Raw genomic sequence first — 55789 nt, 5'->3', positions numbered from 1 at the left:
CTGAAATGTCGACGCCGGCAGCGATATTGACGGTGATGGACGCCGAAAACATCGACGTGGGTGTATTGCTCAAGCAGGGCTTTGTCGATGCGTTGGGCAAGACGTCAACGCTCAAGGTGGTGGGTGACGATGAGCCCGCCGACGCGCAGATTCAGCTGACGGTGACCGAGTGGGGGTTTCGCCTGACCCAGGGGTTCAGCAGCGTGATCTACCCGACCATTTCGGTGATTGCGCAGATGGACCGTGGCGACCAGATGATCTGGCGCACGTTTGAGACGATCACGCCGTTCAATGGCCAGAATGTGTATGGCTACACGCCGCTGACCTACCGCACCGACCCCGAGGCCTTGCGCCGGGCGCTGACTGGGATCACGCAGATCTCCGGCCAGTATCTGGTGAAGGAGCTCAAGTAAGCCTAGTGGATCTTCATGTTCTGCAGGGTTCACATATCCGCGCGAAACAACTTGAGAACCCCCCTTAACTCCGTAAAATGCGCCAGCCGTTGCGGCACTACAGGTTCAGGGACGAATGCAGACGCACGTGTTACTCCTCCCGGAATCGCCGCAGGCCTCAGCTCTGCCGATTTTCCATTTCAGGAGCAACACGTGAAGACACTCTCCAAAATCCTGCTGTCTGGCCTCACCGCCGCAGCGCTGTTGACCGTGGCCGGTTGCGCCACCGAGAGCAACCGCGCGATGCCGGTGGAGCAGGTCGCCAGCGCCAAGATCGCCTATTCCGGCGTGCGCGTGCCGATTGCTGTGGGCAAGTTCGATAACCGCTCCAGCTACATGCGCGGCATTTTCTCCGATGGCGTCGACCGCCTCGGTGGCCAGGCCAAGACCATCCTCATCACCCACCTGCAGCAGACCAACCGCTTCAACGTGCTGGACCGCGACAACATGGGCGAAATCTCCCAGGAAGCCGCGATCAAAGGCACTGTGCAGAAGCTCAAGGGCGCCGACTACGTAGTGACCGGCGATGTAACCGAGTTCGGTCGCAAAGAGACCGGCGACCGCCAACTGTTCGGCATTCTTGGCCGTGGCAAAACCCAGGTGGCCTACGCCAAAGTCGCTCTGAATATCGTCAACATCAGCACGTCCGAAGTGGTGTATTCCACCCAGGGCGCCGGTGAGTACGCGCTGTCCAATCGTGAAGTGATCGGCTTCGGCGGCACCGCCAGCTACGACTCCACCCTCAATGGCAAGGTGCTGGACCTGGCCATGCGCGAAGCGATCAACCGCCTGGTCGACGGCATCAACGCCGGCGCCTGGAACCCGCGCAACTGATCAGCCACACCACAAGGAGCAGTACACGGATGAGCAAGGCAGTGAAGTTGGCGTTGATGCTGACAGCAATCGCAGCGGTCGCCGGGTGCCAGACGGCGCCCCAGCCCCTGTATCAATGGGAAAGCTATCAGCCGCAGGTTTACGAGTACTTCAAGGGCGAGCCCAAGGAGGCGCAAGTCGAGGCACTCGAGCGCGATCTGCAGAAGATCAACGCCAGTGGCCGCAAGGCGCCGCCGGGTTACCACGCGCATTTGGGCATGCTGTACATGAGCATGGGCAAGGATGACCAGATGGTGCAGGAGCTGCGTACCGAGAAGGCCTTGTTCCCTGAGTCCGCCGCTTACATGGACTTTCTGCTGAAAAACGCCAAGGCCGGAGTCGCCCTCAAATGAACCTCTTGAAACTCACCGGCGCCTTGCTGGCCCTGGCTTTGCTCGGCGGTTGCGCGGCGCCCAAGACCATTGATTACACGGCCTACAAACAGGCGCGGCCCAAGTCGATCCTGGTGCTGCCGCCGATCAATGAGTCGCCAGAAGTGCAGGCCTCCTACAGCCTGGTGTCGCAGGTGACCTACCCGTTGGCCGAAGCCGGCTACTACGTGTTGCCGATCGCGCTGGTGGACGAAACCTTCCGCCAGAACGGCCTGACCACCGCCAACGATATCCAGGCCGTGCCGCCCACCAAACTGCATGACATCTTTGGTGCCGACGCAGCGCTGTACATCACGGTCAGCGAGTACGGCACCAAGTACATGCTGATCTCCAGCGACACCTCCGTGACGGCTTCGGCCAAACTGGTCGACCTGCGTACCGGCACCACCCTGTGGACCGGCGCGGCGCGTGCGTCCAGCGAGGAAGGCAACAACAACGGCGGCGGCCTGGTGGGCATGCTGATCACGGCGGCGGTCAAGCAGGTGATCAACAGCTCCACCGATGCGGCGCACCCGATTGCCGGGATTACCAGCGCTCGCCTGCTGTCGGCAGGGCAACGCACCGGCATTCTGTACGGCCCGCGTAATCCGAAATACGGCACCGACTGACGTGTTTTAAAAGCCCTGCCTGGCCGCCCGGTCAGCGCAGGCTTTTGCTGTTCAGTTCACCAGGATGTCCTTGGGCTTGATCAATTGCGTGCTGTTCACCCGGAACCCTGGCTTGCCTGTGCCGGTCAGGTCAATGGCGACGAAATAGCGATGGATAGCCGGGTCGAAACTGACGATGGTTTCGCCGGCGCGCCCGGTGAAGGCAGTGACGAGTTTGAGGTGTGTATTGGCCTCGTTCTCGAGGCTGCGCAGGTCCATTTTGTCGACGCCGGTAGTGAGGTCCATGATTTCATCCGGTGACTCAGGCGTGGAATCGCTGGCGCGTTCATAGACAAACGTATCGGCGCCTCGGCCGCCGCGCAGCCGGTCCGCACCGCTCCGGCCCGTGAGCCGGTTAGCAGCGTCGTTACCGATCAAGGTGTCATGGCCGGAACCACCGACGGCATTTTCAATGGTGCAGTCGCGCGCGATGGATATATTGCCTCGCAAGCCCCCCACATCGGAGAACGAACCCGCCCTGAGGTTGATGACCTGGTCGTTGCCGTAACCCGAGACATCCAGCGTGTCGTTGCCCCCGCCGTCCCAGACGCAGAACGCGGCGCTGTCCCGGTAATTTCGAAGGGAGTAGTAATCCCTGCCGCTATTGGAATTGAAGCCGTAGGTGTTGTCTTCCCGACGAATGTGATGATTGGCCCCGTACCTTTTTTGCACGGCGCTGATGTCGTCCATCATTGGTGCTTTCGGCTTTTCTCCAAGCTGTTTGCCGCAGTGTTCGGCGCCGAAGTAACTCATGACGCTATGAGCTCTGGAGTCCTGTACGTGGCGAGGCGCCTTTGCCCCGCTCCAACCGTCGTAATGACCCGGATGAGTCAGCCCTAAGGTGTGACCAATTTCGTGTGTTAGATCGTGGCGTGTCACTCGGCGTGGGTTGTAAAGCGTATTGCCGCTGTTCCAGAAGTGCCCGGGGAAAAAGCCCACTGCAGTGCCGACGTGTCTGGAAATGCCGAAGCTCAATCGACCTTCTGTCTGGCAATCGCTCTGAGTGAACTCCAGGTTGGCGACATCACTCCAGGATTGCATGGAGCGCCGGGCGTCCTGCTTTTGAGCTTCGTTGAACCGTCGCGCATGGGTGTTGAAGGTATAGGCAATTTCAGTCTTGCCGTTCCGATCCCGGTCATCCCACTTTTCCGTTTTCCGGGTGAGTTGCTCAACGGCTTGCTGCTTGTCGAGCGAGCGCTTGTGGATCCTGGCCGCGTGCGGATCGTCCCGGCGCAGGGTCTGGTCGTAGTTGGCGTTGTGAGTACTGTTGGTTGGAGGGTGCGGGCGGTGATTCGGCTGCACATAAGGCAGTGGCGGCTTGCGCACATAGCGGTGCGGAATAAACGGCTGCATAAATGGCCGAAAGAGTGTTCCAAGCCACCGATTGAAAGGTCGCAGAGCGGGTTGAACGTACGGTTGATAGGCATAAAAGGGCGCGCTGAAATGTATTCTCACGATGGTATTTTCCGCTGGGTGCTGTCACCTTTCCTTACTTGAACGACGCCGCAGACTCCCTGTGCAGGGGGTAAAACTGCCAGCCCGGGAAAGAGTTTCCAAAGGTGGTTATGTGTCCGAACAAGACTTTTTTGGACGGTTGGACAGAGGGCAAAGTGTTTATGCAATATTCAAATTCAACCCTCGACCCCGTCGCTGCTGGCCGTGCCGCCCAGTCCGTGGAATCTATCCAGATTGACCGGCGAATGAACCTACCGGGTGAATTGCTACGTCTCACCCAAGTGAGTGAATCATTCACACACTCGTTTAAGCCAATACCCCGGCCCTCCACAATCCAGTGTGGGAGGGGGCTTGCGCCCGATAGCGGTATGCCATTCACTGAATTGTCTGACTGACACGCCGCGACCAACAGGAGCCCGCCCCTCACATGCCCACCCCGGCTGCCTCACCCAGCGACGAATCGCTGCTGGTCCGCTATCGAACCGGTGACGCCGCTGCGTTCGAAGCGCTCTACGCACGTCACCGCCAGGGCCTCTACCGATTTCTCGTGGCCCTGTGCAACAAGGCCGAACTGGCCGAAGAGATCTATCAGGAAACCTGGCTGAGCCTGATCCGCAGCACCACCCAGCCACAGGGCCGCGCGAGTTTTCGCACCTGGCTGTTCCAGATTGCCCGCAACCGCCTGATCGATCATTGGCGCAAGCACGGCATCCACAGCCCACTGCACGACAGCTACGACGAACAACTGCACGCCCAGCCCGACCATGACGCCGGCCCCGAGCAGCAACTGAGCCTGAGCCGCGACCAGGCCCGCCTCGACGCCGCCCTGCAAGGCCTGCCCGACGACCAGCGCGAAGTCTTCCTGCTGCGCCTGCACGGCGACCTCGACGTACCGCAAATCGCCGCCCTCACCAACGCCCCGCTGGAAACCGTCAAAAGCCGCCTGCGCTACGCCCAGCAGAAACTGCGCCGCCTGCTGGCCGAGGAGATCACCGCATGACCGACAAACGCGCCACACCGGATCCCGATGACACGCTGCAGCACTATCGCCAACACAGCCCGGGCGAACCGCCTGCAGCCCTCGACGCCTTCCTCCTCGACACCGCCCGACGTGAGGCCCCAACGCCGCAGATGAGCGTGTGGCAACGCTGGCGCAACGTCTGTAAACAACCGCGCTGGCAAATGGCATTCGCCACCGTGGCCGGGCTGGCGTTGATGGTGGGGGTGGTGATGCGTGAGCCGGTGGCGCATAACGAGATATCCACTGCGACGTTTTCTGTGCAGGCACCGATGGCTCGGATTGCGATGGCGCCTAGGGATGAGAGTGCAATGGTGGGTCAATCTGCAGTCCGACAGCTCAGCAAGCACGCGCCGGTGGCGGGGCCTACGTTGGAGGAGGGGTTGCGCGAGATTGTCGCGCTACGTGAGGCGGGAGCAAGCAGAGCGGCGGATGAGAAGCTGCTGGCGTTGCATGAGCGGTTTCCGCAGGAGGATTTGCCGGGGTTGTTGGAGGGGTTGCGAGGGCGTTGAATCGCCTGGCGGTGAGCGAGGCGTTATGAAAAATGCGACTTTGTGAGGGACTCTTGATTCTTGTATTTCAGGCAGCAGAAATTAATAACCACCAAGATAAATTGTAAGTTTTGGGGCTAAGAAAATAACGAAAGCGATTATTAATGGCAGAACAACCATGTGCAAATGCTTGCCTTGAATGTTGCGATCATACTTTTCATTTATTAACGAGGCAGCGCCTTTTGCTGCGAGCGCCAAAATCACAGCGCTTATTAGCGAGAAAATAATCAGCATATAACTACCTGAATCTTCAATAAATCAGCATCGCACCAAACGACAATAAGGTGGCGTATGTCAAGCGCTAACCTGCAACAAATTAAGCGTTTAACGGGCGGGTTCTAGCGGAACAAGCAATGCGCTTGCGACGACCGGGTCTCAAGGGTGGCCTGCGTACGGCTCTAATCACCCAGGAGTTGCGACCTTTCTTTGAGTACTGGGATAGCACCCACAAAAAAGCCCCAGACCTTTCGACCTGGGGCTTCTTCATCTATATCTGGTGCACCCGGCGGGATTCGAACCCACGACCCCTGCCTTCGGAGGGCAGTACTCTATCCAGCTGAGCTACGGATGCTTGTGCGGGCGCCATCATACCCATGTCGACCTTGGGCGTCCATGCTGGGTTTGGCCGCTGGATCGTAGGAAACCCTCCCGCCAGGGCTCTGCGGCGGGGGCCGGTGGTCGATGGGGTGGAACGCTGTTCTCACACGCTGATCAGACTCACCGGACACGCGGGTGCTTTTCGTTCTTTTTTTCGAACAGACTATTGCCCTGTACCCCCATTGCTCCTAGGATTCGTTTGAGATTTCAAACGCTCTGTCTCCCGTGCGCCGTTTCACTCACGTTGCGCGCTGGGGCTGATTTCCCTGACGGCAGCCCACAAGGCGCCTTTCTACAACTCTAATTCGCTCCGCGTGCGCGCGGTGCTGTTAAGGAAAGCCGACATGCAGCTCAAAGATACCCAGTTGTTCCGCCAGCAAGCCTTTATCGATGGGGCTTGGGTCGACGCGGACAACGGTCAAACCATCAAGGTCAATAACCCGGCCACGGGCGAGATTCTCGGCACCGTGCCGAAGATGGGCGCCGCGGAAACCCGCCGTGCCATCGAGGCCGCCGACAAGGCGCTGCCGGCCTGGCGTGCCCTTACCGCCAAGGAGCGCGCGAACAAGCTGCGCCGCTGGTTCGAGCTGCTGATCGAAAATCAGGACGACCTCGCTCGCCTGATGACCCTGGAGCAGGGCAAGCCGCTGGCCGAGGCCAAGGGCGAGATCGTTTACGCCGCGTCTTTTATCGAGTGGTTTGCCGAAGAGGCCAAGCGCATCTATGGCGATGTGATTCCCGGCCACCAGCCCGACAAGCGCCTGATCGTGATCAAGCAGCCTATCGGCGTAACCGCTGCCATTACCCCGTGGAACTTCCCGGCCGCGATGATCACCCGTAAAGCCGGCCCGGCCCTGGCCGCCGGTTGCACCATGGTGATCAAGCCGGCGTCGCAAACGCCGTTCTCGGCCCTGGCTCTGGTTGAGCTGGCGCACCGTGCCGGTATCCCGAACGGTGTGCTGAGTGTGGTCACCGGCAGCGCCGGCGACATCGGCGGTGAGCTGACCAGCAACCCGATCGTGCGTAAATTGTCGTTCACCGGCTCCACCGAAATCGGTCGCCAGCTGATGGCCGAATGCGCCAAGGACATCAAGAAAGTGTCCCTGGAGCTGGGCGGCAACGCACCGTTTATCGTGTTCGATGACGCTGACCTGGATAAGGCCGTCGAAGGCGCGATCATCTCCAAGTACCGCAACAATGGGCAGACCTGTGTCTGTGCCAACCGCCTGTACATTCAGGATTCGGTGTACGACGCGTTCGCCGAAAAACTTAAAGTGGCCGTGGCCAAATTGAAGATCGGCAACGGTCTGGAAGACGGCACTACCACCGGCCCGCTGATCGACGAAAAAGCCGTGGCCAAGGTCAAGGAACACATCGCTGATGCCCTGAGCAAAGGCGCGAAGCTGTTGGCCGGTGGCAAGGCGATGGAAGGCAACTTCTTCGAGCCAACCATTCTGGTCGATGTGCCGAAGAATGCCGCCGTGGCGAAGGAAGAAACCTTCGGCCCGCTGGCGCCGCTGTTCCGCTTCAAAGACGAAGCCGAAGTGATCGCGATGTCCAACGACACCGAGTTCGGCCTGGCGTCCTACTTCTATGCCCGCGACCTGGGCCGTGTGTTCCGCGTGGCTGAAGCGCTGGAATACGGCATGGTCGGCGTCAACACCGGGTTGATCTCCAACGAAGTGGCGCCGTTCGGCGGCATCAAGGCGTCGGGCCTGGGCCGTGAAGGCTCCAAGTACGGGATCGAGGATTACCTGGAAATCAAATACCTCTGCCTGGGCATCTAAGCCCCGGTTTGGCATTGCAGTAAACGCAAAGGGCACGAGAGCGCTGACTCTTTGCGTGTTTCACACCGTTATTCGCAGTGGCCGGGAACGCTGTGGCAGTCGATCATCGCATGCTGCCGCAGTGGCTTCCCCGCCACGTATTTCCTTGCACAGCGCCACCCGATGAGTGGCGAATGAGGACTTTATGAGCAAGACCAACGCTTCCCTGATGAAACGCCGCGAAGCCGCTGTACCGCGCGGTGTTGGCCAGATTCACCCGATCTTCGCCGAGTCCGCGAAGAATGCCACCGTGACCGACGTTGAAGGTCGCGAGTTCATCGACTTCGCCGGCGGTATCGCCGTGCTGAACACCGGCCACGTGCACCCGAAAATCATCGCCGCTGTGACCGAGCAACTGAACAAGCTGACGCACACCTGCTTCCAGGTATTGGCGTACGAGCCGTACGTGGAGCTGTGTGAAAAAATCAACGCCAAGGTGCCGGGGGATTTCGCCAAGAAAACCCTGTTGGTCACTACCGGTTCCGAAGCCGTTGAGAACGCCGTGAAGATCGCCCGCGCCGCCACCGGCCGTGCCGGCGTGATCGCCTTCACCGGTGCTTACCACGGCCGCACCATGATGACCCTGGGCCTCACCGGCAAAGTCGTGCCGTACTCGGCCGGTATGGGCCTGATGCCCGGCGGCGTGTTCCGCGCGTTGTTCCCGAACGAACTGCACGGTGTGAGCGACGACGACGCCATCGCCAGCATCGAGCGCATCTTCAAGAACGATGCCGAGCCGCGTGATATCGCCGCCATCATCATCGAGCCGGTGCAGGGCGAGGGCGGTTTCTATGTTGCGCCCAAGTCCTTCATGAAGCGCCTGCGCGAACTGTGCGACAAGCACGGCATCCTGCTGATCGCCGACGAAGTGCAAACCGGCGCTGGCCGTACCGGTACCTTCTTTGCCATGGAACAGATGGGCGTTGCCGCCGACCTGACCACCTTCGCCAAGTCCATCGCCGGCGGTTTCCCGCTGGCCGGTGTGTGCGGCAAGGCTGAATACATGGACGCCATCGCCCCGGGCGGTTTGGGCGGCACCTACGCCGGCAGCCCGATTGCCTGCGCGGCTGCGCTGGCGGTAATGGACGTGTTCGAGGAAGAGCACCTGCTGGACCGTTGCAAAGCGGTGGGTGAGCGTTTGGTGACCGGCCTCAAGGCGATTCAGGCCAAGTACCCGGTGATCGGTGAAGTGCGCGCCCTGGGCGCGATGATCGCGCTGGAACTGTTCGAAGACGGCGACAGCCACAAGCCGAACGCTGCAGCGGTCGCCGCCGTGGTGGCCAAGGCGCGGGACAAGGGCTTGATCCTGCTGTCCTGCGGCACCTACGGCAACGTGTTGCGCGTGCTGGTACCGCTGACCTCGCCGGACGAGCAACTGGACAAGGGCCTGGCGATCATCGAAGAGTGTTTCTCCGAGCTCTAAGCATCTGATTACACAGATGAACCCTTGTGGGAGGGGGCTTGCTCCCGATAGCGGTGTGTCAGCCCTCTATTTGTTGGCTGATAGACCGCTATCGGGAGCAAGCCCCCTCCCACATTTATTTTGTGCCTGGCATCACATCAGTCGGCGATCACGCGGTTTTTGCCCAGGCGCTTGGCCTCGTACATGGCCGCGTCGGCGCGGGCGAACAGGCTGTCGAGGGTCGAGTCGCTTGCGCGCAGGCTCGCCAGGCCCTGGCTGACCGTCACGTTGAAAGCGCGGCCGTCATAACTGAAGCTCAGCGCCTGGATCTCTCTGCCCAGGCGCTGCGCCACCTGCAGCGCCATCTCCGGTGCGCAACCAGGCAGCACGGCGGCGAACTCTTCGCCGCCAATGCGTCCGAACAGGTCGCCACGGCGCAATACTCCTCGGCCGCTTTCGGCGATACGCCGCAGCACCTGATCGCCCTCCAGGTGGCCGTACGTGTCGTTGATGTCCTTGAAGTCATCGATGTCCAGCAACAGGAACGCCAGCGGCGCGCCCTGGGCACAAGCGACGTCGAAGGCCTGGTTGGCGCATTCGAAAAAGTGCCGGCGGTTGCTGCTCTGGGTCAGTACGTCGGTAGTGGCCAGGCGGTGCAACTCCAGCTCCAACTGCTTCTTTTCGGTGATGTCCTCGGCGATGCCCACCACGATCAGCGGTTTATCGGGATCGGCCTGCTGATTGATGTAGCACTTGTCGCAGAGCCAGCGAATTTGCCCGTCGGCGGTGATGATGCGGTATTCACGGTCTTCCACGGCGCCAGTGGTCAGCACGCGGGACAGGCTCTGTTCGGCGTAGTCGAGGTCTTCGGGGTGAATGCTGTTGCGCCATTCGCGGTGGTCGGCGAGCAGCAGGCTTGCCGCTCTTCCAAAAACACGCTCGTAGGCCGGGCTCACATAGAGCACGCGACGTGTTTCCCAGTCGACAGCCCACAGCACCGCATTCACGCTCACCAGCAGTGAGCTCAGCAACTTCTCGCGCTCACTCAGACGCTCGACTTCACCCTGCGCATGCATCAGCGCAAGCAGGGTGGCAGCCGCCGCCGGGCGGGGCGGTTCAGCGGTTGGAAGGTCAGGCGAAAGGGGCTTTTCGTGAACCATCGGCACAACTCTCTCTGGGCGCGCCGCAAGGTGGAACAGCGGTCACAACAAGGGGCCACCATGATGGCGAAGTGTTCTTTGAGAGAGGGTAAATGCGTCGAAGTTCCATGAACGGCACGGATTGTCGGTGCCCGGAAAATGACGTCAGAAACAGGATAAGTGGGAGGGCGGACCCTCCCACGGTACCGTCAGACCGTCGCGGGACGCAGCGAGTAGGTTTTCAATTGGTGGGCAAAATCGCGCAGCGACTGGATACCGCTGGCCTCGGCCTCGTGCACCCATTCCTTGATCGCCGCCAGCATGTCATGACCGTTCGAGCTGGTCTTGAGCCAGATCTGTTGCAGCGCCAGACGCTTCTCGTAGATCACTTTCAGGGCCTGGCTGTGTTCCAGCAGGCTCTGGATGCGCAGGTGATGGCGATCGTCCAGCAGGCTGGTTTCACGGGACAGCAGGCGCTTGGCGCGATGGAATTGGTGGCGCACCGAATGGTCGACCCTCGCCAGCTCCTGCTTGACCAGCGGGCCGATCACCAGCTTGCGGTACTGGGCCATGATCTGGAAGCGGTTGTTGAGGATCGCCATGGCGGTGTCCATGTCCAGATGGCCCTTGCCTTCGACGCGATGGGCAATCGGCGCAACCCGCTGCACCTTGGCCAGACGCAGGAAGCTGAACACCTTGATCCAGGCCCAGCCCATGTCGAACTCCCACTTTTTCACCGACAGCTTGGCGGAGTTGGGGTAGGTGTGATGGTTGTTATGCAGCTCTTCGCCGCCAACGATGATGCCCCATGGCACAAGGTTGGTGGCGGCGTCGCGGCATTCGAAGTTGCGATAGCCCACGGCGTGACCCAGACCGTTGATGACGCCGGCGGCCCAGAACGGAATCCACATCATCTGGATCGCCCAGATGGTAATGCCGATGGTGCCGAACAGCAGCAGGTCGATCACGCCCATGATCGCCACGCCCAGCAGCGGGTAGGGCGTGTAGAGCTTGCGTTCGATCCAGTCGTCCGGGCAGTTCTTGCCGTAGATGCGCAGGGTTTCCGGGTTTTCCGCTTCGGCGCGGTACAGCTCGGCGCCCTTGCGCATGACGGTGGACAGGCCCTTGATCACCGGGCTGTGCGGGTCATCGACGGTTTCGCACTTGGCGTGGTGCTTGCGGTGGATGGCGGTCCACTCGCGGGTGTTCTGCGCCGTGGTCAGCCACAGCCAGAGACGGAAGAAGTGTTTCAGGCCGGCATTGAGCTCCAGGGAGCGATGGGCTGAATAGCGATGCAGATAAACCGTGACCCCGACAATGGTCACGTGGGTCATCAACAGGGTGACTGCCACCAGTTGCCAGGCTGACAGATCGAGAAAACCGTTGTACCACATAGGCTGTATGGCCCTCAGATAAAGAAAAGAACAGCTCACGCATTATCACTAAGCCTACACAGAAAACCAGACACCCTTTCAGATAGGAGTGACTGGATGTTTCTTATTCTATAATCCGTAACCTTTGTAGGGCGATGCTGTTTTTTGGGTAAGGATTACTGGGCATATGCTGTTTTCGTACCGAGGTGCCCTGCTGACGGGGCTGGTCTACCTGTTGGTTTCCATCGCGTGGCTGCTGTTCAGCCCCCTTTTATTGATCAACTTTCTCGATGAACCACCGGCATTGCAGTACGGTTTTCCGGTGAGCGGCTCTATATGGGTGGCGCTGAGTGCGCTGCTGATCTGCCTGATCTGCGCCCGCGCTGCCCGTACCAACCGTCTGCTGCGCCCCTTGAAGGAAAACCGCGAGCGTCTGCGCCAGGCTGCCGCTGTGTTCGATTGCACCCGTGAAGGCGTGTTGGTCACCGATAGCGCGGGCCAGATCGTGCATGTCAATCGCGCCTTTATCACCATCACCGGCTACCGCCGCGAAGAGGTGCTGGGGCGGCAACCGAGCCTGTTCAAGTCCGGGCGCCATTCGTCGAATTTTTACCGGCAGATGTTCGAGACCCTCGAACTAGAGGGTGAATGGAGCGGCGAAATCTGGAACCGGCGCAAAAGCGGCGAGATTTATCCACAGTGGCAAACCATCCGGGTCATCCATGACGACGACGGCCATGTCAGCCATTACGTCGCGGTGTTTTCCGATATCAGTGCCATCAAGGACTCTGAGCAAGAACTGGCGCACCTGGCCCATCACGACCCGCTGACCGACCTGCCCAATCGCCTGCTGTTCAGCGACCGCGCCGAACAGGCGCTGGCGTCGGCGCAGGTGCACAAACGTGGCTGTGCGTTACTGCTGCTAGACCTGGACCACTTCAAGATCATCAACGACAGCCTTGGCCACAACGTCGGTGACCAGTTGCTCAAGCACGTGGGCGAGCGCCTGGCGGGCCTGTTCGGCCCCGGCGTGACCCTGGCGCGTCTGGGCGGGGATGAGTTCGCCGTGCTGGCGGAAAACTGTCCACAGGTGACCCAGGCGGCAGCCCTGGCGCACCGCATGCTCGCGGCGATGAAGGATCCGTTCGTGTTCGATGGCAACCAGCTGTTTATCAGCGCCAGCATTGGCATCAGCCTGTTCCCCGGCGATGCCCTGAGCGCCGAACAACTGCTGCGCAACGCCGATTCGGCGCTGTTCAAGGCCAAGAGCGCGGGTCGCGAAGGCTTCGCGCTGTACACCGAAGAGCTCACCGCACACGCGCAAAGCCGGGTGGAAATCGCCGGCGAGTTGCGGCGCGCCCTCGACCGCGACGAACTGCGCGTCTACTACCAGCCGGTGCACAACCTGCAGGACGGCCGCCTGATCGGTGTCGAAGCGCTGGTGCGCTGGCAACACCCGGAGCGCGGCCTGGTGCCGCCCGGCGAATTCATCCCCATCGCCGAGCGTACCGGGCTGATTGCCGATATCGACGGGTGGGTGATGCTCCAGGCCTGTCGGCAGATGTGCCGATGGCTGGCCGAGGGCAAGCCGCTGGGGTTCATGGCGGTCAACGTCTCCAGCCGGCTGTTCGCCCGGCGCGAGCTGTACGAACACGTGGCGCGGGTGCTGCACGACACCGGCCTGGACCCGGCTTTCCTGGAGTTGGAGGTCACCGAAAGTGCGGTAATGGACGACCCCGACATGGCCCTGGAACAGCTGCACCGTCTGCGCGAACTGGGTCTGCGCCTGGCCATCGATGACTTCGGCACCGGATATTCCTCCCTGCTGCGCCTCAAGCGCCTGCCGGTGCACAAACTCAAGATCGACCAGGGTTTCGTCGCCGGGTTGCCGGAGGATGAAGATGACGTTGCCATCGTACGCGTGGTGATCGCCCTGGCCAAAAGCATGGGCATGCAGGTGCACGCCGAAGGCATCGAGCAGGTGGAGCAGGCCCGCTTCCTGCTGGACCAGGAATGCGACATGGGGCAGGGGTACTGGTTTGGAAAGCCCAAGCCGGCCACAGACATTGAATGGTCAAACTCCCGCGCGATTCGAACTTGAAACCCAGTCGACTGTGGGAGGGGGCTTGCTCCCGATTGCGGTTTACCAGTTGGCACATTGATCAGCTGATCCGCCGCCATCGGAAGCAAGCCCCCTCCCACAATTGCATCTTCGTTCGAATTGAATTTTTAGTTATATAAACATTCTTAAATAGTATTTTTAAGAATATCCGCGCTTATCTACTATCGCTCCCACGCCGCAAGCAGTTCCGCGACTGCCAGGCACTATTCATTTCAGGAGCGAGACCATGAGCGCATCTCTTCGTAGCGTCGACGGCCAGGACGAAGCAGCCATTTTGCGTGAGATCCAGAGCGCGCTGCGCGACCTGCGGTTCGGCGCGGTGGAAATCACTGTGCACAACGCACAGGTGGTACAGATCGAACGTAAAGAGAAATTCCGTTTGCAGAACCCGGGTAACAAACCGAGCTAGGCAGCCACGGCGATTCGCAACACCCGCAACCATAAGAAAAAGCCAACACCCAGAATTCTAGGAGCTTCCATGTCGTCGATTCGTCGTTATGCCCTGGCCGCGCTGGCCAGTGCCGTGTTTGCCGGTTCCGCCGTTGCCAAGGACTACGAGTTGCTCAACGTCTCGTACGACCCTACCCGTGAGCTGTACCAGGACTACAACGCGGAGTTCACCAACTTCTGGAAGCAGTCCCACCCCGGCGACACCGTCAAGATCCAGCAATCCCACGGCGGTTCGGGCAAGCAGGGCCGTGCTGTGATCGACGGCCTGCGCGCCGACGTGGTGACCCTGGCCCTGGCCGGCGACATCGACGAAATTGCAAAATTGGGCAAAACCCTGCCGGAAAACTGGCAGACCCGCCTGCCGGACGCGAGCACGCCGTACACCTCGACCATCGTGTTCCTGGTGCGCAAGGGCAATCCCAAGGGCATCAAGGACTGGGGCGACCTGATCAAGAAAGACGTGTCGGTGATCACGCCGAACCCGAAAACCTCCGGCGGTGCGCGCTGGAACTTCCTCGCCGCCTGGGCCTATGGCCTCAAGGCCGGTGGCAGCGAAGCCAAGGCCCAGGAATACGTGAAGGAACTGTTCAAACACGTGCCGATCCTCGACACCGGGGCGCGTGGCTCGACCATCACCTTCGTCAACAACGGTCAGGGTGACGTGTTGCTGGCCTGGGAAAACGAAGCGTTCCTGGCGCTGAAAGAAGACGGCGGCGCCGACAAGTTCGACATCGTCGTGCCGTCCCTGTCGATCCTCGCCGAACCACCGGTGGCTGTGGTCGACAAGAACGCCGAGAAAAAGGGCAACACCGAGATCGCCACCGAATACCTCAAGCACCTGTACAGCCCGGCTGGTCAGGAGATTGCGGCGAAGAACTTCTACCGCCCACGCGATGAAAAAGTCGCCGCCCAATACGCCAAGCAGTTCCCCAAACTGGACCTGGTGACTATCGACAAAGACTTCGGCGGCTGGAAAACTGCCCAACCGAAATTCTTCAACGACGGTGGCGTGTTCGACCAGATCTACACGGCGCAATAAACATACCGGCCTCCCTGTGGAATGCGGCCTGCTCCCACAAAAACTCATTCCTGCAGTGGTATCTACCCTTTAACCAAGGACTCTCATGTCGCGTCGTATCTCCCCCGTCATACCCGGCTTCGGGCTGACGCTGGGCTACACCGTGGTGTACCTCAGCCTGATTGTGCTCATCCCCCTGGCGGCGATGTTCGTCCACGCCGCTCAACTCACCTGGGATCAGTTCTGGGCCATCATCTCCGCTCCGCGCGTGCTGGCGGCGTTGAAACTGAGCTTCAGCACCGCGCTCTACGCCGCGCTGATCAACGGTGTGATCGGCACGCTGCTGGCTTGGGTGCTGGTGCGTTACACCTTCCCCGGTCGCAAGATCATCGATGCGATGATCGACTTGCCGTTCGCCCTGCCCACCGCCGTGGCCGGTATCGCGCTCACCGCGCTGTACACGCCGACCGGCCTGGTCGGGCAGTTCGCTGCCGACCTGGGCTTCAAGATCGCCTACACGCCCCTGGGCATCACCCTGGCGCTGACCTTCGTCACCCTGCCCTTCGTGGTGCGCACGGTGCAGCCGGTACTCGCCGACATCCCCCGGGAGATCGAAGAAGCCGCCGCCTGCCTGGGCGCCAAGCCGCTGCAGGTGTTCCGCTACATCCTCGTGCCCGCGCTGCTGCCGGCCTGGCTTACCGGCTTTGCGCTGGCGTTTGCCCGAGGCGTGGGTGAGTACGGTTCGGTGATCTTCATCGCCGGCAACATGCCGATGAAGACCGAAATCCTGCCGCTGCTGATCATGGTCAAGCTCGACCAGTACGACTACCGCGGTGCCACCTCCATCGGTGTGCTGATGCTGGTGGTTTCCTTTGTGTTGCTGCTGCTGATCAACTTGCTGCAGCGGCGCATCGAACGTCCATAAGGAGGCGCGGAACATGTCCCAATCGTCTATTTCCGCCGCGTCCTCGGCCAATGCGGCCCGGCGTGGCAGCGCGGTGTCGCGGCGTATCCTGATCGGCCTTGGCTGGCTGGTGTTTGCGCTGTTTTTGCTGTTGCCGCTGTTTATCGTGGTGTCCCAGGGCCTGAAGAACGGCCTCGGCGCGTTCTTCGCGGCCATCCTCGAACCCGACGCGCTGTCGGCGCTGAAACTCACGGTGATCGCCGTGGCGATTTCGGTGCCGCTCAACGTGGTGTTCGGCGTCAGCGCGGCCTGGTGCGTGAGCAAGTACTCGTTCCGTGGCAAGAGCATCCTGGTGACGCTGATCGACTTGCCGTTCTCGGTATCGCCGGTGATCGCGGGCCTCGTCTACGTGCTGATGTTCGGCGCCCAGGGCTTCTTCGGGCCGTGGTTGCAGGAGCACGATATTCAGATCGTGTTCGCCTTGCCCGGCATCGTGCTGGCGACCATTTTTGTCACGGTGCCGTTCGTGGCCCGTGAGCTGATCCCGCTGATGCAGGAGCAGGGCACCCAGGAAGAGGAGGCCGCGCGCCTGCTCGGCGCCAATGGCTGGCAGATGTTCTGGCACGTGACCGTGCCGAACATCAAATGGGGCCTGATCTACGGCGTGGTGCTGTGTACTGCGCGGGCCATGGGCGAATTCGGCGCGGTGTCGGTGGTGTCCGGGCACATTCGCGGTGTCACCAACACCCTGCCGCTGCACGTCGAGATTCTCTACAACGAATACAACCACGTTGCCGCGTTTGCGGTGGCCAGCCTGTTGCTGATCCTGGCGCTCTTCATCCTGCTGCTCAAGCAGTGGAGCGAGAACCGTATCAACCGCCTGCGCAACAGCGCCGGTGAGGAATAAGTCATGTCGATCGAAGTCCGTAATGTCAGCAAGAACTTCAACGCCTTCAAGGCCCTGAACAGCATCAATCTGGACATCCAGAGTGGCGAGCTGGTGGCGTTGCTGGGCCCGTCCGGCTGCGGCAAGACCACCTTGCTGCGCATCATTGCCGGGCTGGAAACCCCGGATGACGGCAGCATCGTGTTCCACGGCGAAGACGTCTCCGGCCACGATGTGCGCGATCGCAACGTCGGCTTTGTGTTCCAGCACTACGCGCTGTTCCGCCACATGACCGTGTTCGACAACGTCGCCTTCGGCCTGCGCATGAAACCGAAAAACCAGCGCCCGAATGAAAGCCAGATCGCCGCCAAGGTTCACGAGCTGCTGAACATGGTGCAGCTCGATTGGCTGTCGGATCGCTACCCGGAACAACTCTCCGGCGGCCAGCGCCAGCGCATCGCCCTGGCGCGCGCGTTGGCGGTCGAGCCCAAGGTGCTGCTGCTGGATGAGCCGTTCGGCGCCCTCGACGCCAAGGTACGTAAAGAGCTGCGCCGCTGGCTGGCGCGCCTGCACGAAGACATCAACCTGACCTCGGTGTTCGTGACCCACGACCAGGAAGAGGCGATGGAAGTCGCCGACCGCATCGTGGTGATGAACAAGGGCGTGATCGAGCAGATCGGCTCACCGGGTGAAGTCTACGAAAATCCGGCCAGCGATTTTGTGTATCACTTCCTTGGTGACTCCAACCGCCTGCACCTGGGCGAAGACCAGCACGTGCTGTTCCGCCCGCATGAGGTGTCGCTGTCACGCCATGAGCTGGAGGATCACCACGCGGCCGAGGTGCGCGATATTCGCCCGCTGGGCGCGACTACGCGGGTGACGTTGAAGGTCGAAGGCCAGAGCGAGCTGATCGAAGCCGAAGTGGTGAAAGACCACGACAGCCTCACCGGCCTGGCCCGTGGCGAGACGTTATTCTTCAAACCCAAGGTCTGGCAAAAAGCCTGACAACCCCGCCATACCCAATGTGAAAATCGGGCCAATGTGGGAGGGGGCTTGCTCCCGATAGCGGTGTATCAGCCACCTGTTCAGCAGCTGACCCACTGCCATCGGGAGCAAGCCCGCTCCCACATTCAGATTTCGCTCGGTTTTAGATCACGGCGTGCCATTGGCCCGGAGCGCGCTTCGATCTGCTGTTTCAGCTCGCGTCGCAACCCCAGCAAAAACGCCGCCTCCGCCACCACGAACAACGGCCCCACAATCAGCCCCGACACATCATCCACAAACGCGGGCTTGCGGCCTTCGTAGTAGTGCCCGACAAACTGAATCACCCAGCCCACCACGAACAGACCGATGCCGCTGCTCAGCCACACCAGCGTGCTCTGCGCGGCCAGCGCGTGCCCGGCCCACACCGACAAGCCCATCAGCACCGTCATCAGCACGCCCAGGGCCAGTTCCAGGCGCAGGTAAAACCACGCCGAAAACAACGCCACGATCACCGCGGGTGAAATCCACAGACCGCCGACTGTCCATTCGGGGCGCGACAGCAGTACGGCCACCGCCACCACAATCAACGGAATACCGATGAAGTGGCTGGCGATATTGCGTGGGTCACGGTGATAGGCGGCGTATTGGCTGAGGTGGTCGACGAGGCTTTTCATTGTTGTTCCTCCTGTTGGATGCTTGAGCATAACCTACGAGCCGCGATAGGTAGAGAACCCGTAAGGGCTCAGCAACAGCGGGATGTGGTAATGCTGGTCGGCCTGCTTGACCTGGAAAATCACCGGGACTTCCGGGAAAAACGTCTCGCGGTTGGCCTTTTTGTAATAGTCGCCAGTCTTGAATACCACGCGGTATTCACCCGGCGTCATGCTGCGGTTGGCGGGGAACAGTTCGGCGATGCGCCCTTGCGGGTTGGTGACGCCCGCAGACAGCGATTGCCATTGATCGCCCACGTGCTGCTCCAGAGTGACGTTCACGCCGGCACTCGGCAGGCCGTTTTCCAGGTTGAGCACATGTACGCTCAACGGGTTGCCGTCGGCCTGGGCCAGGGTGCACAGGCCGCTGAGGCTGAGGGCGGCGAGGGTCATGCTGAGGGTTTTCATCGAGAAGTCCTTTTGAGGGAGTTGGAATCAGAGGGAGGTTTTCAGGCCCAGTTGCTCGGCGGCCTGTAGTGCGCAGGACTCGTCCTGGGCTGCGCCGCCGGCACCGGCAACGCCCAGCGCGCCGACCAGCTCAGCGTCGGCGAACAACGGCACGCCGCCACCGAGCAACAGCAACTCGGGCAAGCTGTTAAGGTTGGCGGCTTCGGGGTTGTTGCGCGCCCGTTCGGCAAACAGCCGGGTCGGCGTTTTGGTCGACAACGCGGTGTACGCCTTGCGCTGGCTGGCGAGGCTGTTGTGCGGCCCGACGCCGTCCGCCCGCAGACCCAGCAGCAGGTTGCCGCCACGGTCGAGTACGGTCAGCGCGGCGCTGCAATGGGTGAGGCTCGCATCGGCCAGTTGGCGCGCGGTGTGCAAATCCAGCGTGGCGTAGCGGGGCAGTTGCGGCGTCGCCAGGGCTGCGGTGCAGACGGCGAGGCTGAGGAACAGGGCAGTGCGATGCATGGTGATGGCTCCAGAAAGCAGGCCGTCACGGTAGCCAGTGAACGTGGTCAGAAGCCGCACAATTTGATGACAGGTTTGTAATCAAACCCAGAGGTAAGGCATGCAGGTGTTGTTAGTGGAAGACCAGCCCGAGCTGGCGCAGCGTATGGCCCAGGGCTTGAGCGAAGCGGGCTTCGGCGTGGAAGTCGCGGCCAACGGCATGGCGGCGCAGCGGTTTGTGGAAAGCACCGTGTACGACCTGGTGATCCTGGATGTGATGCTGCCCGGGCTGAACGCCTGGAAGCTGCAACAGGCCATTCGGCAGCGCGGCGACACGCCGGTACTGTTCCTGACCACGCCGGGCGGGATCGAAGATCGCCTGCGCGGGTTGGAGTTGCATGAGGATGACTACCTGCTCAAACCGTTCGAGGCCAGGACGTTGGTGGCGCGGGTGAGGAAGCTGTTGCGGCGTGATCGCGGGCGGTGAATGCCTGGGCCATGGCTATCGGGAGCAAGCCCCCTCCCACATTTGACTGTATTCACAAAGCTGAACAGGGGAAAACTTGCTCCCCACTTGAATGTGTTCACAGATCACACTGTGGGAGGGGGCTTGCTCCCGATGAGGCCCCCAAAAACACCCCACATCCCCCTACCGCAACCCATCCCTGAACTGCCCCGGCGTGATCCCCGTCCAGCGCTTGAACGCCCGGCTGAAACTGCTGGTGTCGGCAAACCCCAGCAGATGACTGATCTCAGCCAATGAGCACTGCGGATCGCGCAAATGCTGCAGCGCCAGATTCTCCCGGCATTCATTGAGCAGCGCATCAAAGCGACACCCCTCATCCGCCAGATGCCGCTGCAGGCTGCGCAGGCTCAAGTGCAGCGCCTGGGCAATGCGCTCGGCGCCCGGCTCGCCGTCGGGCAACTGCGCCTCGATGGCGGCGCGTACCTTGCGTTCCCAGGTCAGCGGTTGCAGTTGCGCCAGGGTGCGCTTTAGCACGGTTTCGTTGTGTTCGGCCAGCTCCGGGTTGGCGTCGTCCAGGTGGCTGTCGAAATCGTGGGCGGCGAACTCCAGACGGTCCTCCTCAGCGCCAAAAAACACGGGTGCGCGGAACACCGTGTGCCACGGGCCGGCATCGGCCGGTTCGGCACGGCGCAGGTACACGGCCAACGGCGCATAGTCGCGGCCCAGACGGTTGCGGCAGGTGCGCACATAGATCGCCGCAAACGCATCGATGGCTTCCGGTGCCGGTGCCGGGCTGCCTTCGGGTTGCAGCAGACGAAAGCTGTAGTGATCGCCGTGACGGGTCAGCTCCAGGCTCAGCGCATCGCTGACCACCTGGTGATAACGCACGATACGCTCGAACACCTCACGCAGACTGCCGCTGGCCACCAGTGCGTAACCCAGCGCGTGAAACGTGGTGGGACTGACAAACCGCGACACCCGCAAACCAATCGCCGGGTCACCGCTGGCCTGCACCGCCAGCGCCCACAGGCGCGTGGTGGCCGACAGCGGATAACGCGCATTGGGGTCGTCCATCTGCTGCGGGTCGAGCCCGGCCTGCATGCACAGCGCGGCGCTGTCGAGGCCCAGGGCATCGAGCTGCTTGCGCAGGGCGCGGGTCCAACTGGCGAGGGACGTGGGTTCGGTCATGGCGATTGGCGCTTGCGGTCAACAGGTTGGCGTGTGGGGCTGATGCCCTGACGTACCGCGTGAGTCAGGATACATCCATCAATAAACAGAGGATGGGAGCATGGACGGTACTTCTGCAAGCCCCCGGCAGATGAACGCGCAACAGCGTGCCGCGCATATCCGTGAAGTGGTGCTGGCCGAAGGCGTGCGTCTGCGCCGGCAGCACCCCTGGCTGTCGCATCAGGACGCCCTCGGCGCGGGCATCCTGGCCTTCGCTTTGCTGGGCATGATCGGTTCGGCGGCGCTGTATATCACCGGGTATATGGCCTGGTGGGCGTGCCTGCTGCTCAATGCGTTTCTGGCCTCGTTGACCCACGAGCTGGAACATGACCTGATCCACAGCATGTACTTTCGCAAGCAGCGTGTGCCCCACAACCTGATGATGGGCCTGGTGTGGCTGGCGCGCCCGAGCACCATCAACCCGTGGATACGCCGGCACCTGCACCTCAACCATCACAAGTTCTCCGGCACCGAAGCCGATATGGAAGAGCGCGCCATCACCAATGGCGAGCCTTGGGGCTTTGCGCGTTTGCTGATGGTGGGCGATAACCTGATGTCGGCGTTGATCCGCCTGCTGCGCGCCAACACCTGGGGCCACAAGTTCAAGATCCTCAAGCGCGTTGTGTGGGTCTACGCGCCGCTGGCGCTGCTGCATTGGGGCGCGTGGTATGTCTTCCTCGGCTTCCATGCCGCCAATGGCATCGCCAGCCTGTTGGGCGCGCCGATCGACTGGTCGGCCGGCACCTTGCAGATGATGCAGGTGATCGACATTGCTGCTGTGGTGATCATCGGTCCCAACGTGCTTCGCACGTTCTGCCTGCACTTTGTCAGCTCCAACATGCACTACTACGGCGATGTGGAGCTGGGCAATGTGCTCCAGCAGACCCAGGTGCTCAACCCCTGGTGGCTATGGCCGATGCAGGCGTTCTGCTTCAATTTCGGCAGCACCCACGGGATTCACCATTTTGTAGTGAAGGAGCCGTTTTACATCCGCCAGATGACCGCCAAGGTGGGGCATAAGGTGATGGCCGAGATGGGTGTGCGCTTCAATGATTTCGGCACGTTTGCGCGGGCCAATCGGCTGGAGCCGACTGCGCACGCTTGAAAGAATTATTGCCGAAATGCAGGTGTGGCGAGCCCTAATGCCGTTCAGTTAAGCGCAGATTCCCTGTGGCGAGCAGGCTTGTCCTGCGTTGGGCTGCGCAGCAGCCCCAAAACCAGACGCTGAGCCGTATCAGGTACACCGCGTTTTGCTTGATTGGGGGCGCTTCGCACCCCAACGCGGGGCAAGCCCGCTCGCCACAGTAAGCCCACAAGAGCCCTCTTGATCGTTCCCACGCGTGGGAACGATCAAAATTTCCTTAACTGAACGGTATTATGGCGAGCCCGCTCGCCACTGGAAGATCAGTTGGACGTTAAAGGTCCATCCGCACAGCTCGCCGGGCTGAACAGCCGCGTCACCAGCAGCATCGCCAGCACCGTCACGGTCAGCACGATCCAGGCGCTGACAAAATGGCCGGTGAGTTCGCGCAGCCAACCGGTCAGCCACGGCGAAATCGCATTGATCAAAAAGCCCACACCCTGCACGAACGCGGCCAGTTGCCCAGCCTGGCGCGGGTCGCGGTGGTGGTCGAGGGTCAGCAGCAGGCTCAGGGCAAAACACGCGCCCAGGCCGAAGCCGCACAGCGCTACCCACAGGTGCGGCAGGGTCTGCGGCGCGAGGATCAATCCCAGATAACCGATGGCCTGCGCCGACAGGCTGATGCCGAGCAGCGGGCGACGGTCGCTGCCACGTTGCGCGAGCACCGGCATCAGCAGCGCGGCGAGCACCTGGAAGATCGTCATGTACGCCAGCAGCGAACCGCTGGGCAGCACGTCCCAGCCCAGTTGCTGATAGTACGCGGGCAGCCAGGCCACCAGACTCATATAGCCACAATTGACCAAACCGAAATACAGCGCCAGCAGCCACGCGCGACGATTACGCAGCCCTTTGAACACCGGTGCCACTTGCGCATTTCTCGCCGCGCCCAGGGGCAACCATGCCCACAACAGCAACGCCCCCAGCGCGGGCAGCAGCCATACGCCAAGCCCCGCCTGCCACTGCTGGAAATGCGTGGCCACCACGGGGCTGAGCAACGCTGCCAGCCCGCCGCCGGCCATCAGCGAGGCCGAGTACACGCCCATCGCCACCGGCACGCGCTGGTGAAATTCACGCTTGATCATTGCCGGCACCAGCGTCTGGATCAGCGCCACCCCCGCGCCGCCCAGCAGCGCCGTCACCAGCAGCGCCGATGCCTGGCCCAGCAGCCAGCGCGCCAGGCATGCCAGCAGAATCATCATCAGGCCCAGGGCGATGCCACGGCGCTCACCCAAGCGCGCCTCCACACGCACCCCCACCAGTGCCACCAGGCCCATGCACACCACCGGCAAACTGGTGAGCAGGGCGCTGCTCTGAAAACTCAGGCCCGTCGCCTGGCGAATCTCACCGAGCAATGGGCTGATGGAACTGAGGATCGGCCGCAGGTTAAGACCCAGCACCACCAGCAGGCCCCAGCCAGCAAGTCGGCCCACGAGTGAAGAATTAAGTGCCATGCAGATCCGTCCCTGAACATCAAAAACACCCAGTATGAAGAGCCCGACCCCAACTTGCAGCTTGCAGCTAAAAACTTGATGCTGTCTTTTAGTTATTAATAAATAGCTTCTTATTCCTTAGCGGATATAAACCCCGTCCCTATACTGTCCACCAACGCTAAACGCTGCAGGAGGGCACACCCATGCACAGCGAGTCGATTCGTTACCTGATCGTGCCGGGCTGGCAAGGATCGCCAGAAGATCATTGGCAAAGTCACTGGCAGAACAGCCTGCCCAACAGCGCGCGCGTGGAGCAGGCCGACTGGCTGAACCCGCGCCGCGAAGACTGGGTGGCCGCGCTGGCCGAGGCTATCGCGGCCGACAGCACGCCGGTGATCCTGATCGCCCACAGCCTGGGCTGCATCACCGTCGCTCACTGGGCGGCCACCGCGCCGGTGCACTTTTTGCGGCAGGTGCGCGGTGCCCTGCTGGTGGCGCCGGCCGATGTAGAGCGCCCGGCTTGCGCCCCGGCCCTGCGCAACTTCGCGCCGATTCCGACCGACTTGCTGCCGTTTCCCAGCCAGGTGGTCAGTTCCGACAACGACAGTGCCGTCAGCGCCCCGCGTGCCCTGGAACTGGCCCGCAACTGGGGGGCCGAAGCGGGCATCTTGTCCGGTGCCGGGCATATCAATGTGAAGTCTGGTCACCGGCGCTGGGAGCAGGGCTTCGCCTACCTCTATCGCCTGCAAAGTCGCCTTGAGCACCACGCCCGGCGTAGCGCATAAATTTTTCAACGCCCCGTCCCTGAGTGGATTGGGGCGGGAGCCTGCCATGAGTCTGCATGAAACCTTCGGCCAGCCACTGCTGACCTTCCCCGACGCCGAAAAGAGCCCGCTGAGCATCCGCGCCAAGGCACTGGTGTTTGTCGACCCACGTTCGCGGCAATTGCGCGAAGACCTCGAAAGCCTGGCCCCACGCGCCTTGCCCGTGTTGATTCGCGGCGAGACCGGCAGCGGCAAGGAGCTGCTGGCGCGGCATATCCACCGAGGCAGTGATCGCAGCGGGCTGTTTGTGTCGGTCAACTGCGGCGCGATCAGCCCCACCTACGCCGATGCCGAATTGTTCGGTTATGCCGCCGGCAGCCACAGCGGCGCGGTGAGCAGCCGCGCTGGCTGGTTTGGCTCGGCCAATGGCGGCACCTTGTACCTGGATGAGATCGGCGACCTGCCGCTGCCGATCCAGGTCAAGTTGCTTGCGGCCCTGGAAAACCATGAAGTCACCCGCGTCGGTGCCCAGCAGCCAAGCCCGGTGGACGTGCGCCTGGTGGCGGCAACCAGCATCGACCTGGCCCAGGCCGTGGCGGCCGGAAAATTCAATGAGCGGCTGTTTCATTACCTGAGCGAAGGCAAGCTGGAGTTGCCGGCGCTGCGCGAGCGGGTGGGCGACATCCTGTCCCTGGCCGAATATTTCCTCGGCATCTACAGTCAACGCCTGGAGTTGCCGGTGCCGCTGATCAGCGAAGCGGCCCAGCGCGTGCTGGAGCAGCACAGCTGGCCCGGCAATACCCGTGAGCTGGAAAACGTTATTCACTTCGCGTTACTGGTGAGCAGCGGCGATGAGATCCTGCCGGAGCATTTGAACCTGCCGGTGGCCGGTTCTGCGCTGGAACAAGTACGACGGATTTACCAGAGCGCCAGCCCTGCCGAGCAGGAAACCCTGCTGAAATTCCTGCATGAGCAAAATGGAATATCAACGTGAATAAAAGATATTGTTCGGGAATAAAAAATATCGGTATTGTCCGCTTCATGCCGCGATAGCACATCGCTGGCACCTTACATAAAAACGGTCGTCAGAGACGCCCCGCACTTTCGATTAAGGACACTGCATGAAAAAGGTTTTGCTGTTTACCGCATTGGCGGCTGCCCTGACTGCCGGCTTCGCCCAGGCCAACGAGAAACTGGTGGTGGCCGCGACGCCGGTGCCGCACGCCGAGATCCTCGAGCTGGTCAAGCCGACCCTGGCCAAGGAAGGCGTGGACCTGCAGGTCAAGGTCTTCACCGACTACGTACAGCCCAACGTGCAAGTGGCCGAGAAGCGTCTGGACGCCAACTACTTCCAGACCCTGCCGTACCTGGAAAACTTCAACAAGGGCAAGGGCACCAACCTGGTCACCGTGATCGGCGTGCACGTTGAACCCTTCGGCGCTTACTCGAAAAAGATCCAGAAAATCGAAGACCTCAAGGACGGCGCCACCGTTGCCATCCCGAACGAGGGCTCCAACAGCGGCCGTGCCCTGCTGCTGCTGCAAAAGAACGGCGTGATCACCCTGAAAGACCCGACCAATGCGCTGTCCACGCCAAAAGATATCGCCAGCAACCCGAAACACCTGAAGTTCCGCGAGCTGGAATCGGCACTGCTGCCACGCATGCTCGACCAGGTTGACCTGGCGCTGATCAACACCAACTACGCTCTGGAAGCCGGCCTCAACCCGGCCAAGGACGCGCTGATCATCGAAGACGCCAAGTCGCCGTACGTGAACTTCCTGGTAGCCCGTCCGGACAACAAGGACAGCGACGCCATCCAGAAACTGGCCAAGGCGCTGACCAGCCCGGAAGTGAAAGCCTTCATCGAGAAAAAATACGGCGGCGCGGTCGTGCCGGCGTTCTGATGTAACGCAAAACCCCTTCAAGGTTTCAACGCCGACGGCTTCTACAGCGTCGGCGTTTTTTTGTTTAAGACCCAATCAAAACTGTGGGAGGGGGCTTGCTCCCGATAGCGGCGTTCCAGTCACTCAAGTAATAACCGAGACACCGTCATCGGGAGCGAGCCCCCTCCCGCTTTTATCCTCGGCACCCTGCCAACGTTTCTCAAAGCCGTGGGCGTGACGTTGCAAGTGGGCCTGATCGCCATTGCCACTTCCCTGCTGGTAGCGCTGATCAACGCCGCGCTGCTGGTGTTTCGCACGCCGTATCTGGCGCGCCTGGTTGCGTGGTATGTGGAGCTGGCGCGCAACACGCCGCTGCTGATCCAGCTGTTTTTTGTGTACTTCGCGCTGCCGGCCGGGCGTGGCGATGCGTATGCCCAGGACAACCTGGTGCTGTTCAGCTGGGCCAAGCAGAACCCGGGCTACCGCGTGCTGGACGAGAAACTCGGTGATGAAGCGCCGATTGCACCGGCGGTGAAGAAGGGCAATATCGAACTGCGTGACTGGGTGAATGTGGAGTTGGCCAAGCTGGGCGAGGAGAAGTTTTTGCTCAAGCTGTACGACCAATATGTGCGCAAGGAATTGAGCGATGACACCAAGCCTGAGAGTGTGATTGTCGAAGGCGGCAAGTGGCAGGGCTGATTATTCATTGATGGTCATGGCCCCATCGGGGGCAAGCCCCCTCCCACATTTGACGGTATTCACACATCAGAATCTGTGAACCCGATCCAGTGTGGGAGGGGGCTTGCCCCCGATAAGGCCGGTGCATGCCAAGACTAGTCCGGCCAATGCCACGCCGGTGCATCCAGCATCCCTTGCCCGACAATTTGCGTCTGCCCCATCACCTTCTCCAGCACAATCGAGTTACACCCCTCATCCTGCTCCAGTGCGGCAATCAACCGGCTGGCATGGGACACCACCCACACCTGGCACTGCTGCGATGCCTGAATGATCAGGCGCGCCAACGCCGGCAGCAAATCCGGGTGCAGGCTGGTTTCCGGCTCGTTCAGCACCATCATGCTCGGCGGCCTGGGTGTCAGCAGCGCGGCGATCAGCAGCAGATAGCGCAAGGTGCCGTCGGACAACTCAGCCGCCGACAATGGCCGCAGCAACCCTTCCTGATAAAACTCGATGGCGAAGCGTCCACCCTGTAACGGCTCGATATTCAGCCGCGCACCGGGAAATGCATCACTGATCGCGTGCTGCAACGCCTCGGGGTCGCCGATCTCGCGAATGGTCTGCAACGCGGCCGCCAGATCGCGCCCGTCGTGATGCAGCACCGGTGTCCGCGTGCCCAGTTGCGGCTGGCGTACCGGCGCATCCACGTCACTGCGAAAGTGATCATAAAAACGCCAGCCGCGAATACTCTCGCGCAGCAGCAACACCTCCGGCGAGCCGCGCAAATTACCGACCTGGTCGAACAGGCTCTGGTAATTCGGCGTGTGCTGGGCCAGCACATCCCAGGCGCGGCCGTCACGGGCGCGCACCATTGGCCCAGAGCGCTGCACCAGCAGGCTGGCCGGGCGGTAAATATGCCCGGCCCAGATGCATTCCTTTTTCACTTGCGGGTCCAGCGAGAAATACGACGCGCTGGGTTCAGGCAACCCTAACGAGATGGCATAGCTGAAGTCCTCGGCGGCAAAGCCCAGGCGCAGGCGTTTGACGCCCTGGCGCACGGTGGGCTCGACCGCCACCTCGCCATTGCGCATGCGCCGGCTGATAGTCTGCGGCCCGGCCCAGAATGTGGAATCCAGCCCACCCTCGCGGGCCAGTGCATTGATCACCCCGCCCTGGGCGGTTTCGGCCAGCAGGCGCAACGCTCGATAGAGGTTGGATTTGCCGCTGCCATTGGCCCCGGTGATCAGGTTCAAGCGATCAAGCGGCACCACCAATTTATTGATCGAGCGGTAATTGGCCACCGCGAGGGTCTTGAGCATGGGGATTCATTCGGCTTGGGAACCATCGGAGTATGTAAGCCTCCATGCAGATAAGGAACCCTGAACTACGCTCACAGTCGCATACTCACTGGCAAGTCGGCATCACGCAAAAGGAGCCTGCATGGGCGGTCGTATTTCCACCTGTATTTTCGGATTTGGCCTACTGGCGCTACTGAGCGGCTGTAGTGAAGAAAACGCCGAGCCCAAGCAGCATTCCCGGGTCTTTGTGCAAACCGTTGCGCCGGCGGATTTCGCCGCAGCGGTGACCCTGACCGGTGATATCCAGGCCCGTGTACAGACCGACCTGTCCTTTCGCGTCGGCGGCAAGATCATCCAGCGCATGGTCGATGTGGGCGATCGCGTCACGGCCAAACAAGTGCTGGCCAGGCTCGATCCCAAGGATCTGCAGACCAACGTCGATTCGGCCCAGGCCCAGGTGGTCGCCGAGCAGGCGCGGGTCAAGCAGACCGCCGCCGCCTTCGTGCGCCAGGAAAAACTGCTGCCCAAGGGCTACACCAGCCGCAGTGAATACGATTCGGCCCAGGCCGCCTTGCGCAGCAGCCAAAGCGCATTGGCCGCCGCCCAGGCGCAGTTGGCCAACGCCCGCGAACAACTGGGCTACACCGCGCTGATAGCTGACGCCCCCGGTGTGATTACCGCGCGCCAGGCCGAGGTGGGCCAGGTGGTGCAGGCCACCATGCCGATTTTCAGCCTGGCCACCGATGGCGAGCGCGATGCCGTGTTCAACGTCTATGAGTCGCTGCTGGGGCAGCCGGCGCCACAGACGCCGATCACCGTGAGCCTGCTCGACAACCCGAGCATTCAGGCAGTGGGCAAAGTGCGTGAAGTCACCCCCGCCGTGGCTGCCAACACTGGCACCGTGCAGGTCAAGATTGCCCTGCAAAGCCTGCCCAAGGGCATGCAACTGGGTTCGGTGGTGAGCGCGACCGCCAAGGGCAAGGCCGCGCCCAGTGTCGAGCTGCCCTGGTCGGCCCTGACCAAAGACATCAACGACCCCGCCGTATGGCTGGTCGACGGCGACGGCAAGGCGCAGTTGCACAAGGTCAGCGTGGCGCGCTACCTCACCGGCAAAGTGATCATCGGTGACGGCCTCAAGGGCGGCGAAAAAGTCGTGGTGGCGGGTGGGCAGTTGCTGCATCCCGGCATGCTTGTCGAGATTGCCCAGCCAGGAGCGCAGCCATGAAGCGCCTGACCGCTCTGCTGGCCGCCAGCCTGTTGCTGACGGCCTGTTCCAAGGAAGAAGCGCCGCCCGAGCCGGTGCGCCCGGTGCTGTCGATGCAAGTGAAGGCTGAAGACCAGGAAACCTTCGGCCGCTTCGCCGGCACCATCCAGGCCCGCTATGAAAGCAACCTCGGCTTTCGCGTGCCCGGCCGCATTGCGCGGCGCGCCGTGGACGTGGGCGCCGAAGTGGAGAAGGGCGCCCTGCTCGCCGTGCTCGACCCCACCGATCAGCAAAACCAGCTGCGCGCCGCCCAGGGCGACCTCGCCCGCGTGCAGGCGCAGTACATCAACGCCCAGGCCAACGCCCGTCGGCAGCAGGAACTGTTCAACCGCGGCGTCGGCGCCCAGGCCCAGTTGGACGTGGCGCAGACCGACCTGAAAACCACCCGCGCCACCCTTGAGCAAGCCCAGGCCTCGGTCAACCAGGCCAGGGACCAGCTCAACTACGCCGAACTGCGCACCGACCACGCCGGTATCGTCACGGCCTGGAACGCCGAGGCTGGCCAGGTGGTGACGGCCGGCCAGCAAGTGGTGACCCTGGCCCGCCCGGACATCAAGGAAGCGGTGATCGACCTGCCGGCGGGCCTCGCCGAGCGTCTGCCGGCAGACGTGGTGTTTCTGGTGGCCGGGCAGCTCGACCCCGGCGTCAATACCACCGCCGTCGTGCGCGAGATCGAACCCCAGGCCCAAAGCGCCACGCGCACCCGTCGCGCGCGCCTGACCCTGGCCGAGACACCGCCCGCCTTTCGCCTGGGCACGGCGATCAGCGTCACATTGAGCAGCGCCATTGCGCCGCGTATCGAGCTGCCCCTGAGTGCCTTGCAGGAGGTCGACGGCACCACCCGCATCTGGCTGCTCGACACCCAGAGCCAGACGGTGCAGCCGCGCGATGTCACGGTGCTCAGCCGTGACAGCGACAGCGTCTTGCTCAAGGGCGGGGTCAAGCCCGGCGAGCGCGTCGTCACCGCCGGCGTGAACAGCCTGAAACCCGGGCAGAAAGTCAAAATCGACAAGGACAGCCCGCGATGAAACGCAGCTTCAACTTATCCGACTGGGCCCTCAAGCATCAGTCCTTCGTCTGGTACCTGATGTTCGTCGCGCTGCTGATGGGCGTGTTCTCGTACATGAACCTGGGGCGTGAGGAAGACCCCTCGTTCACCATCAAGACCATGGTGATCCAGACCCGCTGGCCGGGCGCGACCCAGGAAGAAACCCTCAAGCAGGTCACCGACCGCATCGAGAAAAAACTCGAAGAACTCGATGCCCTCGACTACGTGAAAAGCTACACGCGACCGGGCGAGTCCACGGTGTTCGTGTTCCTCAAGGACACCACCAGCGCCAGGGACATCCCGGACACCTGGTACCAGGTGCGCAAGAAGATCGACGACATTCGCGGCAGCTTCCCCCAGGGCTTGCAGGGGCCTTCGTTCAACGACGAGTTCGGTGACGTGTTCGGTTCGGTGTATGCCTTTACCGGCGACGGCCTGTCGATGCGCCAGCTGCGCGACTATGTGGAGCAGGTGCGTGCCGAGATTCGTTCGGTGCCGGGGCTGGGCAAGGTCGAGATGATCGGCCAGCAGGACGAAGTGATCTACCTCAATTTTTCCACGCGCAAACTGGCCGCCCTCGGGGTTGATCAGCGCCAGGTGGTGCAAAGCCTGCAATCGCAGAACGCGGTGACCCCCGCCGGGGTGATCGAGGCCGGGCCGGAGCGGATTTCCGTGCGCACCTCCGGGCAGTTCGCCTCGGAAAAGGACCTGGCCAACGTCAACCTGCGCCTCAATGACCGCTTCTACCGTTTGGCCGATATCGCCGAGATCAGCCGTGGCTACGTCGACCCCGCGCGGCCGATGTTCCGCTTCAACGGTAAACCGGCAATCGGCCTGGCGATTGCCATGCAGAAGGGCGGCAATATCCAGTCGTTCGGCAAGGCGCTGCACACGCGCATGGACGAACTGACCGCCGACCTGCCGGTGGGCGTGGGCGTACACAAGGTGTCCGACCAGGCTGAGGTAGTGGAAGAAGCCGTCGGCGGTTTCACCAGCGCGTTGTTCGAAGCGGTGATCATCGTGCTGGTGGTGAGCTTCATCAGCCTGGGCATGCGCGCGGGCCTGGTGGTGGCGTGTTCGATTCCGCTGGTGCTGGCGCTGGTGTTCGTGTTCATGGAATACAGCGGCATCACCATGCAGCGCGTGTCCCTGGGCGCGCTGATCATCGCCCTCGGCCTGCTGGTGGACGACGCGATGATCACCGTGGAAATGATGATCACGCGTCTGGAAAAAGGCGAAACCAAGGAGCAGGCGGCGACCTACGCCTACACCTCCACTGCCTTCCCGATGCTCACCGGTACGCTGGTGACCGTGGCCGGCTTTGTGCCTATCGGCCTCAACGCCAGTTCGGCAGGGGAATACACCTTCACGCTGTTCGCGGTGATTGCCGTGGCCATGCTGGTGTCGTGGGTGGTGGCGGTGCTGTTTGCGCCGGTGATCGGCGTGCATATCCTCAGCGCCAATGTGAAACCGCACAACGGTGAGCCGGGACGCATTGGCCGTGCCTTCAACGGCGGCATGCTGTGGGCGATGCGTAATCGCTGGTGGGCCATCGGTATCACTGTGGGGCTGTTCGTGGCGTCGGTGTTTTCCATGCAGTTCGTGCAGAACCAGTTTTTCCCGTCGTCGGACCGCCCGGAAGTGCTCGTCGACCTGAACCTGCCGCAAAACGCCTCGATCAACGAAACCCGCAAGACCGTCGACCGCCTCGAAGCGATCATCAAGGACGACCCGGATATCGCGCGCTGGAGCACCTACATCGGGCAGGGCGCGATCCGTTTCTACCTGCCCCTCGACCAGCAACTGGAAAATCCGTACTACGCGCAGTTGGTGATTGTCAGCAAAGGCCTGGAAGAACGTGGCGCGTTGATCGCGCGTCTGCAAAAGCGCCTGCGCGATGACTTTGTCGGTATCGGCAGCTATGTGCAGCCGCTGGAAATGGGCCCGCCGGTAGGGCGGCCGGTGCAGTATCGCGTGTCGGGCAATGACACCGACCAGGTGCGCAAGCACGCCATCGAACTGGCGACCCTGCTTGACCAGAACGATCACCTGGGCGAGATCATCTACGACTGGAACGAGCCGGGCAAAGTGCTGCGTGTCGACATTGCTCAGGACAAGGCGCGGCAACTGGGGTTGTCGTCGGAAGACGTGGCGCAGTTGATGAACAGCGTGGTCAGCGGTGCCTCGGTGACCCAGGTGCACGACGACATCTACCTGATCAACGTGGTCGGCCGCGCCGAAGACGCCGAACGCGGCACGCCGGAAACCCTGCAGAACCTGCAGATTGTCACGCCCAACGGCACCTCGATTCCGCTGCTGGCGTTCGCCACCGTGCGCTACGAGCTGGAGCAGCCGCTGGTGTGGCGCCGCGACCGCAAGCCGACCATCACGGTCAAGGCCTCGGTACGCGATGAGATACAGCCCACCGACCTGGTCAAGCAGCTCAAACCCGAGATCGACACGTTCAGCGCCGGCCTGCCGGTGGGCTACAAGGTCGCCACCGGCGGCACCGTGGAAGAAAGCGGCAAGGCCCAGGGCCCGATTGCCCGCGTGGTGCCGCTGATGCTGTTCCTGATGGCGACCTTCCTGATGATTCAGTTGCACAGCGTGCAGAAGATGTTCCTGGTGGCCAGTGTGGCCCCTCTGGGGCTGATCGGCGTGGTGCTGGCGTTGATTCCCACCGGCACGCCCATGGGCTTTGTGGCGATCCTCGGCATTCTGGCGCTGATCGGTATCATCATCCGCAACTCGGTGATTCTGGTGACGCAGATTCACGAATATGAAGTGGCCGGCTACACGCCATGGGATGCGGTGGTGGAAGCCACCGAGCACCGGCGCCGGCCGATCCTGCTCACCGCTGCGGCAGCCAGCCTGGGCATGATCCCGATTGCGCGGGAAGTGTTCTGGGGGCCGATGGCTTACGCGATGATTGGCGGGATTATCATTGCCACGCTGCTGACGCTGCTGTTTTTGCCGGCGCTGTATGTGGCCTGGTACAAGATCCGTGAGCCGAAGCAGGACCAGCAGGAAAAACGCGGTTAAAAATGTGGGAGGGGGCTTGCGCCCGATAGCAGTGGGTCAGCCACCCGATTATTTGGCTGACCCACTGCTATCGGGAGCAAGCCCCCTCCCACAGTTTCAATCGGCGGAGAGTTTGCAGCCAGTGTTCATCCTGGATTCCACGACCATGAAGCAACGCTGACCTCAAACCATATGGGCAACCCAATGTGGGAGGGGTGGTCTTAAGGCTTGCGCCAGACACTCGCCAGCCACGGTTGCTGATCGCGGGGTAGCCCGGCCGGGCGGTAGTAATGCTCCAGTTCCACAAACCCGGCTGTGGTCAGCAACGATTGCCACGCCTCCAGGTCGTGGTAGGCACCATAGCGCGGCCCATTCCAGCCTTCACGGTTGTCCCCGCGTGGATTGGAGCTGAACAACACACCGCCCGGTTTCAACGCAGCCTGCAATTGCTTGAGTACGCGCGGTAATTCCTGCTTGGGGATATGAAACAGCACCGCGTTGGCGAAGATCCCGTCGAAGCGTGCGGCGGGCAGGTCGAGCTTGAGGAAATCCTGCTGGTAGACCTCGCAGCCACTGTCCTCGCGCGCCATCTGCGCAAAGCGCTCGGAGCCGTCCAGGCCTACGGCGACATGCCCCATGCGCGTAAACGTCTGCAGATCGCGCCCCGGCCCGCAGCCGAAATCCAGCACGGTAAACGGCGCCTCGCCCTGAATATGGCGCAGCAGCGCATCGATGTTCTGGCTCACATCGTGGTCGCGGGTGCCTTCGCGAAAGTCCTCGGCCACCTGGTTGTAGTGGCCCAGGGTGGTGGAGGTGATCTGGTTGAGGTCTTCGGGCTTGAGGGGCATGAGCGGCGGTACCGGGTGCTGAGAGGCCTCGACTATACCTCACCGCTTGTTGAGCACCCGCGCCAACCGGTCCCCACCCAACTGAATCACCGCCACCAGCACCACCAGCAGCACAATCACCGTGAGCATGATCTGCGTGTCAAAGCGCTGATACCCATAGCGGTAGGCAATGTCGCCCAGGCCACCGGCGCCAATCGCCCCGGCCATGGCCGATGAGTTGATCATCGTCACCAGGGTAATCGTGAACCCGCCGACGATACCCGGCAGCGCCTCCGGCAACAGCACATGGCGGATGATGTGCCAGCGCCGGCAACCCATGGCCTGTGCGGCTTCGATCAGCCCGTGATCGACCTCACGCAGACTCACTTCAGCGATGCGTGCAAAGAACGGCGTGGCGGCGATGGTCAGCGGCACCACGGCCGCCCAGACGCCGTAGGTGGTGCCCACGATCAGGCGGGTGAAGGGGATCAGCGCCACCATCAGGATCAGAAACGGAATCGAACGGAACAGATTGACGAACGCCCCCAGCACGCGGTTCAACGCCGGGGCCTGATAGATGCCGCCCTTGTCGCTGGTCACCAGGAACACCGCCAGCGGAATGCCTACCAGCAAGGCGATCAGCGACGACACGCCGACCATCAACAAGGTGTCGATGGCGCCCTGCACCAAACGATCAAACCACATAGCCCAGCACCTCCACCTGTTGCGCCCAGTTCGCGGCGCGGTTGCGCAGTTCTTCGGCGCTATGGGCCGAGCCATTCACCGCCAGTAGCAATTGCCCCAGGGCATGCCCCTGGATCCGTTCCACGCCGCCCTGCAGCAAGCGCACGCGCCCGCCGAGGGCGCTGAACAGCGCGGCCAAGTCGGGTTCGTCGGTGGCGCTGCCGGTGAACTGCAAGCGCAGCACCACAGCCGCGTCAGCCGCTACCCGCGTCGGCTGCAAGCGACTTTGCAGCTCTGGCGCCAAGTCATGCTGCAACGGCGCCAGCAGGGTCTGGCTCACCGCATGTTGCGGGTTGCCAAACACTTGCCACACCGGGCCTTGCTCGACGATTTTGCCGTGTTCGAGCACCACTACGCGGTCGCAGATGTCGCGGATTACCGCCATTTCGTGGGTGATCAGCACGATGGTCAGGCCCAGGCGCCGGTTGATCTCACGCAGCAGGGCGAGGATCGACTGGGTGGTTTCCGGGTCGAGGGCCGAGGTGGCCTCGTCGCACAACAGAATCTCGGGGTCGTGCACCAGCGAACGGGCGATGCCCACGCGCTGCTTTTGCCCGCCGGAGAGTTGCGCCGGGTAGGCCTTGTGCTTGTCCTGCAAACCCACCAGTTCGAGTAGCTCGCGCACCTTTTGCTCGCGCTGCGGCCTGGGGATGCCCGCCACTTTGAGTGGCAATTCGACGTTCTGCCACACGGTCTTGGCCGACATCAGGTTGAAGTGCTGGAAGATCATGCCGATGCGCCTGCGCAGCGCCACCAGGCGGTCTTCGTCGAAGTCGCCGATGTCCACCTGATCGATCAGCACGCGCCCGCTGCTGGGCTGTTCCAGACGATTGATGGTGCGGATCAGCGAGGATTTACCGGCGCCGCTGCGACCGATGATGCCGAACACTTCACCGCGCTGGATCGCCAGGTCGATGCCGTGCAGGGCCTGCACCGTGCCGTCGTAGGTCTTGCCCAGGTTGATGAATCGCACATGGGCGCGGTTCAGTTCAGGGTGCAACTGGGTCTGTTCGGCGTCCCTGAGCGGTGTGCCCAGGTCGCGAAGTCGGGCATTGGCGGCGCTCATTTTTTACCTTCCCAGCCTACCTGGTAGAGCGTGCCGAGGGATTTATCCAGGGCGGCGCGCACCACCGGCGAGTGTTGGTAAATGTCGACGAACTTGATCACGCGCGGGTCGGTTTTGCTCTTGGGCTGGATCACGAACTGGATCACGTATTCCGGATGGTCCAGGCCGTCGAACAGCAACGCCGACTCGGCATCGAAGGTCTTCGAGAGGCGGATATATGCCGGGTAGCCCTGCACCAGGTCGGCGTCGTCATAGGCGCGCACCAGTTGCACTGCTTCCACTTGCAGGATCTTCAGCTTTTTCGGATTGCTGACGATGTCTTCTTCGGTGGCCTTGTAGCCTACGCCCGGATTGAGGGTGATCAGCCCGGCCTTGGCCAGCAGTTGCAGGCCACGTCCGCTGTTGATCGGGTCGTTGGCAATCGCCACGCTGGCGCCCTCGGGCAGGTCCGCAATGGCTTTGTATTTTTTCGAATACAGCCCGACGTTGTTGATGATGCCCGGCGCGTACGGCACCAGGTCAAAACCGGCGGCGGCCTTGGCGTTTTCCAGGAAGGGGATGTGCTGGAAGTAGTTCACGTCGATATCGCCGGCGGCCAGGCTGACGTTGGGCGCGATCCAGTCGGTGAATTCCACCAGCTCGACGTTCAGGCCCTGCTTGCCGGCTTCGGCGACGGCGGCTTCCAGAGGAATGGCGAAGGCGGCGGTGGTGCCGACTTTCAGTGGCGCATCGGCGGCGAACACCGACGAGCTGAACACACCGAGGGCAAGGGCCAGTGCTTTGACTGGGTGGGAGAGCAGTGTTTTTTTCATGGTCGATTTCCAGTCATAAGGTGCAGGTGCAAACAATGAAGTTCCACTGTGGGAGGGGACTTGCTCCGATGACGGTGGGTCAGTCACAGGATGGGTTCACTGACACTCCGCTATCGGGAGTAAGCCCCCTCCCACATTTCTAATTCAATGGCGGTAGGTGGAGCCGGTGTGTTGCGCTGGCAGCAGCGCGGTGCCGAACACTTTTTCGCGCAGCGTGCCGGTCTCGTATTCGGTCTTGTACGAACCGCGCTTTTGCAGTTCCGGTATCACCAGGTCGATAAAGTCCACGTAGCTCTCCGGCGTCACAATGCGCGTCAGGTTGAAACCATCCAGCCCGGTTTCGCCGATCCACAATTCCAGTTCATCGGCGACCTGTTCGGGCGAACCCACCAGGGTGATATAGCGACCGCCCAAGGCGTGCTGCTCCAGTAACTTGCGCCGGGTCCAATCGTTGTTCTGCAGGTTTTTGGTGGCCGACTGGATGGCGTTGCTCTTCACGTACTGGATCGGTTCGTCCAATGCGTATGCGGCAAAATCAATCGCGGTGGACGCGGCGAAATGCGCCACGCCGGCCTCCGCGCTGGCGTAGCTCAGGTACTCGACGTGCTTGGCCCAGGCCAGTTCCTCGGTGGCGCCGACGATCACATTGAGGCCCATGAACACCTTGATGTCGTGCGCATTGCGCCCGGCCTCCACGGCACTGGCGCGCACCTTGTCCACCTGCACTTTGGTTGCGGCCCTGGTCTGGCCGCTGATGAACACACACTCGGCGTGGCGCCCGGCGAACAGCAGGCCACGGTCCGAACTGCCGGCCTGGAACAACACCGGCGTGCGCTGCGGCGACGGCTCGCACAGGTGATAACCCTCCACCTGATAGAACTCGCCGTGGTGCTCGACCTTGTGCACCTTGCCCGGCTGCGCGTAGATCCGTTGCGCCGGATCGTTGAGCACGGCGTCGTCTTCCCAGCTGCCTTCCCACAGTTTGTAGAGCACCTGCAGGTACTCGTCGGCCTGGTCGTAGCGCCGGTCATGCTCGACCTGCTCAGTCAGGCCCATGGCCTTGGCCGCGCTGTCGAGGTAGCCGGTCACGATGTTCCAGCCCACGCGGCCACGGCTCAGGTGATCCAGCGTCGACATGCGCCGGGCGAACAGGTACGGCGGCTCGTAGGTGAGGTTGGCGGTGAGGCCGAAGCCGAGGTTTCGGGTGACCGCCGCCATCGCCGACACCAGCAGCAACGGGTCGTTGACCGGCAACTGGATCGACTCCTTGAGCGGTACATCGACGGAATTCTGGTAGACGTCGTACACGCCGACGATATCGGCGATGAACAGTCCGTCGAACAGACCGCGTTCCAGGGTTTTTGCCAGGTCGGTCCAGTACTCAATGGTTTTGTACTGGGTGGAGGTGTCCCGTGGGTGGGTCCACAGGCCGTGGTTGATATGGCCAATGCAGTTCATGTTGAAGGCATTGAGCAGGATCTTTTTCTTCGCCATCAGAGGGTCCCCCGCAGCGGCGGGTTTTCGTCGTTGAGGTAGTAATTGCCTACTGCGTGATACTTCCAGCGCACCGGGTCATGCAGGGTGTGCACCCGTGCGTTGCGCCAGTGACGGTCCAGTCCATGCTCGGCCAGGGTGGCCTGGCTGCCGGCGAGTTCGAACAGGGTGCTGCCGGCGGCCAGAGAAATCTCCGTGCTCAGGGCGCGCGCTTCGGCCACCGCAATCGAGGCGGCGGCAACCGTCTCGGCATTGCTGTCGGCCTGGGCGCGGTCGAGGAATTCGCCGGCCCGTTCAAGCAGTGCCTCGGCCGCGTGCAGGCGGATGCTCAGGTGGCCGAAGCTCTTCAAGGTCAGTGGGTCTTCGCTGGCTTTGTCGTTGCCGGCGTCGATCCACGGGCGGGTCCTGGTGCGCACAAAGTGCAGCGCATCTTCAAAGGCGGCGCGGGCGATGCCGGTGTCGATGGCGGCGTGAAGGATCTGCGCCAGCGGGCCGACGGTGGTCGGGCGTTCGAAGGCGCTCTGGAAAGGGATGACGTCACGGGCGGCGACCCACACGTTATCGAACACCACCGAGCCGCTGCCGGTGGTGCGCTGGCCGAAGCCGCTCCAGTCATCGATCACGCTGAGACCCTGGCTGTCACGCGGCACAAAGGCCAATTGCTGCACGCCGTGTTCATCCACCACCGAGGTGGGGATGCGCTGGGCGTAAAGTGCGCCGGTTGAGTAAAACTTACGGCCGGTAATACGGAATCCGTCGCCGTCGCGGGTGAGCCGGGTGACGCGATCATGGGCGGTTTTGGTGCCCAGTTCGGCCAGCGCATTGCCGAAGCGCTGGCCGGCCAGCACCTCGGCGTACAGGCGTTGTTGCTGCTCGGGGTTGCCATTCACGCGCAGCACTTGCAGCGCATAGAAGTGGTTTTGCGGAATCTGGCCCAGGGAGGCATCGGCCTGGGCGATCAGTGCAATGACCTTGGCCAGGGTGACGTTGGACACGCCTGCGCCGCCGTATTCGCGGGGCACGCTGATGCCCCACAGGCCCGAGCGCGAAAATGCATCCAGCTCGGGCAGCGGCAGGCGGCGTTCGCGGTCGCGCAGGGCGCTGTCGCGGCGAAAGTCTTCGGCCAGGTCGCTGGCGATAATCAGGGCGTGCTCGTCGCTGGTGATGACCGCGACGTGATGAGAAAGGTTCATGGTCAAATCCAGGAATGGCGAGCTGGCAGGGTGCCGTTCAGGCGATAGGCACCGACGGCGTGGTACTTCCAGCGCACCGGGTCGTGCAGGGTGTGCACCCGGGCGTTGCGCCAGTGGCGGTCGAGGTTGAATTCGGCCAGCGTCGCGCGGCTGCCGGCCAGTTCGAAGAGCTTTTCGCTGACCAGCAACGCCACTTCGGTGGTGAGCACCTTGGCCTCGGCCACCGCGATGGACGCGCGTGCCGCGGACTGCGCGGTGATCGGTGCCGCGCTGACGTCATCCAGCACCCGGCCAGCCTTGCGCAGCAGGGCTTCGGCGGCGTGCAGCTCGATCTTCAGCTTGCCGATATCGGCGATCACGTACAGGTCGTCACTGGCGCGTTCGACCTTGGCGTCGATCCACGGCCGCGAGCGTTCGCGCACGAAGGCGAGGGTGTCGTCGAGCGCCCCCCGGGCGATGCCCGCATCGATGGCGGCCTGGATCAGTTGCGAGACCGCGCCCTGGATATTCGGGCTTTCGCCGATGCGCCAGTTGTCGATGATCAGCTCGGCGTCGACTGCCACCTCGTCCAGCAGCACGGTGCCGCTGGCGGTGGTGCGCTGGCCAAAGCCGGACCAGTCATCGACGATGCGCAGCCCTTCGCTGCCACGGCGCACGAGCGCCAGGACCTGTTTGCCGTCATCGTTGAGCGCCTTGATCGCGACCCAGTGCGCAAACAGCGCGCCGGTGGAGTAGAACTTCTGCCCGCTGACTACGTAGCCGTCTCCCTTGGCGGTGATGCGTGCCTTGAGTTCAAGGGTGTTTTTGGTGCCGCGTTCCGGGCCGCCGTTACCGATGCGCCAGCCGTCGAGGACGCTTTGGAACAGCTGCTTTTTCTGGCGTTCGGTGGCGGTGCCCTGCACCAGGTGCAGGATGCCGAAATGGTTCTGCGGGATCTGCCCGAGGGCCGGGTCCGCCGCGCTGATGATGGCGAACACCTCGGCCAGGGTCACGAAGGACACCTGGGGCCCGCCGTATTCGCGGGGAATGGAAATACTGCCCAGACCGCTGCGGGTGAACTGCTCGAGCTGCGCCCACGGTAACTTGCGCTGCTGGTCACGCTTGGCGGCGTGCAGCCGCGCCGCCTGAGCCAGCGTGTGGGCGGCGCTCAGCGCCTCTGCATCGTTGCGCAGCACGGCGGCCGGCAACAGCAGGGGGGCTTCGTCCAGATCACTTTGGGGGGGTGTTGCAGCCACGTTAGGCATCAGCGCCGCTCCTTGGCTGCACGTAATGCCCTGGCGTTATGCACCGGGGTAATTTTGATCATACCGACCTCGCATTCAATGAAATAAAAACAGAAAAATCAGGAATGTCCGGTGGTCCGGTGCATATACCCTAAGCGTGTTAAATATTTAAATAAACTAACTTTTGGGAATATGCATAGAAGGGCGATCACCCAGGTTTGCAGGGTTAGCCGAGCGGACGGGGTTGGTAGACCGGCGTGGCTGTCGCCGGACGGCTGGGCAGCAGCGCTGCAATGCGCACGGTGCGGGTGGGCGCCCAGCGCGAATTGTTGCCGACGCGGTCCAGCACGCAGTAGGTCACGTCCAGCCGGCAGTCATCGCCGCCTTCGACAATCACGCTCGACGGCACCCACACCTGCACGGCCAGGCCGACGCCGCTGGCGGTGATTTTTGGCAGGTCCATGCGCACGTCACCCCAGCGCAGGGTGATCGCATCGCCGCTGCTCATGTTCGGGTAGGGCTCGATGGTCAAGGGAATGCCGCGTTGCACCTGGCGGCTGTTGACACCCTGGCGACGGATCGTCTCGGGCAGGCCAACCGGAGCAAGGTTCTGGTTTTCGTCGCTGTACAGGTTGGGCGGCTGTCCGCCCGGGCAGTCGGTTTTGACGCGTACCTGGGTGGTGGCCGAGCGTGCCGGGCCGTGGCCGATCTGCATGACCTGGTAATGCACGCGCGCGGGGCCATCGAGCACGAAACTTTGCGGGATACGCAGGTGGGTCGGCTGGCCGATGCGGCACGCGGTTATCCGTCGTGAGGCAGCGAAGCAGTTGTTCCAGAACAGCTCGATCAGGTCACCTTCCTCCATGCCGGGGTAGGGGGCGATATCGACCTGCAAGTGGGCGGCGGCGTGGGCATTGATGCCGTTTCCAAGGGCCTGGGGCAGGGTTGGGGCGGTCAGCATGGCCGGGGTTGCAGTGCGCGTCATAAGTCATCTCCTTGATGCAGCCAGCAGCGCTCGTTCCGAGCCATTGGCGCGGGTGCGCAAGCGGTCCGAAAGGAACGATTCAGTAAATAGCCGGGATAGGATCCAATCCTCTGGACGTTAGATAAGAGGGTTGGCCAGGGTCAGTCAATGGCGGCAAAAGGCTAAACGGTGTGGCGGTGCAGATTCAGAAGGGTCTGACCGGGAGGGGGATTTTTGCGTGGGCGCGGCGGGGTGTTTTACCGAGAGGAATGTGGACGCGCTGTAGGGTGGGAGGCTGCGTCAATGTGGCGAGCGGGCTTGCCCCGCGTTGGGGTGCGAAGCGCCCCCATCAAGGAACATGCGGTGTACCTGACACTGCGCAGAGGATGGTTTTGGGGCTGCTGCGCAGCCCAACGCGGGGCAAGCCCGCTCGCCACAGCAAGCCTGCTCGCCATAGGGAGGGATTGATTGAGCGTGTCAGTGGGCGAGGAATTTGCTCAGGAACTGGCGGGTGCGTTCTTCCCTTGGGTTGGCAAACAGCGCCTTGGCTTCGCCCTGTTCGACGATGACGCCCTTGTCGAAAAAGATCACCCGGTTGGCCACATCGCGGGCAAAGCTCATTTCGTGGGTGACGATGACCAGGGTGCGGTTTTCTTCGGCGAGGCTGCGAATGGTCGCCAACACTTCACCCACCAGTTCGGGGTCGAGGGCCGAGGTAGGTTCGTCGAACAGAATCACCTCCGGTTCCATGGCCAGCGCCCGTGCAATCGCCACACGCTGTTGCTGACCACCGGACAGGCGCCGTGGGTAGGCGTCTTCCTTGCCCGCCAGGCCGACTTTGGCCAATAGCTTGCGACCCAGCTCGGTGGCGGCTTCGCGTGGCATCTTCTTGACCACGATGGGGCCTTCGATGACGTTTTCCAGCGCCGTGCGGTGGGGGAACAGGTTGAAGTTCTGGAACACGAAGCCCACGTGCTGGCGCAGACGTCGCACCAGGCCCTGTTGCTGGTTGAGCGGTTTGCTGCCGTCGATCTCGACGTCGCCCACCTTGATACGGCCGCTGGTGGGTTCTTCGAGGAAGTTCAGGCAGCGCAGGAAGGTGGTCTTGCCCGAACCGCTGGGGCCGATGATCGCGACGACTTCGCCGGCCTTGACCTCAAGGTCGATGCCGTTGAGCACCACCTGACCGTTGAATTGTTTGGTCAGCTTTTCAACCACGATCATGCTTCAAGACTCCAGGTCATGCCGGTTGACCCGGTCTTCCAGGCGATTCTGAAAATGCGCCAGGATGCTGGCCAGTATCCAGTAGATCAGCGCAGCGGACAGGTACATGGTGAAGATTTCGAAGGTGCGCGCCGACACCAACTGCGCCTGGCGAAACAGCTCGGGCACCTGGATGGTGGCGGCCAGCGCGGTGTCCTTGACCAGCGAAATAAAGCTGTTGCCCAACGGCGGCAAGGCGGTCCGCATCGCCTGCGGCAGAATGGCCCGGCGCAGGGTCTGCGCGCGGGTCATGCCGATGCTGGCAGCGGCTTCCCACTGGCCCCGCTCGATGGACGCAATGGCGGCCCGCAGGATTTCACAGGCGTAAGCGGCCATGTTCAGCGAAAAGCCGATCATGGCCGCCGGGATCGGATCCAGCTCGATGCCCACTTGCGGCAAGCCGTAGTAGATCAGAAACAGCTGCACCAGCAAGGGCGTGCCGCGAAAGAACGACACGTAGACGCGGGCGGTCCAACTGAGCAGCTTGAAGCGCGACAGGCGCATCAAGGCCAGGCCGAAGCCCAGCAGCAAACCGAAGAACATCCCGCCCAGGCTGAGAATGACCGTGTAGTACGCGCCCTTGAGCAGAAAGGGCGCGGAGTCCAGCGCGAGTTGGAAGCCTGCTTCCATTATTGAGTGACGTCAGCGTTGAAGTACTTCTCGGACAGCTTTTTCAAGGTGCCGTCGGCGCGCAGCTTGTCGAGGGCAGTGTTCACGGCGTCGAGCAGTTCAGGCTCGCCTTTGCGCAGGGCAATGCCCGACTCCTGGCGCGAGAACGCATTACCGGCAGCGGCGGTGTCCGGGGCTTTCTTGGCGTATTCCAGCGCAGCCAGACGGTCGATCAGGATTGCGTCGATGCGGCCGATGCGCAGGTCCTGGAACTTGGTCGGGTCATCGTTGTAAGTCTTGATGATGGCTTTGGGTTGGTTGTCCTTGAGCCACTGTTCGTAGTTGGTGCCCAGGCCCACACCGACTTTCTTGCCGGCCAGGTCGTCGGCGGTCTTGATCTCGCCGGCGTTCTTCTTCAGCACCAGCGCCTGGATACCGGAAATGGTGTAGGGCTTGGAGAAATCGTATTTTTTCCTGCGCTCTTCGGAGATGGTCACCTGGTTGACCACGGCGTCCAGGCGTTTGGATTCCAGGGCGGCAAGGATGCCATCCCAGGGTGTGGCCTGCAGCTTGACCTTCACGCCCAGCTCTTTGGCCAGGGCTTCGGACAGTTCCACCTCGAAACCGGTGAGCTTGCCGCTTTCATCGACAAAACTGAACGGCGGGTAGGTGCCTTCCAGGCCGATCTTGATCTCGCCCGCCTTCTTGATGTTGCTCAATTGCTCACCGGCAACGGCCTGGCCAAGCAGACCGGCGCCCAGCGCCAGGCCCAAGGTGCCAACCAGTAATGTGCGACGCAATGCAGAAATAGTCATGAAGAGCCCCTGTGTTTTTATGGTGAGCGAAGCAGGTGACGCAGTGGTCGTATCCTGCCTTAAAGCGCGCGACTATAAGGCCGGTTTTTAAGACTTGAAAATAATATAAATTCAGCCTGATATTCTATTTTTGAATATAGGAAGTTTCAAGGTGAGAGGGGGCTTGCTCCCGATCGTGAGGTGTCAGCCAGCTCATCTGTGACTGATACACCGCCATCGGGAGCAAGTCCCCTCTCACATGGGTCCGTACGGACTCAGTTAAATACGGAGTCATAGGCAAACAGCGCCGGTGCCCCGCCGGTATGCAGGAAGATAATCGGCCCGTCCTCAAACCGCTGGCGCCCGATGCCGTCCAGCAAGCCAGCCATGGCCTTGCCGGTGTACACCGGGTCCAGCAACAGACCTTCCTGGCTGGCCAAAAGTTTGATCGCCGACAAAGTGCCCGCATTCGGCTCGCCGTAGCGCGGGCCGAAATATTCGTCCCACAGGATCACCTTGAACGCGTCCGGGAGGGCCACGCCCAGCAACTCGGCGGTGCGTTCGGCCAGGCCCTGCACTTTCGGGCGTTGGGCCTCGTCGGTGCGCGACACGGTCACGCCCACCACGGGCAGGTCGGGCAAGGCTTCGCTCAAGGCCAACGCCAGGCCGCTGTGGGTGCCGGCGCTGCCGGAGGCCAGCACCACGGCAGCGAAGTCGATGCCGCTGGCGTCGATCTGCGCGGCCAGTTCCAGGCCGGCCCGTACGTAGCCCAGCGCACCCAGCGCATTGGAGCCGCCGATGGGCACCAGGTACGGCTTCTTGCCATTGCTGCGCAGGCGGTCGGCGAGGGCATTGAGTTGGTCGTCGACGTTATCGAGGTTTTCCACCCGCTCCACTTTGGCGTCGAACAACTCGAGCAGCAGGCGGTTGCCGTTGCCGAGGTAGTTGGGGTCTTCGGTGCCGATGGGGTTTTCCAGCAGCGCGACGCAGCCCAGGCCGAGCCTGGCGGCCAGCGCAGCGGTCTGGCGCACGTGGTTGGACTGGATGGCGCCGGCGGTCACGAGGGTGTCGGCGCCCTGGGCGATGGCATCGGCGGCGAGGTATTCAAGCTTGCGCAGTTTGTTGCCGCCCATGGCCAGCGGCGTGGTGTCGTCGCGCTTGACGTAGACGTCGCGACCCAGCCATGTCGACAGCCGTTCGAGTTTTTCCAGGGCGGTGGCGCCGCCCAGCAGGTCCAGGCGGTTAAAGCGGTCGAGCTGTTGCTTGATCATGGTTGCGCACGGTTGCTGAGGAATGGGCCGACTATAGGCAGGCCCTTTTGCGCAGGCAACCGCCAATCGCTTATAGCCGATAGTGCTTGGCATCACACCATTGGTTCTTAAGGGCGGCCGGGGTGCATACCGTAAAGTGGCGGCCATTACGTCAGGAGTAAAGACCGTGAGTGAGCGTTCCAGTCATTGGCAATTACAGACCATCGTCAGCCAGCTGCGCAGCGCCCGCGATCAGTGGCGCACGCGCAATGGCCGTTTGAGCGGCGAGCATGGCGGGCGTGAACTGCCGTCGCGCGAGGCGGTGGCGCAGATCCTCGAAGCCTTGTGTGGTGCGCTGTTTCCGATGCGCCTGGGGCCGGTGGACCTGCGTGAGGAAAGTGAAGATTTCTACGTCGGCCACACTCTGGATGTCGCGCTGAACGCCTTGCTTGCCCAGGCGCGCCTGGAGCTTCGTTATGCCGCGCGCCAGGGCGGCCAGGACGACAGCCAGATCGATGCCCATGCCATCCGCCTGATCCAGGGTTTCGCCCTGGCCTTGCCATCCCTGCGCAGCCTCTTGGATACCGATGTGCTGGCCGCCTACCACGGCGACCCGGCTGCGCGCAGCGTCGACGAAGTGCTGCTGTGCTACCCCGGCATTCTGGCGGTGATTCACCATCGCCTGGCCCATCACCTGTACCGCGCGGGCTTGCCGTTGCTGGCACGGATCAGCGCAGAAATCGCCCACTCGGCCACCGGCATCGACATCCACCCCGGCGCGCAGATCGGCCCGAGCTTCTTTATCGATCACGGCACGGGTGTGGTGATTGGTGAAACCGCGATCATCGGTGAGCGCGTGCGTATCTACCAGGCGGTGACGCTGGGCGCCAAGCGCTTTCCGGCGGACGAAGACGGACAGTTGCAGAAGGGGCATCCACGGCATCCGATCGTGGAAGACGATGTGGTGATCTATGCCGGGGCGACCATTCTGGGGCGCATCACCATCGGCAAGGGCTCGACCATTGGCGGCAATGTGTGGCTGACGCGCAGCGTGCCGGCGGGGGTGAACATCACTCAGGCCAATCTGCAGCATGAGGATGGCGCGCAAAAATAGCCCCAGCGCCGAACACCTTTCAATTGTGGGAGCTGGCTTGCCAGCTCCCACAGTTTGATCCGTGTCTCACACATGAGCTGTTTATCGCTGAACGTTTTGTGATCCTTATCCGTCATACAAGGCCTTGGCTTGACGTAGGAATTGTCTACCACTCGGCCCTGCGATTAGTCCCCGAACGCCTATTCATGTTTAAATTGAACGCTCGTTCAAGTTAAACCGGTGGTTCGCTGCCCGCTCACAACAGGAGGCTTACCTTTGCTGAGTCCGTTATTTACAGCCACATACCCAACCCTCGGGGTGCATCGTTCATGAGTGCATCGTCCACCCCTTCCAGCGGCCTGGTGCGCATGAATGCGCCCGTTTTCTACTTTGCCGCAACCTTCATTCTGCTGTTTGGCATCACCGTTATCGCGATCCCGCAACAGGCCGGTGCCTGGCTGCTGGCTGCGCAAAACTGGGCGGCCAATACGGTCGGCTGGTACTACATGCTGGCGATGACCCTGTATCTGGTCTTCGTGGTGGTCACCGCGCTATCGGGCTACGGCAAGATAAAGCTCGGTGCCGACCACGACGAGCCCGAATTCAGTTACCTGTCCTGGGCGGGGATGCTGTTCGCCGCCGGCATCAGCATCACGCTGTTCTTCTTTTGCGTGTCCGAGCCGCTGACGCACCTGGTGCAACCGCCCCAGGGCGCGCCGCTGAACGCCGATGCAGCGCGCCAGGCCATGCAGATTTTGTTTCTGCACTGGGGCCTGCATGGTTGGGGCGTGTTCGCCTTTGTCGGCATGGCCCTGGCGTACTTCGCCTACCGGCATAACCTGCCGCTGGCGTTGCGTTCGGCGCTGTACCCGCTGATCGGCAAGCGCATCAACGGCCCCATCGGCTACGCGGTGGACGGCTTCGGCATCATCGCCACGGTGTTCGGCCTGGGAGCCGACATGGGCTTTGGTGTGCTGCACCTCAACTCCGGGCTGGACTACCTGTTCGGCATTGCCCATACGCAGTGGATTCAGGTCGGCCTGATCACCCTGATGATGGGCGCGGCGATTCTTGTGGCCGTGGCCGGCGTCGACAAGGGTGTGCGGGTGATGTCCGACATCAACATGCTGCTGGCCTGTGCGCTGCTGCTGTTCGTGTTGTTCGCCGGTCCCACCCAGCATTTGCTCAACACCCTGATCCAGAACATCGGCGACTACCTTGGCGCCTTGCCGACCAAGAGTTTCGATGTGTACGCCTACGACAAGCCCAGCGACTGGCTGGGCGGTTGGACGGTGTTCTACTGGGCCTGGTGGATCGCGTGGTCGCCGTTCGTGGGCCTGTTCATCGCACGGATTTCCCGTGGCCGCACCATCCGCGAATTCGTGTTCGGTGTGCTGCTGATCCCGCTGGGCTTTACCCTGGCGTGGATGTCGATTTTCGGCAACAGTGCCATCGATCAGGTGCTCAACCACGGCATGACCGCGCTCGGTCAGTCGGCCATCGATGACCCGTCGATGAGCCTGTACCTGCTGCTGGAAACCTATCCGTGGAGCAAGACGGTGATCGCCGTCACGGTGTTCATCAGCTTCGTGTTCTTCGTCACCTCCGCCGACTCCGGCACCGTGGTGCTGTCGACGCTGTCGTCCAAGGGCGGCAACGCCGATGAAGACGGGCCGAAGTGGCTGCGGGTGTTCTGGGGCGCGATGACCGCGCTGGTCACCAGTGCCTTGTTGTTTGCCGGCAGCATCGATTCGCTGAAATCGGCGGTGGTGCTCACCTCGTTGCCGTTCTCGATGATTCTGCTGTTGATGATGTGGGGGCTGCACAAGGCGTTCCATCTGGAATCACAAAAGCAGATCGCGCAATTGCATTCGCTGGCGCCGGTGTCGGCTTCACGCAAGGGCAAAGGCGGCTGGCGCCAGCGCTTGAGCCAGGCGGTGCACTTCCCGTCGCGGGACGAGGTATACCGCTTCCTCGAGTCGACGGTGCGCCCGGCGATTGAAGAAGTGACGGCGGTGTTTGTCGAGAAGGGCCTTTCGGTGGTCACCCAGCCGGACCCGGCCAACGACAGCGTCAGCCTCGAGATCGGCCATGGCGAGGAACACCCGTTCATCTACCAGGTGCAGATGCGCGGTTACTTCACACCGTCGTTCGCCCGTGGCGGCATGGGCTCCAAACAGATCAACAACCGTCGCTACTATCGCGCGGAAGTGCACTTGAGCGAGGGCAGCCAGGACTACGATCTGGTGGGCTACACCAAGGAGCAGATCATCAACGACATCCTCGATCAGTACGAGCGGCATTTGCAGTTCCTGCATCTGGTGCGCTGAGCCCTGTGATCGTTCCCACGCTCGGCGTGGGAACGATCATCTGCGCGTCCACTCTGGGAGTAAATTGCTGTAAAAGGGAAACCACACCCAACAGCCCAGAGAGGATTCGATGACGTACATTGCTGCCGAAAACCGCTATGAATCTATCCCGTATCGCCGCACAGGCCGCAGTGGCCTGGTGCTGCCCGCCCTGTCCCTGGGGCTGTGGCACAACTTTGGCGACAGCACCCCGATCGACACTCAGCGCGCCCTGCTGCGCACCGCGTTCGACCTGGGGATCAACCACTTCGACCTGGCCAACAACTATGGCCCGCCCTATGGCAGTGCCGAGATCAACTTCGGCCGTCTGCTGCGCGAAGACTTCAAGCACTACCGCGACGAACTGATCATCTCCAGCAAGGCCGGTTGGGACATGTGGCCCGGCCCATACGGCCAGGGCGGCGGCTCGCGCAAATACGTGCTGGCCAGTCTCGATCAGAGCCTGCAGCGCATGGGGCTCGACTACGTGGATATTTTCTACTCGCACCGTTTCGATGCCGACACGCCGCTGGAAGAAACCGCCAGCGCCCTGGCCACTGCCGTGCAGCAGGGCAAGGCGTTGTATATCGGTATTTCGTCGTACTCCGGGGTGAAAACCCGTGAAATGGCAGCGCTGCTCAAAGAATGGAAAGTGCCATTGCTGATTCACCAGCCGGCCTACAACCTGCTCAATCGCTGGGTGGAGAAAGACCTGCTCGACACCACCGAAGAACTCGGCGTCGGCGTGATCGCGTTCACACCACTGGCCCAGGGTCTGCTCACCGACAAGTACCTCAACGGCGTGCCGGCCGACGCACGGGTCAACCGCCCGGGCGGTGGTTCGCTGCAGGCGGGGCACCTGTCCGAAGCCAACCTCGCCCACGTGCGCGCCCTCAACGAAATCGCCCAGCGACGCGGCCAAAGCCTGGCCCAACTGGCATTGGCCTGGACGTTGCGTGACCCACGGGTGACCAGCGCACTGATCGGCGCAAGCCGGCCGGAGCAGATCATTGAGAACGTTGGGGCGTTGAAAAATCTGAGCTTCAGCGCAGAGGAACTGGCGCAGATTGATCGATTTGCGCAGGAAGGCGGGATCAACCTGTGGGAAAAGCCTTCTACCGCTGAATAGCATCGGACAAAGAGCCCTACCCAAGGGGTAGGGCCTGTCATTGGGACACTCCGATGATGACGCTATTTTTTGCTCGGAAACCCGAGTATTTCTGCGGTTTCAGAGAAAAAGGTTTCGCGTGCAGATCTCTTTCTCAGCTGTATATCTATCACCTGTGATTTGTCCGGAAGGTTGAAGTAACCTTCATCCAAGCTGCAGAGATTTTCCATGATATGCAGTGGTAATCCGAGTAGTTGCCTTACCTGAGATCGCGAGAGCACATCGTTTTCGACGAGCATTTTGACTCCGCGAGCGATTAGCTGAGGTTTTTCGAAGCCAAAATCACTGTCCATTGGTTCTCCCTTTACCCAGCCTCTCGCAGATCTTGCTTTCCATAGTCTTGTAGTTGTGGTGTCGTTGATGATTTCCAAATCTAAGCAACGTCTTACCATCGCAGCTACTGAGACTTTCCAGCGTGGTTTCAGAGCTAGCAATGTGTCCAGCGTGGGCCAACGAACTTCTCGCAAAAAGCTTTCTGCGGGTAGTAAAAAGGCGCTTGCAAAACGGTGCGCTTGAGCCTCAAGGAGCGCGTAATGCGAGTCGTACTGTTCTTTGGAAATGTATCTGTGCAGAACGACATGCCCAAGCTCATGAGCCGCATCAAAGCGATTTCTAATTCCGTTGGCCTTATCTGCGACAAGCAAAACATATGGGCGCTGGTCCAGCTCGTACCAGTTTGATACGCCATCCATCTTCAGGTGGCCGAGTGTGGTTCGAGCACAGACAACGCCGGCATTTTCCAATACTTGAACCACATTGGAGATCGGGGCTATTCCTAACCCCCAGGTTTGACGACATAGGCTTGCCATCTGCTCGATCTCCTCATCAGAGATCAGCTCGCAGTGTCGTTCTTCTAAGTGAGGTACATTGACTTCGATGAACTCAAGGCTTTCTTGAAGCTTGTAGGAGACCTCCTGTAACCACCCCAAGCGCACTTCCGCTATTTCACGAGCGCTGGTCGTAGCACTGACCTGCGAGCGGAAGAAAAAGGGAGTGTTCTCGTCAGTCCTGAATTGCTCTTCAAGTAGCCAGTTTTCACTGACTCCAAAAACCTCGCACAGACGTTGGAAGGCGTCAGCTTCTGGTACCTGAAGGCCATTTTCCCATTTTGAGATATTGCCAGAGGCGCGCCCCACCATTTCGGCGAGAGTGGTTTGGGTCATACCAAACGCAAGGCGCAACTGCTTGAGGCGCTCTGACTGAAAGCCCGCGACTCCTGTTCTCATGGTTTACCTCTTGGCTTTTTGCTCTTCATCAGCATGGTCTTCGATTTCTTCAGCGCGGCGCATCTTATCTCGCAATTTCACCAATTCAATGGGTTTCCGCTGAACCGCGTCACTATCAGAGTAGCTTTGAAGTAAATCGTCAAAAGTACAATTCATGTGAAAGCCCTTACCATTGAAATACGGTACGGCCATCATGATTGCGCGCGGTTCTGATTGATCTCCAGAGCGCGAAGGAGGTGCATGGACTACGACAAGCGCATGAATCAATTGTTCGGCTACGGTATGTTTGAGCCCGTCGATCCAGTCCATCTGGGTCTCTGCAAGTGACTCATTGAGCGTTTTTAGCTCACTTCGGTGTTTTGCACCGCGAATCTCTTTCTGCCAGGGAAGCACTACCGCTGTGATCCTTAAGGAGCCCAGTTCCAGCAGCACATAATTGTGCCCTTTTGGATCTGTTGTCTTGACGATCGGGTTCCATCGCTTCATTCCAGCCAGGGACTCTTGGACTAAAGAGTGCCGTAAATGCCCTCGTAAATCCTCGTGAGGGGTGTGAATCAGTAGCTCTTGAGTTTCCTTCAAGGCTTTTTGAAAGGTTTGAGGGAGCAAAACCCCCAACTCCTCAAAAAATTCTTTGTTTACTTGCGCGCGAATGAAGCCCTGGACGTCTTGTTTTGTGACCACGTAATCACCACTCACTATTCGGTAAGCGGATTTTTACGCCATTTTTCTTCGTTATGGAAGTGGTATTACTGGTTTTTTATCCAGGCGGTACCCTTCTTTTGCTGTTTGATTGCCCTATTGTTATGAGTTTTCAGAACGGCACATCCCCCAAAATCGTCGCCCGATGCATCACTCGCCGCTGCGGCCGGTAGTCATCCACCGCGTAATGCTGGGTCACGCGATTGTCCCAGAACGCCACATCGTTCTCCTGCCAGCGCCAGCGAATGGTGAATTCGGGGCGGGTCGCGTGGGCGAACAGCAGCTTCAAAATCGCTTCGCTTTCGGCTGGCTCCAGCCCATTGATCTTGGTGGTAAACCCATCACTGACAAACAGCGACTTGCGCCCACTCACTGGATGCGTACGCACGACCGGGTGTGACAGCGGAGGGTTTGTCTTGCGGGTTGCTTCCCAGCGCGCCAGGTCTTCGGCAGCGTTGCCGAAGCGCTCCAGCGGAAAGGACTTGGTGAAATCGTGTGTCGCCGTCAGGCCATCGAGCAGGCGCTTGAGGGGCTCGGACAGCGCCTCATACGCCGCAATGCCACTGGACCACAAGGTGTCGCCACCAAACGCCGGCAGCAGCTTGGCGCTGAGCACCGCGCCGAGGGCCGGGGTGGGCAGGAAGGTCACGTCGGTGTGCCATACGGCGTTGTCGCGCACGTCGGTGACGGCGGTGTCGAGGATCAGCACTTCAGGCTGTTCCGGCACGTTGGGGTAGATCGGGTGGATGTGCAGCTCACCGAAATTCGCCGCAAACAGCGCCTGTTGCTGCGGGGTGATCGGCTGACCACGGAAGAACAGCACCGAATGCGTGAGCAAAGCCTGTTCGATGGCGTCACGCTGTTCGGCGGGCAGCGGTCTGGTGATGTCGACGCCACTGATCTCGGCGCCCAGGGCGGTACTTAGTGGGGTAATGGTCAGGCTGCTCATACTGTTCTCACTCAGCGTGCCTGCCCATGCCACGGCACCCATTTACGCTGCAGGGCGCGCAGGCCCATTTCCATGGCGAAGGCGATCAGCGCGATGACCAGAATCCCCAGCACCACCACGTCGGTGACCAGGAACTGCGCCGCCGACTGCACCATGAAACCCAGGCCACTGGTGGCCGCGATCAGCTCGGCCGCAACCAACGTCGACCAGCCAACCCCCAGGCCGATGCGCACGCCGGTGAGGATGTCGGGCAGGGCGCTCGGCAGGATCACATGGCGAATCAGCTGGGCACGCGTCGCCCCCAACGACTGCGCGGCCCGCAGCTTGGCCGGGTCAACGGTGCGCACGCCGGTCGCCGTGGCGATGGCGATCGGTGCAAAGATCGCCAGGTAAATCAGCAGCACTTTGGACAGCTCGCCGATGCCGCACCAGATCACGATCAATGGCAGGTAGGCCAGCGGCGGGATTGGACGGTAAAACTCGATCAGCGGGTCGAGGATGCCACGCGCAATGCGGTTCGAACCGATGGCAATCCCCACCGGAACGGCGGTCAGCACGGCAAAGCCCAGGCCCAGGCCGATACGACTGAGGCTCGCGCTTAGGTGCTGCCACAAGGTGGAATCCATATAGCCCGTGGTCGCCAGCAGCCAGCTTTTTTGCAGCACGGCGGAGGGTGGCGGCAGGAACAGCGGTTCGATCAGGCCGGTGGCGGTCACGGCCCACCAGATCGCCAGCAAGGCGACCAGCGTGAGCAGGCTGATCCAGCGCGTGCTCAAGCTGCGGCGCACCGGGATAACCGCGTGTGCCACCGGCTTGGCGGCGCTGGCGGGTAGTTCATAGCTGCTCATGCGCTCACCTGCCGTTGCGAAAAGACTTTGCCCAGCACGTGTTCGCGGGTTTCGATAAAGCGCGGGTCGGACTTGATCGCCCGCGCCGACTCACCGGCGGCGTAGCGTTGGCCGAAGTCCAGGTGCAGGCGTTCGACGATCTGGCCGGGGTTGGGCGCCAGCAGGATCAAGTCAGTGGCGAGAAATACCGCTTCTTCGATGTCGTGGGTAATCAGGAAGACCGGCTTGGCCGTGCGCCGCCAGACTTGCAGCAGCAGCTCCTGCATCTGTTCGCGGGTAAAGGCATCGAGGGCGCCGAAGGGTTCGTCCATCAGTAACACGCGTGGGTCGGCGGCCAGGGCGCGGGCCAGGCCGACGCGTTGCTTCTGGCCGCCTGAAAGCTGCCAGATACGACGCTTGTCGAAACCGGCCAGGTCCACCAACGCGAGCATTTCGCGGGCGCGCACTTCACGTTGCGCCCTGGGCACACCAGCCAGCTCCAGGCCGAAGCCGACGTTGGCCAACACGTCCTGCCAGGGCAGCAGGGCGTCGTCCTGGAACACCACGCCACGTTCGGCGCTCGGGCCTTGGACCGGCACGCCATCGAGGCTGATGCGCCCTGCAGACGGTTCGACAAAGCCGGCAATCAGGTTCAACAGCGAAGTTTTGCCACTGCCGGACGGGCCGAGGGCCACCAGCAATTGCTGGGGCCCAAGCTCGAGTGAAATATCCGCCAGCACCGGTTCCGCAGCACCCGGGTACTGTGCGCTGATGCGCTCCAGCTTGAGCAAGGTCATCGCACTTAACTCCTTATTGAGTGATGAACCTGGCGCTGACATAAGGCGCGTAGTCCGGCAGCACGGCGTCGACCTTGCCCTGTTCCTTGAGGAACGCAGCGGTGTCGGTGATCGCCTGGGTGGTCGGTGCGCCCAGCAGGGTCACCTGGTCTGCGGCCAGCGGGTAGACGTTGCCTTGCAGCAGCAATGGAATGTCACTGGCCTTGGCGCCGGAGAGCTTCACCAGCTTCGCGATGTTGCTCGCGTCGGCCAGCCACGCTTGCGGGTCCTTGCGGTACGCGGCGTAGGCATTCAGGGTGACCTTGGCGAAAGCCGTGACGATTTGCGGGTGCTTCTCGGCAAAATCCTTACGCACGATCCACGCATCGAAGGTCGGCGCGCCGAACTTGGCCAGCTCGCCGGAGGTAATCAGCACCTTGCCGTTTTCCTTGGCCACGCCCAGGGCCGGGTCCCACACGTAGGTGGCGTCGATATCGCCACGCTTCCAGGCCGCGATAATGGCCGGCGGTGCGAGGTTGAGGATGGTGACTTTCGACGGG

The 55789-nt window shown here is 61.7% G+C and carries 54 protein-coding genes and 1 tRNA gene (2 of these 55 running past the window's edge); 26 read left to right on the top strand and 29 right to left on the bottom strand.

Annotation, left to right across the window (positions count from 1 at the left end; genetic code table 11):
- The 4 genes from ACXX81_RS21630 to ACXX81_RS21615 all read left to right on the top strand — a co-directional run.
- Positions 1 to 413: the 3' portion of a hypothetical protein gene (locus ACXX81_RS21630; RefSeq protein ID WP_231423626.1), read on the top strand. It extends 280 nt beyond the left edge of the window; the window shows 413 of its 693 coding nt (coding positions 281-693); its start codon lies beyond the left edge, outside the window; the stop codon is at positions 411 to 413.
- Positions 414 to 605: 192 nt separating this feature from the next.
- Entirely contained in the window at positions 606 to 1286 is a 681-nt protein-coding gene (locus ACXX81_RS21625; RefSeq protein WP_057009902.1) for a CsgG/HfaB family protein, read from the top strand.
- 29 nt (positions 1287 to 1315) lie between these two features.
- Positions 1316 to 1678, top strand: a complete 363-nt coding sequence (locus ACXX81_RS21620) for a DUF4810 domain-containing protein (protein WP_003238711.1) — start codon at positions 1316 to 1318, stop codon at positions 1676 to 1678.
- On the top strand, positions 1675 to 2325 hold the full coding sequence (locus tag ACXX81_RS21615) for a DUF799 domain-containing protein (protein WP_003238713.1): 651 nt from the start codon (positions 1675 to 1677) through the stop codon (positions 2323 to 2325). The genes ACXX81_RS21620 and ACXX81_RS21615 overlap by 4 nt, the downstream gene beginning before the upstream one ends.
- Positions 2326 to 2376: 51 nt before the next feature.
- Here ACXX81_RS21615 and ACXX81_RS21610 read toward each other — a convergent pair whose 3' ends face one another.
- Positions 2377 to 3717, bottom strand: a complete 1341-nt coding sequence (locus ACXX81_RS21610) for a M10 family metallopeptidase C-terminal domain-containing protein (protein ID WP_458572357.1) — start codon at positions 3715 to 3717, stop codon at positions 2377 to 2379.
- A 529-nt stretch (positions 3718 to 4246) separates the two neighbouring features.
- Between ACXX81_RS21610 and ACXX81_RS21605 the strand changes: the two genes are divergently transcribed.
- Both ACXX81_RS21605 and ACXX81_RS21600 read left to right on the top strand, forming a co-directional pair.
- Positions 4247 to 4819, top strand: coding sequence for an RNA polymerase sigma factor (locus ACXX81_RS21605; RefSeq protein WP_209987152.1), 573 nt, complete (start codon positions 4247 to 4249; stop codon positions 4817 to 4819).
- A complete protein-coding gene (locus tag ACXX81_RS21600) occupies positions 4816 to 5349 on the top strand; it encodes a hypothetical protein (RefSeq protein ID WP_458572356.1) in 534 nt (177 codons plus the stop codon). The genes ACXX81_RS21605 and ACXX81_RS21600 overlap by 4 nt, the downstream gene beginning before the upstream one ends.
- Positions 5350 to 5430: 81 nt before the next feature.
- On the opposite strand, the gene ACXX81_RS21595 is transcribed toward ACXX81_RS21600, so the two are convergent.
- Both ACXX81_RS21595 and ACXX81_RS21590 read right to left on the bottom strand, forming a co-directional pair.
- The gene (locus ACXX81_RS21595; protein WP_322212287.1) at positions 5431 to 5622 is read right to left on the bottom strand and encodes a hypothetical protein; all 192 of its coding nucleotides are present in this window, start codon (positions 5620 to 5622) and stop codon (positions 5431 to 5433) included.
- Between the two features lie 260 nt (positions 5623 to 5882).
- Positions 5883 to 5959: transfer RNA gene (locus ACXX81_RS21590), tRNA-Arg, on the bottom strand.
- A 370-nt stretch (positions 5960 to 6329) separates the two neighbouring features.
- Between ACXX81_RS21590 and gabD the strand changes: the two genes are divergently transcribed.
- Complete coding sequence (gene gabD, locus ACXX81_RS21585) at positions 6330 to 7772, top strand: NADP-dependent succinate-semialdehyde dehydrogenase (protein WP_057009892.1); 1443 nt, start codon at positions 6330 to 6332, stop codon at positions 7770 to 7772.
- Between the two features lie 184 nt (positions 7773 to 7956).
- Positions 7957 to 9234 (top strand): 4-aminobutyrate--2-oxoglutarate transaminase, encoded by a 1278-nt coding sequence (gene gabT / locus ACXX81_RS21580; RefSeq protein ID WP_209987158.1) that lies wholly within the window; start codon positions 7957 to 7959, stop codon positions 9232 to 9234.
- A 137-nt stretch (positions 9235 to 9371) separates the two neighbouring features.
- Here gabT and ACXX81_RS21575 read toward each other — a convergent pair whose 3' ends face one another.
- Positions 9372 to 10373, bottom strand: coding sequence for a GGDEF domain-containing protein (locus tag ACXX81_RS21575; RefSeq protein WP_231422649.1), 1002 nt, complete (start codon positions 10371 to 10373; stop codon positions 9372 to 9374).
- A 188-nt stretch (positions 10374 to 10561) separates the two neighbouring features.
- Positions 10562 to 11746 (bottom strand): delta-9 fatty acid desaturase DesA, encoded by a 1185-nt coding sequence (desA, locus tag ACXX81_RS21570; protein ID WP_209987164.1) that lies wholly within the window; start codon positions 11744 to 11746, stop codon positions 10562 to 10564.
- A 166-nt stretch (positions 11747 to 11912) separates the two neighbouring features.
- Here desA and dibA point away from each other — a divergent pair, with 166 nt between their 5' ends.
- The 6 genes from dibA to ACXX81_RS21540 all read left to right on the top strand — a co-directional run bounded on the left by dibA (position 11913) and on the right by ACXX81_RS21540 (position 18110).
- Positions 11913 to 13826, top strand: a complete 1914-nt coding sequence (gene dibA, locus ACXX81_RS21565; protein ID WP_458572355.1) for a phosphodiesterase DibA — start codon at positions 11913 to 11915, stop codon at positions 13824 to 13826.
- A gap of 247 nt (positions 13827 to 14073) precedes the next feature.
- Positions 14074 to 14256 (top strand): sulfur starvation response protein OscA, encoded by a 183-nt coding sequence (gene oscA, locus ACXX81_RS21560; RefSeq protein ID WP_003170956.1) that lies wholly within the window; start codon positions 14074 to 14076, stop codon positions 14254 to 14256.
- A 69-nt stretch (positions 14257 to 14325) separates the two neighbouring features.
- Positions 14326 to 15336, top strand: a complete 1011-nt coding sequence (locus ACXX81_RS21555; protein WP_231422651.1) for a sulfate ABC transporter substrate-binding protein — start codon at positions 14326 to 14328, stop codon at positions 15334 to 15336.
- An 85-nt stretch (positions 15337 to 15421) separates the two neighbouring features.
- Positions 15422 to 16240 carry a sulfate ABC transporter permease subunit CysT gene (gene cysT / locus ACXX81_RS21550; protein WP_159953615.1) on the top strand — a complete coding sequence of 273 codons (819 nt, stop codon included), beginning with the start codon at positions 15422 to 15424 and terminating at the stop codon, positions 16238 to 16240.
- A gap of 13 nt (positions 16241 to 16253) precedes the next feature.
- Positions 16254 to 17126 carry a sulfate ABC transporter permease subunit CysW gene (cysW, locus tag ACXX81_RS21545; protein WP_209987174.1) on the top strand — a complete coding sequence of 291 codons (873 nt, stop codon included), beginning with the start codon at positions 16254 to 16256 and terminating at the stop codon, positions 17124 to 17126.
- 3 nt (positions 17127 to 17129) lie between these two features.
- Positions 17130 to 18110 carry a sulfate/molybdate ABC transporter ATP-binding protein gene (locus tag ACXX81_RS21540; protein ID WP_209987177.1) on the top strand — a complete coding sequence of 327 codons (981 nt, stop codon included), beginning with the start codon at positions 17130 to 17132 and terminating at the stop codon, positions 18108 to 18110.
- Between the two features lie 125 nt (positions 18111 to 18235).
- On the opposite strand, the gene ACXX81_RS21535 is transcribed toward ACXX81_RS21540, so the two are convergent.
- From ACXX81_RS21535 to ACXX81_RS21525, 3 genes are read right to left on the bottom strand one after another with little or no spacing between them, the layout of a single operon-like run.
- Positions 18236 to 18763 carry an Mpo1 family 2-hydroxy fatty acid dioxygenase gene (locus tag ACXX81_RS21535; protein ID WP_231422652.1) on the bottom strand — a complete coding sequence of 176 codons (528 nt, stop codon included), beginning with the start codon at positions 18761 to 18763 and terminating at the stop codon, positions 18236 to 18238.
- A 33-nt stretch (positions 18764 to 18796) separates the two neighbouring features.
- Complete coding sequence (gene uraH / locus ACXX81_RS21530) at positions 18797 to 19207, bottom strand: hydroxyisourate hydrolase (protein WP_209987183.1); 411 nt, start codon at positions 19205 to 19207, stop codon at positions 18797 to 18799.
- A 27-nt stretch (positions 19208 to 19234) separates the two neighbouring features.
- A complete protein-coding gene (locus tag ACXX81_RS21525) occupies positions 19235 to 19708 on the bottom strand; it encodes a GlcG/HbpS family heme-binding protein (RefSeq protein WP_209987186.1) in 474 nt (157 codons plus the stop codon).
- Positions 19709 to 19808: 100 nt separating this feature from the next.
- Here ACXX81_RS21525 and ACXX81_RS21520 point away from each other — a divergent pair, with 100 nt between their 5' ends.
- The gene (locus tag ACXX81_RS21520; protein ID WP_209987189.1) at positions 19809 to 20174 is read left to right on the top strand and encodes a response regulator; all 366 of its coding nucleotides are present in this window, start codon (positions 19809 to 19811) and stop codon (positions 20172 to 20174) included.
- A 162-nt stretch (positions 20175 to 20336) separates the two neighbouring features.
- On the opposite strand, the gene ACXX81_RS21515 is transcribed toward ACXX81_RS21520, so the two are convergent.
- Positions 20337 to 21341: an AraC family transcriptional regulator gene (locus ACXX81_RS21515; RefSeq protein ID WP_322212334.1), complete on the bottom strand. Its 1005-nt coding sequence runs from the start codon at positions 21339 to 21341 to the stop codon at positions 20337 to 20339.
- 100 nt (positions 21342 to 21441) lie between these two features.
- Here ACXX81_RS21515 and ACXX81_RS21510 point away from each other — a divergent pair, with 100 nt between their 5' ends.
- The gene (locus ACXX81_RS21510; RefSeq protein ID WP_209987194.1) at positions 21442 to 22485 is read left to right on the top strand and encodes a fatty acid desaturase; all 1044 of its coding nucleotides are present in this window, start codon (positions 21442 to 21444) and stop codon (positions 22483 to 22485) included.
- Positions 22486 to 22784: 299 nt separating this feature from the next.
- Here the strand turns inward: ACXX81_RS21510 and ACXX81_RS21505 are convergent, their stop codons facing one another.
- On the bottom strand, positions 22785 to 23972 hold the full coding sequence (locus ACXX81_RS21505) for a CynX/NimT family MFS transporter (protein WP_458572354.1): 1188 nt from the start codon (positions 23970 to 23972) through the stop codon (positions 22785 to 22787).
- 182 nt (positions 23973 to 24154) lie between these two features.
- Between ACXX81_RS21505 and ACXX81_RS21500 the strand changes: the two genes are divergently transcribed.
- The 4 genes from ACXX81_RS21500 to ACXX81_RS21485 all read left to right on the top strand — a co-directional run bounded on the left by ACXX81_RS21500 (position 24155) and on the right by ACXX81_RS21485 (position 27297).
- Positions 24155 to 24736 carry an alpha/beta hydrolase gene (locus tag ACXX81_RS21500; RefSeq protein ID WP_231422654.1) on the top strand — a complete coding sequence of 194 codons (582 nt, stop codon included), beginning with the start codon at positions 24155 to 24157 and terminating at the stop codon, positions 24734 to 24736.
- A gap of 46 nt (positions 24737 to 24782) precedes the next feature.
- On the top strand, positions 24783 to 25709 hold the full coding sequence (locus ACXX81_RS21495) for a sigma 54-interacting transcriptional regulator (RefSeq protein WP_209987203.1): 927 nt from the start codon (positions 24783 to 24785) through the stop codon (positions 25707 to 25709).
- 127 nt (positions 25710 to 25836) lie between these two features.
- Complete coding sequence (locus ACXX81_RS21490) at positions 25837 to 26619, top strand: MetQ/NlpA family ABC transporter substrate-binding protein (protein ID WP_209987204.1); 783 nt, start codon at positions 25837 to 25839, stop codon at positions 26617 to 26619.
- 147 nt (positions 26620 to 26766) lie between these two features.
- Complete coding sequence (locus ACXX81_RS21485; RefSeq protein ID WP_458572604.1) at positions 26767 to 27297, top strand: ABC transporter permease subunit; 531 nt, start codon at positions 26767 to 26769, stop codon at positions 27295 to 27297.
- Between the two features lie 134 nt (positions 27298 to 27431).
- Here ACXX81_RS21485 and ACXX81_RS21480 read toward each other — a convergent pair whose 3' ends face one another.
- Entirely contained in the window at positions 27432 to 28592 is a 1161-nt protein-coding gene (locus tag ACXX81_RS21480) for an AAA family ATPase (protein WP_231422656.1), read from the bottom strand.
- 121 nt (positions 28593 to 28713) lie between these two features.
- Here ACXX81_RS21480 and ACXX81_RS21475 point away from each other — a divergent pair, with 121 nt between their 5' ends.
- The 3 genes from ACXX81_RS21475 to ACXX81_RS21465 are packed head-to-tail and all read left to right on the top strand — an operon-like array spanning position 28714 to position 33925.
- Positions 28714 to 29796 (top strand): efflux RND transporter periplasmic adaptor subunit, encoded by a 1083-nt coding sequence (locus ACXX81_RS21475; protein WP_231422657.1) that lies wholly within the window; start codon positions 28714 to 28716, stop codon positions 29794 to 29796.
- Positions 29793 to 30863 carry an efflux RND transporter periplasmic adaptor subunit gene (locus tag ACXX81_RS21470; RefSeq protein ID WP_322212339.1) on the top strand — a complete coding sequence of 357 codons (1071 nt, stop codon included), beginning with the start codon at positions 29793 to 29795 and terminating at the stop codon, positions 30861 to 30863. Before ACXX81_RS21475 ends, ACXX81_RS21470 begins: the two co-directional genes overlap by 4 nt.
- Positions 30860 to 33925 carry an efflux RND transporter permease subunit gene (locus ACXX81_RS21465; RefSeq protein WP_209987216.1) on the top strand — a complete coding sequence of 1022 codons (3066 nt, stop codon included), beginning with the start codon at positions 30860 to 30862 and terminating at the stop codon, positions 33923 to 33925. Before ACXX81_RS21470 ends, ACXX81_RS21465 begins: the two co-directional genes overlap by 4 nt.
- A 200-nt stretch (positions 33926 to 34125) precedes the next feature.
- Here the strand turns inward: ACXX81_RS21465 and ACXX81_RS21460 are convergent, their stop codons facing one another.
- The 12 genes from ACXX81_RS21460 to ACXX81_RS21405 all read right to left on the bottom strand — a co-directional run bounded on the left by ACXX81_RS21460 (position 34126) and on the right by ACXX81_RS21405 (position 46164).
- Positions 34126 to 34752 (bottom strand): class I SAM-dependent methyltransferase, encoded by a 627-nt coding sequence (locus tag ACXX81_RS21460; RefSeq protein WP_209987219.1) that lies wholly within the window; start codon positions 34750 to 34752, stop codon positions 34126 to 34128.
- A 39-nt stretch (positions 34753 to 34791) separates the two neighbouring features.
- Positions 34792 to 35436: a methionine ABC transporter permease gene (locus ACXX81_RS21455; protein ID WP_209987223.1), complete on the bottom strand. Its 645-nt coding sequence runs from the start codon at positions 35434 to 35436 to the stop codon at positions 34792 to 34794.
- Entirely contained in the window at positions 35426 to 36541 is a 1116-nt protein-coding gene (locus tag ACXX81_RS21450) for a methionine ABC transporter ATP-binding protein (RefSeq protein WP_209987226.1), read from the bottom strand. Before ACXX81_RS21450 ends, ACXX81_RS21455 begins: the two co-directional genes overlap by 11 nt.
- Positions 36538 to 37353: a MetQ/NlpA family ABC transporter substrate-binding protein gene (locus ACXX81_RS21445; protein WP_209987229.1), complete on the bottom strand. Its 816-nt coding sequence runs from the start codon at positions 37351 to 37353 to the stop codon at positions 36538 to 36540. The genes ACXX81_RS21450 and ACXX81_RS21445 overlap by 4 nt, the downstream gene beginning before the upstream one ends.
- A 144-nt stretch (positions 37354 to 37497) precedes the next feature.
- Positions 37498 to 38847: an LLM class flavin-dependent oxidoreductase gene (locus tag ACXX81_RS21440; protein ID WP_458572353.1), complete on the bottom strand. Its 1350-nt coding sequence runs from the start codon at positions 38845 to 38847 to the stop codon at positions 37498 to 37500.
- A complete protein-coding gene (locus ACXX81_RS21435) occupies positions 38847 to 40040 on the bottom strand; it encodes an SfnB family sulfur acquisition oxidoreductase (RefSeq protein WP_458572352.1) in 1194 nt (397 codons plus the stop codon). Before ACXX81_RS21435 ends, ACXX81_RS21440 begins: the two co-directional genes overlap by 1 nt.
- A gap of 2 nt (positions 40041 to 40042) precedes the next feature.
- Positions 40043 to 41284: an SfnB family sulfur acquisition oxidoreductase gene (locus ACXX81_RS21430; protein WP_458572351.1), complete on the bottom strand. Its 1242-nt coding sequence runs from the start codon at positions 41282 to 41284 to the stop codon at positions 40043 to 40045.
- A 205-nt stretch (positions 41285 to 41489) separates the two neighbouring features.
- The gene (locus ACXX81_RS21425; protein ID WP_458572350.1) at positions 41490 to 42248 is read right to left on the bottom strand and encodes a hypothetical protein; all 759 of its coding nucleotides are present in this window, start codon (positions 42246 to 42248) and stop codon (positions 41490 to 41492) included.
- Between the two features lie 456 nt (positions 42249 to 42704).
- Positions 42705 to 43451 (bottom strand): L-cystine ABC transporter ATP-binding protein TcyN, encoded by a 747-nt coding sequence (gene tcyN, locus ACXX81_RS21420; protein WP_209987243.1) that lies wholly within the window; start codon positions 43449 to 43451, stop codon positions 42705 to 42707.
- A 3-nt stretch (positions 43452 to 43454) separates the two neighbouring features.
- The gene (tcyL, locus tag ACXX81_RS21415; protein WP_003236050.1) at positions 43455 to 44120 is read right to left on the bottom strand and encodes a cystine ABC transporter permease; all 666 of its coding nucleotides are present in this window, start codon (positions 44118 to 44120) and stop codon (positions 43455 to 43457) included.
- Positions 44120 to 44914, bottom strand: a complete 795-nt coding sequence (gene tcyJ / locus ACXX81_RS21410) for a cystine ABC transporter substrate-binding protein (protein WP_209987246.1) — start codon at positions 44912 to 44914, stop codon at positions 44120 to 44122. Before tcyJ ends, tcyL begins: the two co-directional genes overlap by 1 nt.
- Positions 44915 to 45168: 254 nt before the next feature.
- Entirely contained in the window at positions 45169 to 46164 is a 996-nt protein-coding gene (locus tag ACXX81_RS21405) for a D-cysteine desulfhydrase (protein WP_458572349.1), read from the bottom strand.
- Positions 46165 to 46330: 166 nt separating this feature from the next.
- On the opposite strand from ACXX81_RS21405, the gene epsC reads away from it, so the two are divergent.
- The 3 genes from epsC (at position 46331) to mgrA (ending at position 50713) form a co-directional block, all read left to right on the top strand.
- Entirely contained in the window at positions 46331 to 47257 is a 927-nt protein-coding gene (epsC, locus tag ACXX81_RS21400) for a serine O-acetyltransferase EpsC (RefSeq protein WP_057009859.1), read from the top strand.
- 347 nt (positions 47258 to 47604) lie between these two features.
- A complete protein-coding gene (gene betT / locus ACXX81_RS21395) occupies positions 47605 to 49566 on the top strand; it encodes a choline transporter BetT (RefSeq protein ID WP_209990611.1) in 1962 nt (653 codons plus the stop codon).
- A gap of 109 nt (positions 49567 to 49675) precedes the next feature.
- Positions 49676 to 50713: an L-glyceraldehyde 3-phosphate reductase gene (gene mgrA / locus ACXX81_RS21390; protein ID WP_209987254.1), complete on the top strand. Its 1038-nt coding sequence runs from the start codon at positions 49676 to 49678 to the stop codon at positions 50711 to 50713.
- A 62-nt stretch (positions 50714 to 50775) separates the two neighbouring features.
- Here the strand turns inward: mgrA and ACXX81_RS21385 are convergent, their stop codons facing one another.
- The 6 genes from ACXX81_RS21385 to tauA all read right to left on the bottom strand — a co-directional run.
- On the bottom strand, positions 50776 to 51978 hold the full coding sequence (locus ACXX81_RS21385) for a helix-turn-helix domain-containing protein (protein ID WP_209987257.1): 1203 nt from the start codon (positions 51976 to 51978) through the stop codon (positions 50776 to 50778).
- 3 nt (positions 51979 to 51981) lie between these two features.
- Entirely contained in the window at positions 51982 to 52659 is a 678-nt protein-coding gene (locus ACXX81_RS21380; RefSeq protein WP_458572348.1) for a hypothetical protein, read from the bottom strand.
- A gap of 130 nt (positions 52660 to 52789) precedes the next feature.
- Positions 52790 to 53626, bottom strand: coding sequence for a taurine dioxygenase (tauD, locus tag ACXX81_RS21375; RefSeq protein ID WP_209987263.1), 837 nt, complete (start codon positions 53624 to 53626; stop codon positions 52790 to 52792).
- A gap of 11 nt (positions 53627 to 53637) precedes the next feature.
- Positions 53638 to 54474: a taurine ABC transporter permease TauC gene (gene tauC, locus ACXX81_RS21370; RefSeq protein ID WP_209987265.1), complete on the bottom strand. Its 837-nt coding sequence runs from the start codon at positions 54472 to 54474 to the stop codon at positions 53638 to 53640.
- Positions 54471 to 55250, bottom strand: coding sequence for a taurine ABC transporter ATP-binding subunit (tauB, locus tag ACXX81_RS21365; RefSeq protein WP_458572347.1), 780 nt, complete (start codon positions 55248 to 55250; stop codon positions 54471 to 54473). Before tauB ends, tauC begins: the two co-directional genes overlap by 4 nt.
- 13 nt (positions 55251 to 55263) lie before the next feature.
- Positions 55264 to 55789: the 3' portion of a taurine ABC transporter substrate-binding protein gene (gene tauA / locus ACXX81_RS21360; protein ID WP_458572346.1), read on the bottom strand. 452 nt of this gene lie beyond the right edge of the window; only the last 526 of its 978 coding nucleotides appear in the window; its start codon lies beyond the right edge, outside the window — the gene reads right to left on this strand; the stop codon is at positions 55264 to 55266.

This window comes from Pseudomonas sp. GNP013, from assembly GCF_054343995.1.
This window is presented reverse-complemented; position numbering and strand designations above follow the sequence as displayed.

Coding starts and splice junctions, on each gene's coding strand:
- ACXX81_RS21620 (WP_003238711.1), top strand. CDS start 1,316: ATGAGCAAGGCAGTGAAGTTGGCGTTGATGCTGACAGCAATCGCAGCG.
- ACXX81_RS21615 (WP_003238713.1), top strand. CDS start 1,675: ATGAACCTCTTGAAACTCACCGGCGCCTTGCTGGCCCTGGCTTTGCTC.
- ACXX81_RS21610 (WP_458572357.1), bottom strand. CDS start 3,717: ATGCAGCCGTTTATTCCGCACCGCTATGTGCGCAAGCCGCCACTGCCT.
- ACXX81_RS21605 (WP_209987152.1), top strand. CDS start 4,247: ATGCCCACCCCGGCTGCCTCACCCAGCGACGAATCGCTGCTGGTCCGC.
- ACXX81_RS21600 (WP_458572356.1), top strand. CDS start 4,816: ATGACCGACAAACGCGCCACACCGGATCCCGATGACACGCTGCAGCAC.
- ACXX81_RS21595 (WP_322212287.1), bottom strand. CDS start 5,622: ATGCTGATTATTTTCTCGCTAATAAGCGCTGTGATTTTGGCGCTCGCA.
- gabD (WP_057009892.1), top strand. CDS start 6,330: ATGCAGCTCAAAGATACCCAGTTGTTCCGCCAGCAAGCCTTTATCGAT.
- gabT (WP_209987158.1), top strand. CDS start 7,957: ATGAGCAAGACCAACGCTTCCCTGATGAAACGCCGCGAAGCCGCTGTA.
- ACXX81_RS21575 (WP_231422649.1), bottom strand. CDS start 10,373: ATGGTTCACGAAAAGCCCCTTTCGCCTGACCTTCCAACCGCTGAACCG.
- desA (WP_209987164.1), bottom strand. CDS start 11,746: ATGTGGTACAACGGTTTTCTCGATCTGTCAGCCTGGCAACTGGTGGCA.
- dibA (WP_458572355.1), top strand. CDS start 11,913: ATGCTGTTTTCGTACCGAGGTGCCCTGCTGACGGGGCTGGTCTACCTG.
- oscA (WP_003170956.1), top strand. CDS start 14,074: ATGAGCGCATCTCTTCGTAGCGTCGACGGCCAGGACGAAGCAGCCATT.
- ACXX81_RS21555 (WP_231422651.1), top strand. CDS start 14,326: ATGTCGTCGATTCGTCGTTATGCCCTGGCCGCGCTGGCCAGTGCCGTG.
- cysT (WP_159953615.1), top strand. CDS start 15,422: ATGTCGCGTCGTATCTCCCCCGTCATACCCGGCTTCGGGCTGACGCTG.
- cysW (WP_209987174.1), top strand. CDS start 16,254: ATGTCCCAATCGTCTATTTCCGCCGCGTCCTCGGCCAATGCGGCCCGG.
- ACXX81_RS21540 (WP_209987177.1), top strand. CDS start 17,130: ATGTCGATCGAAGTCCGTAATGTCAGCAAGAACTTCAACGCCTTCAAG.
- ACXX81_RS21535 (WP_231422652.1), bottom strand. CDS start 18,763: ATGAAAAGCCTCGTCGACCACCTCAGCCAATACGCCGCCTATCACCGT.
- uraH (WP_209987183.1), bottom strand. CDS start 19,207: ATGAAAACCCTCAGCATGACCCTCGCCGCCCTCAGCCTCAGCGGCCTG.
- ACXX81_RS21525 (WP_209987186.1), bottom strand. CDS start 19,708: ATGCATCGCACTGCCCTGTTCCTCAGCCTCGCCGTCTGCACCGCAGCC.
- ACXX81_RS21520 (WP_209987189.1), top strand. CDS start 19,809: ATGCAGGTGTTGTTAGTGGAAGACCAGCCCGAGCTGGCGCAGCGTATG.
- ACXX81_RS21515 (WP_322212334.1), bottom strand. CDS start 21,341: ATGACCGAACCCACGTCCCTCGCCAGTTGGACCCGCGCCCTGCGCAAG.
- ACXX81_RS21510 (WP_209987194.1), top strand. CDS start 21,442: ATGGACGGTACTTCTGCAAGCCCCCGGCAGATGAACGCGCAACAGCGT.
- ACXX81_RS21505 (WP_458572354.1), bottom strand. CDS start 23,972: ATGGCACTTAATTCTTCACTCGTGGGCCGACTTGCTGGCTGGGGCCTG.
- ACXX81_RS21500 (WP_231422654.1), top strand. CDS start 24,155: ATGCACAGCGAGTCGATTCGTTACCTGATCGTGCCGGGCTGGCAAGGA.
- ACXX81_RS21495 (WP_209987203.1), top strand. CDS start 24,783: ATGAGTCTGCATGAAACCTTCGGCCAGCCACTGCTGACCTTCCCCGAC.
- ACXX81_RS21490 (WP_209987204.1), top strand. CDS start 25,837: ATGAAAAAGGTTTTGCTGTTTACCGCATTGGCGGCTGCCCTGACTGCC.
- ACXX81_RS21480 (WP_231422656.1), bottom strand. CDS start 28,592: ATGCTCAAGACCCTCGCGGTGGCCAATTACCGCTCGATCAATAAATTG.
- ACXX81_RS21475 (WP_231422657.1), top strand. CDS start 28,714: ATGGGCGGTCGTATTTCCACCTGTATTTTCGGATTTGGCCTACTGGCG.
- ACXX81_RS21470 (WP_322212339.1), top strand. CDS start 29,793: ATGAAGCGCCTGACCGCTCTGCTGGCCGCCAGCCTGTTGCTGACGGCC.
- ACXX81_RS21465 (WP_209987216.1), top strand. CDS start 30,860: ATGAAACGCAGCTTCAACTTATCCGACTGGGCCCTCAAGCATCAGTCC.
- ACXX81_RS21460 (WP_209987219.1), bottom strand. CDS start 34,752: ATGCCCCTCAAGCCCGAAGACCTCAACCAGATCACCTCCACCACCCTG.
- ACXX81_RS21455 (WP_209987223.1), bottom strand. CDS start 35,436: ATGTGGTTTGATCGTTTGGTGCAGGGCGCCATCGACACCTTGTTGATG.
- ACXX81_RS21450 (WP_209987226.1), bottom strand. CDS start 36,541: ATGAGCGCCGCCAATGCCCGACTTCGCGACCTGGGCACACCGCTCAGG.
- ACXX81_RS21445 (WP_209987229.1), bottom strand. CDS start 37,353: ATGAAAAAAACACTGCTCTCCCACCCAGTCAAAGCACTGGCCCTTGCC.
- ACXX81_RS21440 (WP_458572353.1), bottom strand. CDS start 38,847: ATGGCGAAGAAAAAGATCCTGCTCAATGCCTTCAACATGAACTGCATT.
- ACXX81_RS21435 (WP_458572352.1), bottom strand. CDS start 40,040: ATGAACCTTTCTCATCACGTCGCGGTCATCACCAGCGACGAGCACGCC.
- ACXX81_RS21430 (WP_458572351.1), bottom strand. CDS start 41,284: ATGCCTAACGTGGCTGCAACACCCCCCCAAAGTGATCTGGACGAAGCC.
- ACXX81_RS21425 (WP_458572350.1), bottom strand. CDS start 42,248: ATGACGCGCACTGCAACCCCGGCCATGCTGACCGCCCCAACCCTGCCC.
- tcyN (WP_209987243.1), bottom strand. CDS start 43,451: ATGATCGTGGTTGAAAAGCTGACCAAACAATTCAACGGTCAGGTGGTG.
- tcyL (WP_003236050.1), bottom strand. CDS start 44,120: ATGGAAGCAGGCTTCCAACTCGCGCTGGACTCCGCGCCCTTTCTGCTC.
- tcyJ (WP_209987246.1), bottom strand. CDS start 44,914: ATGACTATTTCTGCATTGCGTCGCACATTACTGGTTGGCACCTTGGGC.
- ACXX81_RS21405 (WP_458572349.1), bottom strand. CDS start 46,164: ATGATCAAGCAACAGCTCGACCGCTTTAACCGCCTGGACCTGCTGGGC.
- betT (WP_209990611.1), top strand. CDS start 47,605: ATGAATGCGCCCGTTTTCTACTTTGCCGCAACCTTCATTCTGCTGTTT.
- mgrA (WP_209987254.1), top strand. CDS start 49,676: ATGACGTACATTGCTGCCGAAAACCGCTATGAATCTATCCCGTATCGC.
- ACXX81_RS21385 (WP_209987257.1), bottom strand. CDS start 51,978: ATGAGAACAGGAGTCGCGGGCTTTCAGTCAGAGCGCCTCAAGCAGTTG.
- tauD (WP_209987263.1), bottom strand. CDS start 53,626: ATGAGCAGCCTGACCATTACCCCACTAAGTACCGCCCTGGGCGCCGAG.
- tauC (WP_209987265.1), bottom strand. CDS start 54,474: ATGAGCAGCTATGAACTACCCGCCAGCGCCGCCAAGCCGGTGGCACAC.
- tauB (WP_458572347.1), bottom strand. CDS start 55,250: ATGACCTTGCTCAAGCTGGAGCGCATCAGCGCACAGTACCCGGGTGCT.